Source organism: Maccoyibacter intestinihominis, assembly GCF_040096355.1.
Taxonomy (GTDB): domain Bacteria; phylum Bacillota; class Clostridia; order Lachnospirales; family Lachnospiraceae; genus Maccoyibacter; species Maccoyibacter intestinihominis.
The window spans coordinates 57,672-101,909 of the sequence record NZ_JBBMEX010000011.1 but is presented as its reverse complement, the minus strand read 5'-3'; the positions used below and the strand labels follow the sequence as shown (position 1 = coordinate 101,909).

Below are 44,238 nucleotides of genomic sequence, written 5' to 3'. Positions count from 1 at the left end.
TTTCTATACTTGTAAAAACAGGGTTTTATGAACCCTTATATAAGTGCGCCCAAAAATCTACTTTATTTTTCACTCTTTTCTGCCATGATCTTCGTTCTATATACATGATCATCGTCTATATTTTTAAGCATCGCAGAAGACTGTATCGAAATTTTTTCATCAATATCACTACTATTTCGAAACAGTTTCATCATCCCACTTTCCATGGGACTGTAAGAATGATATGTCAATGCAGCAAGTTCTATACAGACCATGGAGCATATCATCCCTTTCTTTAGAGAATACTTCATGATTCCCTTAGAAAGGATCAGCATAAGATAGAATACGATAAAAACAATTGAAATATAGATATCGCTTTTCTGCCAGACACTAATCAGCAGATAAAGCGTTACATACGTCAATGTTCCCCATGCTAATGCCCTTTTTTTCTGTATTGGTAATAAAAAAGCACCGGGTAACATAGTAGCAGTTACCACTGCTAAATAAAAGTTAATAATAAAGAACCAGCGATGATTGATTCCGGAGAACCCATTAAATACATAAGTTGCAATCGGAAATATCATTGCAAACATTAACAGGATTCCCTCTATTTGTAATCGTTTTTTTACGCCAACATACCCTTTTCTTAAATATAATGCCAATAAGGCAATCAAAGCAATACCCGGCATTCCTAAATATCCGTGCATTCCAATTTCTTTAGGTTCAATGAATCCCTGTATCAGTTTCAGATAATATCTTCCTTCGTACAGAATTCCAATCCCAAGTTCACTATTTCCAACACGTCCGCTTGTTAATGCCATGTATAACTTCGGTAATAAGCTAACTGCAGCAAGCAGTACTGATATCACATAACTAAGGATCGGTTTCCAAAGATAACGTAAAAAACCTCCCAGACTTCTTTCTTTTTTACATCCCCAATATTTTACACTTAAATACACTGCAAGTACAATAGATACCGTATAGAGATTTAAAAAGTTTGTCAATGCTAAATAGAATACAGTTCCCATAAACATCCCATACTTTTTCTTTGCATAAATACGGTCTACTCCCCATAGTGTTAATGGCAACAGGAAAAACAATTCTAAAAAAGTATGCTGCATCAGACAATAATTAAGCAGATAACCATTGAATGTATACATCAATGCCCCTATCAGTGTTGTCCATTTCTGACAGTGTAAATGTTCACAATAAAGCGCAAAAGTCAATCCTATCAGATACATGCAAATTATATCGTATACAATAACTCCCATAGAAATATTGTGATAAAATATCATACTGCAAAGAATGTAGATGGGACGAAAATACAATACTTCCATTACATTCATTCCCAGTCCTATAGACATATCCCACATTGGAATCTCAAAATTTCCCTGCAAAATTCCTGCAAGAAGCTGTCTGTAATATTTCCCATTATATTGCATAAATGCAGCTACCTGTGACATTCCGTCCGTTCCGCCAATCAGTGTTTTTCCATAATAAGAAAAAATACCAAATACAAAAAATGCCAAAATACTAAAGCTCATTGTATACATAGCAATTAACCAACGTCTGTCACTCATATCATACGGCACTCTATATTGTATCTTTTTCCATAACATTGTACATCTATCTCGCATCTTTTTTCCTCTTCTTTTGATATATCTGAACTATACCGAATACTCCCAAACTCAAAATTGTTATACCGCTTACCATCGCCCCTTCTTTCAGTCCCGGAATGGTATAATGTAATATGATTCCATTCCCACCTGCTTTCAAGGGGATTGCCATATACATGCCATTTGCTTTAACAATTTTTGTCTCTTTTCCATTTACCCATGCTTTCCATCCCTTCTGATACGGGATTGCAATGCAGAGCATCCGATCTGTTCCGGTTACAACAGTCCCCTGCACATAGTTGCCATTTATCTGTGTATCCGTTGACCTGCACTCCTGCAGCTTCACATAATTTTCCCCATATGAATCCATCGGTTGTACGATTACTTTTAAATCCGAAAACCGGTACTCTCCACGTCCTTCTAATTGCAATGTAAAAGTTTGTGCAGTTGTCCCATGATACCCCATATTAGAAACAATATCCCTCTCACCGGTATCATACTGACTTCCTTTTCCCCACACTAAGACAGATTTTTTATTTTTTCCAAATGTTGTAGTAATCTTTGATTTCAGATCACTGTTTTCTGCATCTTTTCTGGATTTATAACGGAACGTATTTTCCTTGTATTTTGTCGGATTCTCCCCTAACAGATATTCTTTATATTTTATACTGCTTTCCGGATAATATCTTACTCCCTCTAAATACAGATAACTTTCACTTCCCACATAAGTTTCCGGAAGTTCAATGGTCAGAATTACCTTAGAAGACTTACAGATCAGTCCGTCATCTGTGATCTCAATTGGAGATTCGGAACGTTCTTCTTCCACCATGCGCTGCTCTAACTGTTCCTTGATCTGTTGTAAAATCTCCTCTTTATCTAATACAACTCTGCTATCTAATTTCACTTCTGCAGGTTGTATATCTGTATCACCGATATCACTCTGATCTTCAAGTACAATCCCCTGCATCATTGCCTGTTCTTTCTCATAAGGTTTCAACTGATCATATTCATCTTCTAACACATATCCCGAATAAGCATACATAAGAGGAAGTGCATTGATATTACGATATAATTGCACCGTACGGTTCTTACCTTCCACTTCCATATCCTGCTCACAAACCAACTCATATCCCCAAGGTATATTTTCCTTTGCCTCGGCTTCCCTGATCATATATCTTACTCCACCAAGCGTATATAAGGCAGTCCTGTTATCCAGATCAAAAATATTAAATGGCGCCCCTGTCTGGCTGACTCCCCAATCACTCATGGTACTGATAATATCATCATACATAAAACTATAGTAACCATCCAGAGCACTATAACCGCTCCGCATGCCAAGGTTTGAATCCCTGTCTTTTGTCGATTTTTGCCGGATGTCTTCTACACGGCACACTTCTCCATCCGAAACATTTTGCAGAATGGATAACTGTTTTACCGATATTTTTTCTTCTAAATATTTTGTGTTTTCAAATTTTTCAATTACATTTTCCTGCGATGGTTCATAAATAATGTACGAAAAAACGGCTATTTCCACACAGATCATTGCTAAGACCCATTGCATTTTTACACGTTTTCCAAACAATATAAAAATTATATACAACAGTAAAAATTCCATCGCATAGTCTACATTTTTATCACTCCATACAGAAATCACTGCATAAAAAGCAAGGTATATAAGTATACTGATACACAGCTTTTTCTTTTCCCGTTCTTCTAATTCAAATAATTTTGGAAGCATTACTGCTAATACTATACATAAATAAAATGCGATAATAAATAAAAAGCGGTGATTAAATCCTATTCCTCCATTAAACAAGTAAGATCCTATTGGGAAAATTGCAATCAAAAGTGCTGCAACTCCGCATACACAGAGTTCTTTTTCTAACAGACTCTTGTTTCCCTTGATCACAAGACAGACTACCGCTAAAATTGCAATGGTTGTAACTCCGATATAACCATGGATTCCTATTTCATCCACTCCTACCAGACCATGAAATAAACTTCTATAATATGAGACATCGTAAAGCCATTGAAAGTTGATACTGGCATTTCCGATCCTTCCTCCACTTACCACCTTGTACATAGTAGGAATTAAAAAAACCGCCATTACAAGCATTTCCAGAATATAGATTAAAACCGGTTTCCAAATATAACTGAAAAAATCCGCTACTCCTTTTTTCCGATCCGAAAAAATGTACGCCATGCAAAAACAAAAGATCAATACGATTCCTATTGTATATATATTCAGTGGTCCCAAAGTAATATTATATAATACTGCAAGCACAAAAATACCATATCTGTTTTTTTTCGTCACATTATATACTCCTAACAGGATCATTGGAAGTACAATAAATAAACGCAAAAAAGAATTCTGCGCCATACAGTAATTAAGTATATATCCATTAAAAATGTATGCCAATGCCGCTGCTAGTGCTGCATACCGGTTACATCCTAAGTTATAACAAAGTGCAATGAACATGATCCCTGCTAAGTAAAGACAAAGCATATCAAAAATGGCAATTCCTACCGCAATATCATGAACAAATAATACACTGCAAAGAATATAGACCGGATCAAATGAAATCACCTGTAAGATGTTCATTCCAAATCCGATTGACATATCCCACATCGGAATCTGCAGATTTCCCTGCAAAATATTCTTTAATAATGCTCTATAATACTGTCCCGTATACTGCATCGTCGGTGCTACCTGGGATAGTCCATCTGCACCTCCGACAAAAGATTTTCCATAATATAAAAACCTTCCAAAAACGAGCATGACCATAATCCCAAAACATATGGTATACATGGCAAAAAGCCAGCGCTTTTTATCTATATGATCTATGTGGCACTTATCATAACTGCCAGTCCATTTCATGTTCGTCTTCCTCCATATAATTGCCGTTATTTTCTAATATACACTATTCATATTGCAAATGCAAATATCACGCTTTTCGCACCTTTGCCACACATACTTCCCCGAACAGAAGGATCACACACAGGATCGAGATCACTCCTCCTGTTTTCTGCCCCGGCAGCCGGTATTCTAACTGTATCCGGTTACTTCCCTTTTGAATCGGGAGTGCCATATACATCCCGTTTGCCTGCATGATCTCTGTTTTCTTTCCATTCACTTTTGCACTCCAGCCACGATGATACGGTACGGCAACACAAAGAACTTCTTCTTTGGATGCCTGCACCTTTGCAGTGATCTGATTGCCCTGTATTTTTACATGATCCGGTGCATCCGATTTTAACTGCTGATAGTATTCTGCATAATGTTCCATTGGCTGGAGCAGGACGTATATATCTGAAAAATCATACTCGCCCATTCCCTTACAGGTAATGGTGATCTCCTTTCGCCCTTTCGCACTGTAACCGAGATGGAATAGCACATCCCGTTTTCCTGTATCATACTGACTGTCTTTTCCCCAGATCACGGCTGTCTTTTGTACTCCGTCTGCTTTTACGGTAATCTTCGCACGTTTATTCTCCGTGGATTCCGCACGTTTTTTCTTTAAAAAACGTTTTTTTCCATAGACATTGTTTTTATTTTGAAGATAATATTTCTGATAATCCCTGCTGTTTTTCGGTGTATAGCATAAATCTTCAAATCCGATATAAAGTTCGCCGCCCTCATAGTCGTCCGGCAGGTCTAATGTAAAGGTTACAGAAGAAGTTTTACATATAATGCCGTCTTTTGTTAATTCAAAAGGCATAATTACTGACTTGCTGCCCTTCTCTTTAGCCAGTTCTTTTTTCTTATTTTTATAATATTTTTGCAGCCGGATCCGGATTTCCTTTTGGCTGAGTAATACTTCGGCATCCTTTTGCAAGTTTGTTTCCTGAATGCCTGATACTTTTTTTGCATCCGCCTGATCCAGTATGACTCCCTGCATCATCGCCTGTTCTTTTTCATTCGGCGTGAACTTCTGGTAATTTTCTTTTGTAATATAGGAGGTGTAGGTATACATCAATGGTAGTGTATACTGATTTTTATACAGACATAACGTCCGCTTTTTTCCATCCTCTTTGACTTTCTTCTTTTTGATAAGCTGATAGCCGTATGGTTTTGCCGTCTCTTCGTCCTGATAGCCGGACAGATATTTGACGCCACCTAATGTATACAGTGCCGTTCTCTCATCTAAATCATAGATGTTAAACGGATTTCCCATCTGACTGATGCCTAAATCATTGACAGTTTCTATGATATCAGCATATGTATAGCTGTAATAGCCATCTAACGCATAATAATCATTGCGTGTTCCAAAATTGGCTTCCCGGTTGTTCGTCCTTTCATTTGCCGCAAGATTTTCTACACGGTATACGGAAGAATCCTTGATCGCTGAAAAAGCAGCGGATGCGCGGATCTCCACTTTTTCATTTACGGTTTTTGCATCTTCAAATTTGGCAATATAGTTTTTCTGTGTTGGCTCATAGATTAAATATGCCATGCAGAGGATCTCAAGACATACCGGAATAAGCCAGAGGATTTCTGTATGCTTTATCTGCGATCCGCTTTCGTTTTTCGTTCCGAGCAGCCAGAGTCCGATATACACAGCAAAAAATATCGCTGTATACGGCATGGATATGCCTTTCCAGATATATGCTGCAACCATCAGACACAGATATATCATGGTAAGACCTATCGTTTTTTTCTTCTTTTCCGTAACTGCTACTAAAAATTCCGGCAGAACCACTGCCAGTACGATGGAAAAATAACAGGTCACCATAAAAAGGAAACGGTGATTATATCCCATAAATCCTGTGGTCAGGTAACCTCCTAACGGAATCAGTGTCAAAATTAATAAGATCACTCCCCAGATCCGCAGTTCTTTGTATTTTTTTCCTTTTCCCGCAAAGATCAAATATAAGACTGCCAGTAATGCCAGGATCGATACTCCCACAAAGCCATGGATCCCAATCTCATTATTTCCGGTAATCCCTGTGAGCAGATCTGCGTAATAACGCTTTTCGTAATACCACAGACTTCCAAGGTCTGCACTTCCAACCCTTCCGCTGGTCATTGACAGATAAATCTTTGGGATCAGTAAAACCGCCGCAAGTGCAAGTCCTTTGATATAGGCAAGGATCGGACGTATCAGTGATGCACAGAATCCTTTAAAACTTCTGTTTTCTTCTCTGCAAACATAACGCACACACAGATAGCCTGCTAAGATCAGTGTCATGGTATACAGATTTAACAGCAGTGAAATTCCCAGATATGCAATACAGGCAATATATATCCCGCTCTTTTTTTCTTTCTGTAATTTTTCTGTTCCTAATAAAAGCAGCGGCAACAGGATGTACAATTCAATAAATACATTCTGTGCAATACAGTAATTCAGGATATAGCCGTTACACAGATAGGTAAATACTGCGATCAGTGCTGCCTGATCACTGCATTTGATATAACGGCAGTAACTCAAAAAAGCAAGCCCTGCCAGATAGAGACTGACTATCGTAAAGACTGCCACGCCTGCACGGACATTTTCTGCAAACAGCAATCCACATAATATCTGTAGCGGGTTAAAGATCAGAACATGCAGCACATCCATGCCCATGCCTACGGATAAGTCCCACATCGGAACAGAAAAATCTCCATGGAGCCAGTTTGTAAACAGCTCCCTGTAAAAATAACCATTATAGTGCATGGATGCACCCACCTGGGATAGTCCGTCTGCTCCTCCGATGAAGGATTTTCCATAGTATAAAAATCTTCCAAACACCAGAAGCATCATAACTGTAAATAACACAGTATATGCAATGAACAGCCTCCCACTCCGTTTTGGGCGTTCTTTTTCTAACATAGTTTCCTCTTCCATAGTCTCCACGATCGTTCCGTCTCCTCTATATTACTGCGGCTCTATCGTAACTGCCGTCAGTCGCAGACTGTCATCTGCCCCTGTTATGGATGTTCTGAATTCCAAAAGCGGATCCGTATCATCCTCTGTAATCTCTACTTCTAAGACCACTTTTCCTTTCTTTCCATCAAAACTGCTGTCTGAAATACTTCCTGCCACCAGCACTTCGGTTGCATATGCAATATCCACACTTCCAAGATCTCCCTGCACTCCTCCATCCCGTTCAAATTCAAACGTTACCTGATAGAAACCTGCCGGTGCTGAAATATATGGTCCAAAGAGCTTGATTCCTTCCTCTTTTCCTAAAAGAATTCCTTCCTCATCCTGTTTTGCATCTCCCAATACAGATAAGCCTTTGACCGGTACAAGATTGCGATTTGAGGTCTGTTTCAGCCAGAGCCTTGCCTGTCCTGTTTCCTGCTGTGCAGACATCTTAAACATCAGCTTATTTCCCTTTAAGCCCTCTAAACCATAGATTGAAATCTTCTTTTGTATCTCAAAGGTTCCATCTTCTTTGACAACATCTCCTGCAATCATCTCAGGACTTTCCACACGATTCAGACTGCTATACAGTACTCCGACACTTTCCTGCCCGGTACTGCAGTGATTTCCCGTAACTGTCAATTCATAGGTTCCAAATGGAATATAGATTTGTTTTGCAGTATCTATTACTCCATCATTGTCCAGGCAGTAATAGTCTACAGACAATCCCTTATCACCGGAATACATACGGATTCCCTGTGCTGCAATCTCATCACGCAACTCTTTTTTTGCAAACAGTGTATAATGTTCTGTCTTGCCAATTACAAGATACTGCTCCAATAAATCAAATATCAGACTGCCGCCACTCCGGTTCTCCATCAACAGAAGTTTTCCATTCTGTTGTCCTTCAACTGCCTTTTGTGCTTCACAGTAAAACACACTGTTAGCTTTCATTGCCTTTTGCATATCACTATAATCTGCAAACCATCTTAAGGAATCATATTCCGAAACCATTGGAATGTCTGCATTGCTCTCGATTTTATTTGCAATCCTGCTTAACTGCTCTGTCTCCGTCTGATAGATTGCTCCCACATGATCAGTCAGGGAAGTCTTTTTATACATGATATCTGCCAACTCTACCGGGACACTACTGTTTGCAAAGAATCTGATCTGCAAATTCTGTGCATTACTCATCGGTATAGAGAAACGAACTTTGCCGACACCGTCTTTCACATCTGCCGCCTGCAATTTCCCGCTGACATAGCTTTCTCCGGTAATGGCATCTGCAATATCTACGGTTGCCAGCTTCTCTCCATTGTTTTCGTCTGATTCCACATGGAAAGTAAATGTAAAATCATATTCTCCGCTGCTAAACGTTTCTCCCTTTGTTGTTGCAAAGCAACCAACTGCACCATTGGAACTCATGGTATCGGTCTGATTGCGATTTGACGATGCATCATAGAGCGTTTCAAGGTCTACATGATATTCTTTCTTATGGTTCTTCTCCACCTGTTCTAAAATCTTATTCTGTAACTTTTCTCCCTTGACCCAGAGATATTCCTCGCTGTCAAGCTCAATACAAAGATAATTCTCAAGCACCTCTGTATTTGTAATTTCGCGTCGATTGGTAAACAGGATTGCTTCTTTTTCATCCTCAGATGGATAACGTGGTATTACCTTATAATCTGCAAAATAATACTGTAACAGATAATACACCTGATGATCCTCCGCTCCACTTAAATCCAGCCCATAGAGTTTGTCCGTCAGTTGTTCTTTTCCGAGTTCTCCGCTTCCTAATACCTGATAAACAGTATCTATTTTTTTCTCATTTTCTTTCTGTGTTAAAATATCCCAGTTATAGGCATTGTAGCAGTATTTGTAGCCTGCTGTGACAAGCAGCACCAACATAATGACATGGAACTTTTCTTTTTTTCCTGCCCAGAAGAAAATCAATAGCATTACGACAAAGACTAAGGTTGCCGGCAGATAGGTATGTGCTGTTGCCACGTTCCGGTCTGTTAAGGCAAAGCAGATAAATTCCTCTCCTGCCTGTTTGTTCCCATAACAATAAGGGAGTATGAAGGCAAGCCATATTCCCTGAAACAATACTATATATTTGATGGATTTATAAAAACAATTTAAAAATACATCTTTCTGCTTTTCCATGGTTACAAAGACAAGCATTAATAATGGCTGAAGATATGGCATCATATAGCGAAGATAGGTAAATGCCTTCGTTCCATATTCTTTCGTTCCATATCCGTCCATAATGGCATTTGTTGCCGTAGCAATCCAGGTCAATGACTGTGCTGCAATGGTCATTCCGGTACAAAGCACAAAAAAGCTTCCAATCACAAAATAGAGCCGTTCTTCTGCATTATCAGCCTGAATGGTCTTTAATACAAATGCCTCTTTTCCTTTTTTGACAATTAATAAAATTACCATCACCAGTGCGGTTATCAACAGTCCGCCCGATATCATACTGGCAATGTTAATCTGTCCGAAAATCGTAAAGAGACAGGACTTGATTCCCTCCGCTGTCTTTAATAAGGCTAACTTCTCTTCTCCGATATTCACGCGGGTATTGCGAACCCCTTCTGCCGCACTCCATACAACTGATTGATACATTTTAATTCCTTTTTTCATCAAAATGTATCCGCCCGCTGTCAGTATTCCCAAAACAGGCAGTGAGACCAGTTTTTTTCGATACATAATTCCATACAACGCAATCACTAATACGGCTGCAAAAATATAGGTTGTTGTTCTTGCATGTACCGTCAGTGCATATAACATGAGCAAGACAAAAAAGCCGGTCCACATTGCCCTTTTCTTCGGCTCTTCTGTGAGTACCAGCTTTGCTAATACCAGACATATGCACCAGCTGATCAGCATGAGCATATGCTCATTATAGAACACGGTCGTACGGACAACGGTAACATAAGAAATCGTGGCCGTCATCAACAGTGCTTTTTTCTCATCTGTGATACCAAAAACTCTTTTAATCAGATAAAAACAGATGACTGCTGCCACACTCTCTAATACTCCGGTGCAGACTAACAGGGTACGATAGAGTATGACCGGATCTTTGATCCACTGCATCAGTGGTGTTGCCAGTATACTCATTCCAAAACCATAATATCCTGCTTTTGATACAACGGCATTCCAGTTCTGTGAAGAAAAGAATACCGCACCATTCATAGTAGACAGCTCATCTGAAACTGTTCGCAGCGGAATTGCCTGCAGACTCCAGAAGAGTCTTGGCAAAAATGCGATCAAAAATGCCCAGATATAGCCTGTTTTTTGTCGAATCCCGGTCATTCTGTTATCCATCTGTATCCTCCTTGAGCCTTTAGTCCTTAGTTTTCCTCTTTTTCGGAATCGTAATCCAGTTTACGCACATGGTACTGGATATCCTCTAATAACTTCCGGTTTGATGCGATAATGTCGCCCATCAGTCCGAGTACCCATACAAGCACTCCTATGATGATCAGCATTGACGCAAGGATCAGTGACTGGATATGACCGGCACCGCTTCCTCCAACTGCATAGACGATAAAACGGATTCCCAACGCAACTCCGCCAATGACAGGAATTGTTCCAAGTCCCATAAAGAAGGACAGTGGCTTGTACATTAAAAATGCACGGATGATCGTTAACATGGATCTCTTTACATAACCAAACATACTGCTGAACAGTCTGGATGGACGCAGTTCTGCATTGGTACGGATCGGAACAGAAGTCATTGCCATCTTGGTACGTCCTGCCTGTACGATGGTTTCTAAAGTATAGGTATATTCATTGGTAACATTCAGACGCATTGCCGCATCCCTGCTGTAAGCACGGAATCCACTCGGTGCATCCGGGATGTCTGAGTTCGATGCCTTACGGACTACCCAGCTTCCAAAATGCTGCAGTTTCTTTTTGAGTGGTGAAAAATGCTCTGTCTGATCGATCGGACGTTCGCCGATCACGATGTCTGCTTCTCCGTTTAAGATCGGGCGTATGATCTTTTCAATATCTTCGCCGCAGTACTGGTTATCTGCATCGGTATTGACAATGATGTCTGCGCCGTTTCTAAGGCACGCATCCAGTCCTGCCATAAATCCTTTTGCAAGACCTTTGTTCTTTTTGAAATTGACAACGTAGTTCACGCCCCAGTTCTTTGCGACTTCTACGGTATTGTCCTTACTTCCGTCATTGATGATCAGATATTCGATCTCATCAATGCCATCGATGTGCTTTGGCAGATCGTTCAATGCGATCTCTAATGTCTCTGCCTCATTGTAACATGGTATCTGTATAATTAATTTCATTAGTTTATTCCTCCCAGCATAATCTAAAGCATTTTATCACAACTGTCTTGCTTTTGCAAGAATTGTTGAAAAATCATCTTTTTCACTTTATCTTACAGTTGCTTCTCTTTGAAATTGATTGTTCTTTCCATCTCTGGCTGTTATCGTGATCACGGTATTCCGGTTCTGCCTGTTGATCTTAATGGTATATTTTCCCTGTTTCGTTGTTTTTGAGGAACCTAAATTCTTGTTACCATATTTTGCAGTCACCCTCGCTCCCGGCTGTGCCCTGCCTGTGATCCGGTTCGAATAACTTGCTAACCAGTTGATCCTGATCGCCTTTGTCGTTCTGACCGGTGCACTCGAACCTCCGACAAGGAGGATTTCTTCTTTTGCCCCATTCGAGAACTGATTGTCTCTCAGGCTCGTTGCCTTAGAACCCTGATACATGGCAACTCCATATCTGCGGTTATCGGTGATCACGTTTTCTTTGATGGTCAGTCTGCTTGTGCTTGCGTAAATTCCCGACTGTCGGTTAGCAATGATGGTATTTCCCTTTAAATTCGCCTTAGAATACAATTGTAATTCCACACCTGACTTTTTATTTTTTTGCACTTCACAATCATATATTTTCACTGCACCAGAAGACACACTGACACCGGCTCCTTTATTCTGTTCAATTTTTACACCGGATCGTAGGGAAACATCTGCCTGTTCTGCTGCAAAAACCCCGCTCTCAGCATTTTTTGCAACTGTACCGCCCTCTAATTTCAGTTTTGATTTCTTCTCGGCGATAATACCGTAATGCTTATTTCCTCTGACCGATGGATTTTTTATGACTGCCGAGGATGTTCCGGTCAATGTGATACCCGCCCCGCCATTTGAATATGTGATAAGCTTTCGGATATCCGCATTTTTTGACTTATAGATATAAAGACCCGTAGCACCATTTCGGTATATCTTTGTGGAACCCTGTAGCTTTAATTTCGAAGAACCACAGGAAATCCCATTCTTTTCATTACTGTATATTTTATTGGTCCCTTTGAGAGTTACCGTTGAATTTTCCGTGATCTGCAATCCGTGTTTGTCACATTCATAGATGATATTATTTCGCAGCGTTGCATTTTTTACATCATTCAATATGATCCCTGCCGCTTTGCCGGACACACGGTTACGCTCGATCACGACATTCTTAATTGAATAGTCGCCTGCCGGTACGATGGTCTTGCCATTTGATGTATAAGATGTACGCACATGCGTTCCAAATACCCGGATCATGGCACCTCCGGTATCATGTCCACTCATCCGGTCCTTTCTGATGACATTATCCGCAATGACCAGATTTGCCGTTAAAGGCTGTGCTTTTACCTTGCTTCCATCCGCCGGTGCATAAAAATTCTTCCCATAAGAATCTGACATACTGACACTACGAAAGTCGATTGCCTCACTACAGTCTACAAAGGTATTATGTACAATATTGCAATTTTTGTAATTATACATTCCGATTGCTTTTCCTTTGATATCGGAGAAAAAATTGTCGCTGATCGTAATATTACTCATATACTTTCCTACGACTGCCGAATGTGTTCCGATTGCCCGGTATAACTCCGTAAATGTATTATTTTTGATCAATACATTCTGACACCGTGCATCATCATACACCTCACATCCCGGCATAATAGAACTGTTATTGCAGATATCTAACTGAACTGCCTCTTTTTTCAAAGACGCTTTATCCTGACTGTAGTCGCTGAAAGTACAGCCTAAAATGGACAGCCCTTTAATGCCGCCCATTTCAAGATGATGTGCATTAAAACTGTTCTGCACCGTACAGTTCAAAAATTCAATATCCGAAGCATGGACAAACCTAAAGATCGGATTGGTGTTCTTCGTCACACTTCCAAGTCCATCCCAGATCCCACCTTCGATCAGAACATTTTTGGTACCGGCGTATCCGCCTCCCGTTCCAACGGTCTGCATCAGATTCCGCTTATACGGCGTCGTTCTGCGGATTGTTGCCCCCTGTGCATAAATCCAGAGATTGCTGTAAATGATCAGACCATGTCCGTCCTTATCCTTCACATCATAGACTCCACCCGGAATCACAATCTTACACTGCTCATCCGGGTGTTTCTGTTGATACTTATGGGCTTCATCAATTGTCTTTTGAAACGCCTTATAATTGTTTTTAGATGTTACAGATGCACCGTAATCCAATACGTTGAACTCCTTTTTTACATTTGTAAAGTTCAGTCTTGCACCTGTGGCTTTCGCCTGTCTCCGGGTTGTCTCAACGGTCATCGGTTCCTGCTCTTTTGCAGACACTGTCATCTGCCCGTATAGCAGGCACCCCGCCAGAAGTATGACTCCCAAAATCCATTTCGAGCCTCTTTTTCGCATCCTGTATTTCCTTTATCTATTTGCCTACTTTCACCGTCCGCTGATAGATATTCTTCTTTGCATCTGTGCTGTAGACACCAATGGTTGTACCTTTTTTCTGCTTTTTGATCTTAATGACATAGCTTCCGGAATTCTGTGCCACTCCGGTTCCAATCTTCTTACTTCCTGCCTTTACGGTCAGCTTTGACTTTGGATGTGCAGATCCGGTTACCTGTTTCATGTTAGAAGTTACTGCATTCAGTTTTGTGGAAACGGTTGTTTTTACCGGTGCTTTTGCTCCTCCGCTGACTACGATCTCATTCTTTCCTTCATTGGATAAGGTGTTCTTTGTCAGAGAAGATGCTTTTGCACTGCCTGCTAATGAGATTCCATATTTCTTGTTATTCTCGATCGTATTGGATGAAATATTCAAATTTCCACTATTTGCAGTGATTCCGGATTTTTTATTCTTCGTAATCTTACTGCTGTTGACCGTTCCCTTAGAAGAACTTGAAAATCCGATTCCATTCTCTTTGTTGTTGTTTACGGTAATCTTCTTAGCTGTTAAATTACTTGCTGTGACGGAAATACCGTTTTTCTTATTACTGCTTACCGTACCGCCTGTCATGGTAAGTACGGAGCCTTTATTCATCGCAATTCCGTTACCGCTGTTATTTTTGATCTCTGCGGAAGAGATCTTACATCCCTTGGATTTATCTGTCAGGCTGATTCCATGGCTCTTATTCTGTGCAATGATACATTTATTGGAAACGCTGATCTTACTCTTGGTTACATTGATACCGTTGACAGAGTTCTTTTCAATTCTTCCGCCTTTGAAATAAGCCTCTGAATTTTTCTCTACTAATACACCGTTGCGTGTATTCTTCTGGATCTTTCCTCCGGAAATCGTTACTTTGGAACCATCTGCGATCTGGACACCGCTTCTCTTACATCCGGTGATCGTATTATTGCTGAGAGTTGCACCTCTGACATCACCTAAGGAAATACCGTTTGCTTTTCCTGAGATGGTGTTGTTCTCAATGCGGACACCTTCTACATAATAATTACCCTTCGGAATTGCCAGTTTGCCGTTTGCATAATAAGCACTGTCTACTTTTGCTCCGAATACACGGATGGCTGCGTCCGGTGCCTCATGACCTGATGCGGTATCCGTAGTGATCTTATTCTTAGAGATCAACAGATTTGCTTTTAAACCGCCTGCCTTTGGTGTGCTTCCATTTGCCGGTGCATAAAAACTTCCGTTATACTGCTTATTCATGCTCATGGCTCTGAAGTCGATCGCTTCACAGCAGTTTGTAAAGGTGTTGCCGCTGATGATGCAATTGGTGTAATTGTATGTATTAATTGCTTTTCCTTTGATATTGGAAAATACATTATTACGAATCACAACATTGTCATAGTATAAACCAACGACTGCGGAATGGCTTCCCACTGCACGATACAAATCCGTAAATGTATTATTTTCTATCAATACATCACTGCAAAGGGCATCATCACTGGTCGTTCCCGGCATGATGCTCTTGTTATTGCAGATATCTAACTGGATTGCTTCTTTCTTTAAGCTGGAATCATTCTGACTGTATTTTCTGACCGTACATCCCTGCGCTGTAAAGCCTTTCACACCACCCAGCTCTATGATGTGAGCATTAAAGCTGTTCTGTACAGTACAGTTGATAAATGCCATGTTGGATGCATGCGCAAAGCGGAATACGGAGTTGGTATTCTTGGTTTCCGCTCCCTGTCCATCCCAGATTCCACCTTCGATTTTAACATTCCGGGTAACATTGTAGCCTTTTCCACCCATGTCGGTCTGCATCAGATGCCAGTTATAATCACTTCTTCTCTTAATGGTTGCACCCTCTGCATAAATCCAGGTGTTGCTGTATACGATCAATCCGTGACTGCTTTCGCCTTTGATGCGGTAAGTTCCTTTCGGTATCACGACCTTACACTGTGAACCCGGATGTTTTTTCTGATACTTATTTGCCGCATCCAGTGCTGCCTGAAATGCAGGATAGTTATCATCCAAAGAAGTACTTGCACCATAGTCTTTTACGTTGTAGGTTGCACCGATATTACTGAAGTTTAACTGTGCTCCCTGAGAGCTTGCTGCTCCTAAGTTGCCATCCTCTAACGTTGTTGTCTCTACGACCGGAACACTCTCCGCTGCCTCTACCTGTGCCAATGCCGGAACCTGTAAACTTCCGGCTGCCACAACGGCTGCCATAAGAATTCCAACTCCATTTCGTCTGTTAATTCGTCTTTTCATAGTCCTCTCCTTCCTTTGCTTGTTCCTCCATTGCCTATGAAAGATACTGCTATATACATTATAATTCCAAATACTACATTATCCAACCATATTTTTCTTTTCTCTTACTCGATAAATATTCTTTTAACTGCCTCGCCCTTTACTTTCCAGAATTTTCTCAATCCCAGGGAAGTGTACTGGATAAACAGTCCTGTTACCACCGCCAGTATCACATAGAGTATAAGCATTCTTCCCTCACCCATCTGTGGAAAAAGATTTCTCATCTCCTTAGCCCAGAATCCATGTCCCAAATACAAGGAAAAGCTAAAACTTCCAAACCACGAAAATAATTTATGGGAAAACAATGGCATAACAATAGATTGTTCACTGCAGGTGATAGTCACAGAGAGCCAGAGAATCATAAGCAGTATCCAGTCTGCCTTTGAACCTGTATGACTGTAGCTATACCAGATAACACCACCATATCCCATCCAGGACACGAAAAATAACAATGTCTTTGCTACATTGTTAAAAGATATTTTTTTCATAAATTCTGCCATTCGAAAGGAAAGACATCCCATGCAGATTTCCATGGTTCCCCTTATCATAGAACGCAAGCACAACCCCTGCCATTTCATAGGTCTTCTGAGAGAAGGAAATTTTTGATAACTGTATCCTAAAAGAAAGCAAATCATCAATGGTGCTATAATATAGAAAAAATTCTCCTTGTATTTTCTAAGCAGCGGCCACAATAACAGCATGCTCAAAATCATTGCCGAGATATACCAGGTGGCATCATTTGACAAATAACTGGCATCATTTGGCGAATAACCCACAATTCCTGTATTGGTTAAAAACAGCAGTTCCCAGATAGATGCAAAAAGGTCTTTTACTACCTGTTTCCAAGAAACAAAATGCCAGTGCTTAACCACAAATGCGATGACCCATGCAACATAAATATCGGGCATAAATCTTAAAATCTTTTTTTTCATAAACTCAAAGGTATCTATACCTAAATTTTCTTCATATGCTTTTTTGGCTGCATTCCTCGCCATCATAACCCCTGAAACAACAAAGAAAAAATCTACTGCAATACTTCCACCTTTAAAATACCCATTTTCTGACTGTATAAAGTATCCTGAATGAAAACTGATAACGACGATGCAAAAAAGCAGTTTAAAAAAATCCAATTCTCCATTTCTCTTTTGTGCCTTTACTTTTTCCATGATGTAACTCCTCCTATTTCTTTGCTCAAGAACAGAGCAAAGCATTTTCCTCTGTTTCCTCTCATACTACTCTCCTCGTATTTTTCATGTCTTAATTTTTTTCTTCAAATACTTCTTCATCTGACCTGTGACTAACAGATACACCACGGACAATCCACAATAAACTACACCACCTGCTGCCAGTTCGATCAAAAGCAGAAGCACAGATGCTTTTCTTCCATTTCCTATAAAAGATACTGCTATATACATTATAATTCCAAATACAACATATATCCAACCTTTTTTCAGATAATTTCCAAATTCTAACTCTTTTCTGGTCTTAAAGGTCTGAATCAACATTACCGTATATTCGGCAAAGATTGTTGCGATGACTGCTCCCATTGCATCATAACGTATGATCAGTATCGCATTTAAGATGACATTAACCACTGCTCCCGCGATCACCGATACGACATAGATCATATCCTGGCTGTTTGGAAGCAGATACTGGGTACGCACGACATTTGCCCATGCCTTACAAGGGATCATGACGGTTAACGCCGTGATCAGGGCAATACATGCCGTATATTGTTTTCCGTAAAATACCACGGTAAATACCGGTGCAATGGCTGCTAATCCAAACGTCGTTGCCATGGAGATCCAGATCGTAAAATACATGGAATTTGCAATATATTTTCTGCTGAGTTCCTTTTCTCCCTTTTGTACGAGATTGGACATTCTTGGTAGCATAACCATTCCAAGTGCATTGATGATCGCCATAGGGATCTGCAAAATTCTCTCGGAATATTCATAGTAACCTACCTGTGCATCCGTACTCATAATTCCTAACATAATCTTGTCCATGACATTGTAGATACTGATCGCCAGTACCGGAATGAACAATACCAGATTCGGCTTGATGTGGTGTGCCACCTCTGCCCAGGTCGGTCTCCGGAACTTTGTTAATTTTCTGACATATGGCCAGAGTGCCAATGTACTTAACAACTGGCTGCCCGCCATAACAAATGTATATAAGATTAAATCACTCTGGTCTTTTACAAATACGAAGATACCAACTAAGGACAAAATACGGATGACCATATTTCTGGTAACGGTCAGCTTGAATTTTTCTAATCCGAAAAAGAACCAGTTAATATCAAAGGCTGCGGACATCAGGTACACTCCCTGTACTAATGCCACGGTACGGTTCGCATCAATGATCCATACTAAATAGATGACATAGGCAGTTACGGAAATTGCCGAGGTCAGAAGCTGGAGTACATAGATACTTGAAAAGGTCTTAGACAGCTTCTCTTTGTCATCACGGATCAGTGCAATACTCCGGTTTCCGTAATTGTTCACTCCCAGCATTGCCGCTAACAGGAAAAAATTCGCTACTGAATAGGTGTAAGAATAAATTCCGCTCTTATCCGGTCCGAGTACCCTTGCGATATAGGGGGATGTTACCAGCAAAATAACAAGATTTAATATCTGATATACCAGATTATATGAAAAATTTTTCTTAATACTGCTCATGCTTTCGCCTCAATGCTCTTTTTATAATTCAAAGGATGATTTTTCCGGAAGGATATGCTCAAAGCATTCGATCACCTTTGGTTTTGCCTCTTCAAATTCTTCCTGAGTACAGGTATCGTTAATGCAGATCATCCGTTTTTTCTGGTTGCGGATCGTATCATACAATTCCCGATTGTCTGCACCGACGGCATACATCTTTCCTAACTTTAACACATTAAACGGTTCAAAATTACCGCGGAACAGGTTCCAGTAGCGGAATACAAACTGATTGACATCCGAAATGGAACGGAATCTGTGGGAAATCGTCTCATTTAAGATTTCCGGCTCTTTTTCCCAGAACTCCTGATAGGTGGACTTTAAGTTTGCCATCGGAAGATGATGGCTTAAGACTCCGATCAGGTTTGGGAACGGCAGCATATACATGATCCAGTTGTATATTGCATATTTTCCGTATTTGGGACTTAACATTTTCTTCTTTAAATCCTTTTTGATCTGTTTCCGTTTAAAGTATTTACCCATCAGGTTCATGTTGTTGACCATCGTATGCGAAAATACATAGGTTTTTCCGGAAAATCCCAGCGGATATTCGCATAACATGTCACACGGCTTTCCATTTCTGAAAAAGTCCGTCTTTTCCACCTTGTCGATCAGAAACATATCGTCATTAAAATAGACGAAATGTTCACTTAACTCCTCGATCCGGTGCAGGTTCATGTCGATCGGACGGGAACTGAACGTCGGCAGACATTCCTTTGGGATAAAATCCTCATGCCTGACAAAACGCAGCTTCGGATGCTCTAAGTTCAGCCACTCCGGATAATGACCACAGGTTACAAAATAGACGTTGTTGACCCACGGTGCGAATTTTTCCACTCCGCGAAACCAGTACTTTAAGTTCTCCCATTCCCGATAACGGTTTGCGGAAGCATCCTGTCCTTTATCGGCAGTATATTTTGCTTTACTTGCCTGCCACTCAGGGTCATTTCCGTCTACCCAGAGAATGACAAAGTCTACTTTTTCATCTTCTGCTATCTTGCCCATAATTCTTCTACGACCTCCGTCATTCTGTCCCAGGAATACTTGTATTCTTCCGCTTTTACGTTCTGTGCAAATTCTTCTTCTTTTTCTTCTTTAAAATAGCGGATGACTGCGTCTGCGATCTGTTCCGGATTCTTGCTCTCTACCACATATCCGGTCTTACCGTCGGTTACAACGTCCGGCAGTCCTCCGACATTGGTTACTAATACCGGTTTCCGGAATCCGTAAGCAATCTGTACGATCCCACTCTGTGTCGCTGACTCATATGGAAGCACCACCAGATCACAGGCAGCAAAGTATTTTTCTACCTCTTTATCCGGGATATAACCCTCTACCACTTCCACGGCATCTTCAATCTTCTTCTCACGGATCAGTTCCATATACTGATCTCTGTCCTCTCCGAAGTCTCCGACTACGAATAAACGGAGATTTTCCACCTGCTCTGTAATCTTTGGCATGGCGCGGAGCAGATGTTTTAAACCCTTGTATTCTCTTACAAATCCAAAGAACAACAATATCTTTTCGTCCTCGGATGCCCGGATCAGTTCTCTGGATTCACTGCGGCTTAAATTCTGCAAACGGAACGCATTATAGGTTGGGTGCGGTGTCAGCTTGACGACCGGATCACTCTTGATCTGATAAAGATCGGACTCATCCATCTTAGACTGAACAATAAAGTAATCTCCCTTTTCTAATACCCTTTTCGTTAAGAAGCGGTCCATTGGGAAACGCTCATGCGGGAATACGTTATGACATAAAAACATGATCTTCGTATGCTTCTTCAACATTTTTTCCATGATCCAGAAACACGGTGCAAAGTACGGATGCCACCATGGGAAGATCACTAGATCCGGTTTTTCCTTTAAGATCCATTTGGATGCCTTCACGATATTAAACGGATTTGCAGTGTGTATCCAGTATTTTGTCTCCGGCACCTCAAACTGTGGGTTGTCGTAGTCCTTCTGTTCTTTTTTGTATAAAAACTTCGGATACTGCATCTGGAAGGATACCATGGTCACATCGTATTTCTTACGCAATGCCTTACACATCAGTCCCGTATAGTGGGCAATTCCGCCTTTATACGGATAAACCGGTCCTATCATCACTATCTTCTTTAAGTCTTTCTTCATATTCTTACCTCACTGCTTTTTCTGATCTACTGTGCGATTGTCTCAATGCTCCTGATACGGATCTTGCTTCCTTTTTCTGCATTTATCCGGTATCGGACCCATTCCATGCCGGTTATTACGGACACATCCTTGATCGTGATCTTTGTTGCATCTTTTGGCATCTCCTGCTCTGCAATGATCTCATCCTGTGCATTTCTCACACGGAAGGTTGCTGCACTGTCCTCTTTCGCCTGAATCACTTCATAATGTACTACGATATCATAGGTTGCATCTTTTTCGATTTTTTTCTTATTACTGCGCAGTACCGTTTCTTTCTTTCCGGAAGAGAGCACATTTCCGTCACTCTCCATTTTTCCCCAGTATTCATATCCCGAACTATAGCAAAAATCCCTGTTGGTTCCGGATTGTGGGAGTGTGTTATCTCCATCTAAGACATTTTCTTTGACCCGGTAAAGCCGGAAAATTCCAAATACCTGTACTTCTTCTAACTGCTTTGCGATCTGCTTCGGCATCAATTCATATTCCTTTTGGGTCATCAGAACCATATACGGGGTCTTTAAATGTGCATTATCAAAATAATAAGTACTTGCTCCCCAGCCGACTCCATGGTTGTAGCCTCCCCAGGTACTGATCTCCACATTTGGGTTGACATTCCGCATACATCTTCCCATTGAAATGGATTCCGAGCCGATCGTAATAATCAGATGAACTCCCTCCTGCTCTGCCGTGAGTGTGATTCCCTGCATATCGCCCTGATAGTTATAGCAGTCTCTCATATAGTTCTTATAGTCATAGACGTTGACAAACAATAAAAGAACGATCGTAACCAGAACAATGGTCTGCTCTAAGAGTTTTCTCTTTTCCCATAAGTCCGATGCTGCAATGGAGGTCAGCAGGATCATCGGTATCATGCTGATCAGATGATAACGGTATTCAAACGTCTTTGTCGCATAGTTGACATTGGCAAAGATCAATACGATCAAATTGACTGCAAAAATGCAGGTAATCATCCCAACAAGTTCTTTATATTTTTCATTTTCTTTTAAATGTTTTAACAAATAAATCCATGATGCTAAGATCACTGCCGCTAAAAAGAAACGGAACAGATACATCATTCCATAGGTCTGTGTTACCGGAATATCCTCATAGTCCGGGATTCCGCCAAACAACTGGAAGATTCCGGTCAGGCATTTTGCGATCACCGACGGGAAATGCTTTGCCTTTGTGAGCATCATCTGGCTTCCGACCGACTCAATGATTCCGGTACGTCTGCCCACTTTAATGCCTACCACATAGATGGCGGATTCTAAGATCAGAAATCCAAGCCTTTTGTTAAAAATCTGTTTGATATCGTTTCCGATCAGTACATGAAGGATTTCATATCCGATCAACGGTAATACGGCACAAAGCAGGATATATTCTCCACTTGAAACTGCGGTATCAAATACGAAAAAGGTTGCAAACAGGATCAGATACCAGTATTTTTTAATTTCCTGTCCTTTGTGCATCCGTACTAAGATATCGATCAGTAACAGCGGTACTAACAGCTTATACGCATAAGAACCTGCACTGGTAAAAAGCATCGGCATATAGCCCAACTGTCCTGTGCTGTATGGTGTCAGAAGAAACAGTACGGCAAGCAAACGCATATTTTTTTTAACATCTGCCTGTTTTAAAATATCATAGAACAGACATGCATAGACGATCACGGTCACAATATTTGCAAGTCCAAATGCCGTAAATGCATTCTTCGTAATACCATAGAACAATGCTCCTAAAAGAACCGGCGAATCAATACCCAAAGTGGTCTGATATGCCCAGTCTTTTAAAAGGATACGCTTCTGTCTCCACATTTCTACGATCTGTGCATAAGCACAGGAGGAATCATAATTTGATTCATACGGCAGTCTGGTCAGATTAAATACTGCCAGCGCTCCAATCTGTATCACTATTCCCACACAGAGCAGGATTTCTAACCAATGCTCTTTTATCCAGGTCTTATTCATCATCTTCTCCTTTATTCCTGTTTCCAGAGATGAACGGAATCACAGCGAAGGCTGCCACCCTCTGTCTGTACACGAAACTCAATTCCTTCCTCTGCTCCCTCAACGTCAAATTCCAACTCTACTTCTTTGTTTCCTGCTATTTCTTTTTCTGCTAACAGGTTTCCACCCATTGCGATCTCACATTTTCCATTGGTCTCTTCTGCCGTATCAATAGAAAATACCACACGATAATGGCCCTTTTCTAACTTCATATACGGACCCCAGAAGGCATAACCGGCTTCTTCTGTTTCGATGACATTTCCGGTCCGTGTACTTCCCGCTGCGATCGTAAACAGGGACATCGGGATCTCAATCTCTGTCTGATCGGCTGCTCTTAAACGGTAAACCGAAGTGTTCATCTCTTCCGTATCTAAGGCTCTTGGAAAATGCTCTGTTGTTTTTTCTAAAAATGTTCCCTGAATGATCTGCTCTGACAACTCCTCTGCCTGTACATGGAACAGATCCAGTTCTCCGACATTTCCGATATAATAGACTTCGCGATCCTGCAGATACTTCTGCAATTCCCCTCGCATATCCTTTAACAGAAAAACATTTTTTCCATATAGAAAACGATAGCTGCCCGCTAACGAAGTATTCGTGGTCAGATATATCTTATCATCCTCTAACTGCTCTGCCGCCTTCTCATACTGTTCATCCATGCCGCCATACATTTTTTCCGTTAAAAATGCTGCACTCCGGATCAGAAGCATCCCTGTGATAAGAAGTGCAAGTCCTCCCTGTACCACAGATTTCCCCCTGCGGTTCTTCCCACTCCACGGTAACCGGCTGATCCCATAGGCTGCCATCATCAGTACAAACGGGATACAGACAAAAATCCATCTTCTTGACATCCAGATATGATCCGGACTGATGGATGGTCTGACGATATAGGCGATCAGATTGCTGAATCCGATCGCTAAAAAGAGCAGATATCTTTCCCACTCCTGATTCTGATGCAGTATCCTGTAAAAACCGTAAAACAGTAATATCATTGCCGGGATCGTCACATACCAGCAGAACTGCTGCATGGCATAGAGGTTGACCGGCTCTTCGTAATTTTTTAACAATACCGGACGCAGGAGATAGGCAAATAATGCCAATACTCCAAGCAATACGGATAACAGTACACTGCCCCTGCCCTGTACGAACTCCCGGATCTTTTCAGGGCTGTCGCTTTCCTGTCCTGTCTGTACAGCGTTTCTCTGCATGCTTTTCCTTTTCATGCTGAGGATTGCTCCTACGAGGAGCACCAATACCGCTAACACCACATTGATCCCGACGATCATCGCAAGTCCTTTGTGCAGATGCACCTTATAATATGGATAGGAAAAAATAAAACCATATCCCAACGCCGCGGCGCCAAGTATCAGATAAAGTCCTGCTGCCACTCTCGCGTATTTTTTCTTCACCTCAAACCATTCACAGTAGCCCCACATCACAAGGATGCCGACACCAATGATATAGGCATCGATACGATTAAAGGTGGAGATTCCAAACAACAGTCCCGCATATCCCGCATATCGCAGCTTTTCGGTTTCCCAGCCCTCGTAAAACCAGTAAAGTCCAAGAAACAGAAGCATCTGGCTTAACAGCTCTGTCTGCGTGATCCTTCCAGCCCAAAGCTGTGCCGGATTGACAGTCAGAAAAAGCAATGCCAGCCCTGCCGCCTTTTCACCGAACATCCGCTTTGTCAAAAGATACATGATACCCAGTGCAAAGAAATTGATAAAAGCATTGACGCGTACCAGACCTTCTAAACCTCCCACCCGGTAACCTACGGCTAACAGACTTGGAAACATGTGTAAGAACTGTGTTACCACACTTCCCGGCTCTTTGGAAATTCCATATTCATATTCCGAGTAAAAGCCCGGTGCGTCTAATTTTAATAAGTCTTTTACTTCTTCATAATGCTCATTCAGATAAACATTGCTCTCATAAGTGATCCCACCGGTTTTTGCAATATGCACACCGTTGATGAGATAGACTCCCGGGTCCCTGCCTGCCGGCATATATTTTGTCGGAAAGAAAAAACACAGGCAAAATGAAATCAGTAAAAGAGCAACGGCGGCTACATCCCACCGGCTCATTTTTCCTGACGCTTCCTGTACTTTTTCCCTCTTGCAAACGATCCACAGACAAATACCCGCTGATACAAACAATACTGCACTCAGTGCATATAAAGAGAACATTCCAAGAACGGCAAGCAGATTTGCAGCTACTGCGATTTCTGCTATCTCCGCCGCTCCCGCCAGAATTCCTTTTTCCATATAATTGTATTTATGCGGCAAAAGTCTTGCACACAGGAACCCCTGCAACAGTACCGCAGCAAAAAATATGAAACCTTCTGCCATTCCCAACTTCTCCTAATCCTTATCCACACCGTCTGCATAGGCGATCATCCTTGCCAGATGCCATATCTCCAGACTTGTATATTTCTGTCCGATGATCCGCTCTGCATAGAGTCTTGACAGCCACTTCTTGTCTGCATAGATTTCTTCCGGTTTTTCCTCTTTTGTTAAATCCTGATTTGTTTTTTCATGTTTCTCATAGGCATCCTGAATAAATTTTAAGGTGTCCTCTGCCACGACCTTCCACTGAAACCGCTCTAAACGTTTCTTGCCTTTTTGTAAAAGTTCCTCTAAATCGGTTTCTGACAATGCCTGTACCAGTCCTCTGGTGATATCCGATACATCATTCGGATTGACTAAAACGGCTCCGTCTCCTCCGACTTCCACAAGGCTGGAATTATTCGATGTTAAAACCGGAGTTCCACATGCCCAGGATTCCACGACCGGAAGTCCGAAGCCTTCATACTTCGATGGAAATGCAGTCAGGTGTGCTAAATTATATAAGATCAGAAGCTCTTCATCCGTAACAAAATTCGTACAGATGACTCTTCCGTCTGCATCAGACTCTTTTGCGAGTTTCATAAAGCCATCCACAGTTTCCTGTGACAGCTTACAGACAATGACTAACTGATACTGTTCCTTTAACTCCGTTGGCATTGCTCCAAAGGCACGGATCAGTCCATCTAAATTCTTTCTGCCGTCTGCACCCCCCGTACAGATAATAAAGGAATCCGTAATACCGAATTTTTCACGGATCTCTTTTTCTGTTTCATCGGCAACCGGAATCTCTTTGAATCTTTCATCTACCGCACCCCAGATGACATCGATCTTCTCCGGCGCAAAATTCATGTATTTGATCATATCCTGCTTTACACTCTCAGAAATGACCAGTATCTGATCCACCCATTTGAGCATATCGATCCTCATCTCATAGTACTGCTTTGCACGGCTGAAACGTGGAAAGTACTGTTCCTTTCTCATGTATGGGATAATATCATATACCGTTGCGACAACCGTCACACCCTCAAACCATTCCTTACGGTAGAGCGTCATATTCTCATCAAACGGAGAGGTCATATAGAACACATCGATCTGATTATCCTTTAAAAAACGCTTTACGACTTTTCCGACTAATTCATAGTTGATACGGTCATGCAGTAAAAAATTGCCTTTTCCGAAAAAATAAAACTCTTCATGCAGATTTGACGCATCCTCCATAAACTCACTCAGGGAAAAATCTGCTTCATAGGTATTTAAAAAGAAATACTGGTTTTCTTTATCTATCTCTGCCATTTTTAAAAACTGGCTCTTCGTGTAATTTCCAATTCCACGATTCTTGCTTGCAGGTCCTAAAATCCCAACAGAATCAAATCCTATATTCATTCGCTTACCTCCTGTTGTTCTTTCATCTTTGCCATAGCTTCTAAGATTCCCTCCTGTGTCTCCTGAAGGTTGTGAAGCGTGTTCAATACCTGTCTGTTATAGGCAATCTGTTTTTTTGCAAACGGTCCCATGAAAAACACTTTAAAGATTTTTCCAAACACCCGTCCAAACAGACGTTTCATCCTCGAAGGATCCTGCAGATCATAGATTGCAAGTGAATAGTGCTGCTCTAATTCATCTAACATATCATCTAATTTCTGCACTTCGCTTTCCATATAGGAACTGTCTTTTTGTTCAAAACAAAGACGAATCGCTTCTTTTTTACTGATCAGCTGCATAAAGATTTCTTTTTCTGCCTCTGAACGAAATTCCAGTTTTTCCATATCCGCTACTCCTTCTGCACTTCTTCTAGTTCCCAACTGTGCGGAATCCGCACAACTCCGATATCACTCTTAGAATTGTATAATTCAAACGGCATGACTTCTCTGTAAAAATCAATCGGTTCTTCTAAATCGGTCTGGATCGCTAAATCCAGCGAATAAGAACCCTCTAATAAATCCATCTCTTCTAACCGGATCCGCACCGTTCCATCTTCCTTAAAACTCAGATCACCGATGTTGTCGATATGCGTATTGCATCCGTAACAGTGCATGCCATCCCGACGGAAAATCCCAAATCCCATCATGGCTTTTTCTACCGGCTCATTGACATGGAACTGAACCTGGATCGTGATCGGTTCACCGCAGGTAAAGGCTCTCTGCTTCTTTCCTTCGGCATTCTGCATCTCCACCTCAGTAATGACCACCCGTTTATCACCATAACGCTTTTCATCCTCTGTTTCTTCCGGCTCCGGCGGAACAAATTCATCCATGTTCTCATTTGCCATCTTTTTACGCATTTCATTCATGTAGTTTTGGTATTTCGGATGTACGTCACGCGGTGTACCGCTCAACTTGATCTGTCCGTCCTGCAGCCAGATTGTCCGGTCACAGATCTGCTCGATCTGTCCTAACGCATGGGATACGATGATAATTGTCGTTCCCCGCTCTTTGATCTCTTTTAATTTATCAAAACATTTCGCCTGAAAATTCGCATCTCCTACGGCTAAGATCTCATCGATCAGAAGGATATCTGCATTGACATTGATCGCAACTGCAAACGCCAGCCGCATATACATTCCTGAAGAATAGGTACGCACCGGATTGTCGATAAATGCCTGTAACTCTGAAAACTCAATGATCGTATCCAGTCTCTCTTCTATCTCCCGTTTGGAAAGACCAAAGATTGCCGCATTCGTATAAATATTCTCTCTTCCGCTCATATCCGGGTGGAATCCGGCTCCAAGCTCGATCAGGCTGGATACCCTGCCCCGCATCTCCACAGTACCGGAGGTCGGATAGATGATCTTCGTCAGCAGCTTTAAGGTGGTACTCTTTCCACAGCCATTGTGTCCGATCAGTCCGACTGCTTCTCCTTTTTTAACCTCGAAGCTGATGCCGTTTAATACCTGACGGTTCTCATAGCGGTTTCTCTTCCAGAACAGCATCTTTTCCTTTAACTGGCTGCCTTTATCATAATAGACCTTAAACTGTTTTTTTAAATCTTTTACTTCGATTGCATTTTCTTCGCGCATCCTACAATTCCTCCGCAAAACCTTTCTGCAATTTTCTAAAACTGATATAACCGATCACACAGACGATCACACCCAGCACTGCTGCCTGGATCAAAGTTGACAGCTGCGGCACCTGCTTTGCATAAAGCACGGAACGGTATGCCTCAATGACCGGTGTCATCGGATTGAGATTCCACAGCGGACGCAGCTTGTCCGGTACTAAATCTGAGGAGTACATGATCGGAGTCAGATACTGCCATATCATTGCAATGATTCCTAAAATATAGGACAAGTCTCTAAAGTATACGGTCAACGCCGAACTGAGCAGGGCAATCCCCAGTGCCATGACATATTCCACTAACATAATGATCGGAAGCGTCAAAAGCGCTAATGGGTTCAGTCCGTGTCCGGTAAAAATGATCACTCCGAAAATAACCACAAAGCTCAAAAGCATATTGACAAAAGCTCCCGTGACATAGGAGATCGGTAAAACCTCTCTTGGAAAATATATCTTTTTTAACATATCCTTAGAGGCTAAGACACTGTCTGCACCTCCCGTCAAAGATGCCGAGAAGAAAATCCACGGTACCAATGCCACGAATAAGAACAGATAGTATTTATCAATATCATTTCTTAAGATAATGGAAAATACCAGCGTATAGACTCCCATCTGTAACAGCGGATTGATAAATGTCCACATAAATCCCAATACGGAACCCTTATATCTGCCACGCAGATCTTTTTTTACCAGACTGAATATCATCTGGCGGTATGCATATAATTCCTTTAAATCCTTTATCATGCTTACTTACTCCTTCGAGGCAGCAATACCTCTGTAATTCTCGTAATCCATGTCTCTAATGCAAGAAATCCGGTCAATGCCATGAGTGCCAGTGACATCACCAATACATTCAGTGAATAGGCATACGGCACAGTTGCATCTCCTAAAATAGAAACCGGGCTGTATCCGATCGGTGCGATACAGAACACAAAGCAGACTGCATAGAAAACATCTCTTGGTTTTCCTTTATTCTCGTTTAAGAACAACATCAACGGAATGATCACAAAGACCATGGAATATGCATAGCTGAACGGCGGCATTCCTACCAGTACCGCTGTCAGTAAAAATATTTTTTTCCAGCGTTCTCTTGCTAAAAAGATACAAGGCAGATAGAATACATAGAATGCATAGAGTGCATACTGTAACAGTTTGTCGATCCGCGGTCCGCGGCGCTGTAACACATCAAATACTCCATATACCGTATTCGAGAAGTTCAGACGGTATCCGTGTCCGATGCTTCCAAGGAAGTTCGATGCATTGGTCAGGTTGGATAACAATACTGTAAACTCTGAAAATCCGCCAAAACACAAAAACGGAACAAAGAAGATCAATACTCCATAGATAATACATCTCTTTGCCTCTGCCCATCTCTTATCAAACAGTAACATCAGTCCGAATACCACCGGATAGATCTTGATCGAGGTTGCAATCGCTAAAGAGATCAGACCGATTTCCCTCAAGATCTTATTTTTGCTGTCATAAGTAAAAATGTAGACCATCAGAAATGCCATGCAAAACCATACGATATTTCCTCTGTCAAACGAATAAAGCACCGGCATACTCATTAAAGTCACGACCGAAAACTGTAATTTCTTTTTCCTGTCTCCCTTTAAGAATTTCCAGATCAATGCCAGCATGATCACTACAATGATCAGTGTATAGATCATGTAGACCGTTAAGCCCTGTGCGCTGTCACGCACGGCAAACATCCCGTGTTTTTTTGCCATATCCATTGGCAGAAATTTGCTGAAGATCGTATAAATGACATAGGTCAGCGGCGGATAGATACATTTCTTTCCATAAGGATCCCCACTGAAACAATCATTGATACTGTTGAAAAAATCCATAAAGATATCTTTTCTGTCATAAAACAGAAATTGATAAATACTTTTTCCACCTGTTGCTATTAAGGAAATCACAAATAATCCCAACATGATTCCCATCAGACCGTAAAAGACGGCATTGCTGCGTTTCTCTTTTTTCATTTTACTTCCTCTGGTTATTTTTCTTCGTTCTTTTTTAACGCCTCTTTGGCTTCCTTTCGGATCGCCTCCACGCGTTCTCTCATCATAACTGTAATGCGTTCCTCACTCAGCACCTCGTTGATATGTGAAAGAGCATTATTCTTTATTATATCATAAAAAGCCTTATCTGCATATAAGCGTTTCATGTACTCTGCTGCCTGCGCAACGTCCGCATCTGCCCAGCGGTTTCCTGCCTTAAACGGTCCGATGTCCTCCGTCAGCTCTATCAACTGATAATCTACCATGCAGGCAGATTTTTCATCCATAAACTCTGTATTCGCAGACCAGTTTGTCGCGATACAAGGAGTGCCGTTCAACATTGCCTCTGCCATACCAAGCCCAAATCCTTCGGCACGATGAAGGGATACAAACACATCCACATCCCGAAGCAGGCTGTTGACTTCTATCTTCGTCAACATCTCTGTCATAAAATAGATATTGGTATATCCGTCAAAAAATTCACGGATTTTTTCCATATCTTCTTTGGCATTTCCTGAAATCTTGATAACCAGACCGACCTCGTCATTTTCCTTGCCAAATGCACGTTTAAATGCCTCTAAAGTACCTAACGGATTCTTTCTTTCCATCATGCTTCCGTTGTCATACATCATCAGAAACAGGAATTTGTCTTCCGGCAGTCCAAAATATGCACGGTCGTATTTGTCATCTGTCGGTGCCGTTACATGATACGGGATCGTATGCACCGGCTTATCCGTCACCTTGCGAATGCTGTTACTTACAAACTCTGCCGGTGTCCAGATCTCATCTACGATTGAAATGCAGTCTATCCACTCCGCCGGGAACTCCTCTAATTCCCAAAGCCAGAATGCGATATTATACCGATAGTCCCACACCTGCTTTCCAAGCTGCATATAGGATACCGTAAATTCATGTGCATTGATATGCAAAAGATTGATATCGTATGGAAGCTCGTCCGAAAATTTTGCATCAAACTCATGCTCTGTCATGCTTAACTGTTCGGAAATATGATGTTCTTTGATGCTGTACGGCATCCCGGAGGCTTCTAACTCCGCTGCCACAAGACGGCTGCTCTGTCCTAAGCCCGAAGCTGCCTGGATACTTCCGATCAGGTTGATTCCCTCGGCATATCTGCCCGGCTTATAAGGTGCGATCTTTGCATCTTTTAACTTCGTTGTATTGCGATTCATATATGCTTTCTTTGCCCGGCTTAAATACTCCTGTGGGATGATCTTTACCAGTACCGGTTTTAAAGCATCCGTGATTTTAATTACTAAATTTGATACACTCATTTCATTTTTTCCTGTTCTTTTTCTTACTCTGTAACCTGCTGCCTGAAATATGCACTCAGGTTCTTTGCTAAATTCTGCGGCACATACCGCTCTATGATCTTCTCATAGCTGCCCTCTGTCGGCTGTTCGTAGTCTGACATCCGCTTTGCAAGCCGTTTTGCGGACTCCTTGTTATCATCCGAAATGGTAAAATAATTGATCTCATCTCCGATCAGCTCCTGAAAAATACTCAGATTGCTGGCAATGACCGGTTTGTCATAATTCATAACTTCTACTACCGGCATTCCAAATCCCTCTGCCCTTGACGGAAATAAAAAAGCACTGCACTGACGGTATTCTCTCTCTTTGTCTTCCTTAGTCAGATATCCTAAATAGGTTGCTTTTTTAGTCTGCTCCTGTACCTGTCTGATCTTCTCTTCGATATCCGCCTCACGGATCTTTCCCGCAAAGCGTAAATCCTTGGTTCCGCCTGCTTTCAGATATTCCAGATAGCCGTCTAATAAGAGATCCGTCCCTTTTCGTTTTTCTAAATTTCCGACATAGAGAAATGCATTGTTGTCCTCAATTTCGCCATGCACGATCCTGTCTATAATGATATAGGATAAAAAGCTCTCTTTTTTTGCTGCCTGTGGAAAAATACGCTCCATATCCCGTTTTGTTTCCATGGAATTATAGATAAACGTATCGGCATATTTGAGGGTGTTTTTCAGCCCATAACGAAAATAATACTCATATTTTTTTCCAAAACACTCCGGCATCGTCAGCGGGAACAGATCATGTACGGTGACCATAAATTTTCCATAAGGATTTGTCACTTTGATCGGTACTAAACTGTTACCCTCCCAGAAGATCTCCGGCCGGATCTCATGGATCACTTTTTGCAGATAGAGGTAATATTTAACCAGTCCAAAATTTTTTCCGACCGGTGTACCGTAACAGTGAAGTATGGCTCCCGCCTGCTCCATCGCCTGCATCTCATTGCTCGTTGCAATATCAGATAACAGATGAATCTCCATATCCGGCTCTTTGACCAGCTCTTTTGCAAAATTGTAGATATACATTCCGATTCCGCTTGGTTTTGTTCCCATGCTTCTCGCATCAATCAATATTTTCATTTTCTAAGTACCTTCTGATATGTGAGTTTTCTTAAAAAGGACGGCTGCATTGTCATTCCAAAGCTAAGAATACAGCCTGTCGCATATTCTTTGCCCGAAGTCAGGCCAAGTGTATGCTGCTCTTTTCGAAGTTGTCTGTACTGACGAAAATAAGCCGCACCGCCTCTTCTTTCGTAAAGTGCTTCACTGGTACGCGCTTTGACTAAGATTTCCGGCAGATTATAAAAAGCACATCCCTTTGCTAACATCCTGCTCCACAGATCATAATCCTCTAAATAAGGAAAATGCCGATAATTACCGGCATTTAACACATCCTGTTTCCGGAACATGACCGTCATGTGGTTTAACGGATTGCGGTATCTCGCATAAGGAAGGATATCCTCCATCAGACGCGGCATCCTTTTAATCCTCTCATAGGTACCCTCATCGTTAAATTCTCTGATGAAGCCACCACAGACGGAAATTTCAGGATGCTGCTGCATATACGCATACTGCTGCTCTAAACGTTTTGGCATCATCACATCGTCGGTATCCATTCTTGCGATCAGTTCATAGGAGCAGAGTGTCACTCCTTCTGCGAGTGCCCTGCCTAACATCTGATTTTCTTTGTGTGGATAGACCTTCAGATTCGAACATCTCTTCTGATATTCTTCGATCACCGCATCCAATTCCGGTGTCAGTGTCCCATCCTCGATCAGCACGATCTCTTCCGGCTGTCTGGTCTGTGCCAAAATGCTTTCCATCGTCTCACGAAAATATTCCGGTTTTTCTTTTTTATAAATAGACATCAATACAGATATTCCCATATTACACCTTCTTAATACTTTGTTGTGGTCTTGCTTTCAATCTCCCGCTTTAAGGCTGTAATCTGATTTTCATCGATTCCCTCGGAATTTTCTTTTTGCAGGATAACCTTAAATGTCATCAACAGTATCTTGATGTCCAGCCAGAAGCTGTAATTTTCAATATACAGCATGTCTAACTTTAATTTATCATATGGTGTCGTATTGTATTTTCCATACACCTGTGCATATCCGGTCAGTCCCGCTTTTACTTTCAAACGATAGCGGAATTCCGGTATGATCTCTTCGTACTGGCTTGCGATCTCCTGCCGCTCCGGTCTTGGACCGACGATCGACATATCGCCTTTTAAAATATTAAATAACTGTGGTATCTCGTCAAAATGAATCTTACGGATCAGTCTGCCGACCGGTGTGATCCTGTCGTCATGCTTTTTCGCAAGCTGTGCACCATTTTTTTCCGATTCTATACACATACTGCGGAATTTGATAATTCCAAACTCCCTGCCATCCTGTGTCAGTCTTGCCTGTTTAAAAAATACAGGGCCTCTGTCATAGGCTTTGATCGCTACCGCTGTCAGAAGCATAAATGGTGACAGGATGATAATTCCGATCAGGGAACCGATAATATCCATGGCTCTTTTGAAAATCCGCTGATCCATGCTGAATCCGTTATTGCGACACAGATAAAGCGGCGTATCAAACAGATGTATTGATTCGGAACCTGAAATGATGATGTCCGAAAGTTTTGGTGTTACATAGATACGGATAGATTTCTCAAAACAGAATTTCAGGATCTTATTTCTCGTATGAGCCGGAAGGTCACAAAGTACGACCGCCTCATAGTCCGGAATCCGTTTTGTCAGTTCTTCATATCCGATTGCAATACTCTCTGCTCCGCAGATATTGTATTTATCTCTTCGTGAATTTACTTTTTTGATCAGATCATCCGGGGAATATTTTCCATAAATGATCAGCATCTTCCGTGGCGGATACAGACGCACAAAAAGCCAGCGCACCGTATATGCCCACGGTACAACAAACAGTATCTCTGCCCATGTGATCATAATGATCGGCCCGATCGGCATATAATCCCTGCCGATCATACAGATCTGCAGATATCCGATCACATTACTTGCTAAAATCGCCAACAACTGCGACAGGCAGATATCTGATATCCGAAGATATCCCACCTTATAACCGCCCATAACCCTCGTAAAGAAGAAGAGGATTAAGACATACATACCGACAACCGCCCAGTTACCACGGCGGAAGAACGGCATAAAAATGACTCTGCTGTAATATTCATACCATATATATGCAAAGCACATTCCCTGAAAAAATAAAATGACTGCGTTTGCCAAAAAGTTCAGCATTCGCTTGTATTGTTCTCTGTTATTCATTGCTTGCCCTCTTTAAGCCTCCGTTTTTTCTCCCTTAAATGCCCAGAGCTTGTTCATCAGGAAGTTGACCGGGATGCTTACTACCAGATTGATCAATGGTGCAAGGTATTTTGAAATTCCAAACACACGGATCCATACATAAGAAAGTATGTTACTTAATATGATTCCCGTAAAACCATAAGATATATATGTCTTTAACAACGCTTTCCACGGGGAGCGTTTCTCGCCTTCCTCTAAACCGAATACATAACGGCTGTTCCAATAGAAAGACCAGAGCACACTCAGAAGGAATGCGATCGTATTTCCCAAAATATAATCATACCGTTCAAAGATATGCAGCTTTGCACAGGCAAAAAGTACCAGTACATTCAAAGTATAGGAAATGACCGTATTCGTGACTCCGACTACTCCGAACTTGACGAACTGCATAAATCCATCCCAGCGTTTTTCTAAAAATTTCAGATGAAGGAAACGGACAAAGATTGCATAGAGCATCTTGTCTAAGATTTCCCACAGTCTGACTCCTGTATTTTCCATTGTTTTCTCCTATGCGTCAAAATTAATTCTTTCTGATTCCACAACCAGCGGACGGTTCATCAACCGCTTATTCATACTTAAAATATATTCTCCCAGAAATCCGATAAAGAATATCTGGATGGAACCTAAGAAAAACATTCCGATCAGAACCGGTGCCATTCCTGCTGCAAAACGATTCCACCAGATCAGTTTCATGACCAGATAAATGATTGCAATGATAAATCCGATCGCACTGAATATCGCACCTATGATCGTACAAAGCCGGAGTCCGATCTTTGTATAGGATGTAATACTAAGCATTGCCGCATCGAATAACGTAAAGAAGTTATTATGTGTCTTTCCTGCTCTTCGCTGTGGCTGCTCATACGGTATTTCTTTTCTCTCATAGCCAAGTTCGGCTACGATTCCACGCAAAAACGGTGTTGGGTCTTTTAAATCCCGAAGCACCTGTACAAAATCTTTATCATAAAGTCCGGAACCCGTAAAATGTTCAATCTGCTCTACGTCTGAGAATTTTTTGATCATCTTATAATACAGGCTGCGCAGATGATACATCATCTTGTTCTCTTTACTGCTTGTCTTAATTCCTATGACGATCTTATAACCTTTTTCCCACTCTCTGACATACTTTGGTATCAACTCGACCGGGTCCTGGAAGTCACAGCACATGGAAATCGTACAATCTCCTGTCGTCTGTAAGATTCCATAATACGGCGAATTGAACTGTCCAAAGTTTTTTGCATTAAAGATGGCTTTTACATGCGGATTCTTTTTACAGATGTCACGCAAGAGTGGTCTGGTCGCATCTTTCGAATCGTTGTCTATAAACACCAGTTCATAATCATATTCCGGCAGCTCTTTTGCAAATATATCCGCAACTGCCTCACTCATCGGTACTACATTCTCTTCCTCATTATAACAAGGAATCAATACACTGATTTTTTTCATGTTCCTTTATCCTCTTATCCCTTAGTCTTACAATATTTTAACAGCTCATCTTTTCGGATCGCTTCCGTGTCGAGCCGGTCTAAATTTTCTTTATAATAGTCGTATAACTCTTTTATACCCTCCTTGTAGGAAGTAAATACAAAATCATTTCCCATGTTTTCCAAAAGTCTGGTATTATCTGCGGTATACTGATAGTTCAGTCCCGGATTCTTAACCGTGACTTCGCTTTTAAAATCTCCGATCTCGTTGATGATCTCTACAATGCTGCAAAGATCAATGGATTCCGTCGGTGTGATGTTGAACTCCCGGTTTGGCACATCCTCTTCGATCAGCTTATCCATGACCTTTAAAAAATCTCCTAAATACAGATAGTCAAATACGACATTCTGATTAATGACGATCGGCATCTCTAACAGATTCTTCATGATCGCATTGGAGATGAATTTGAACGTGTAATCTTCTCCCTGTCCGTACAGTCCGAATATGATCGGATTGTATATGATTCCCGGTTTATTGGAGGACTCCCGCACTCCTAAATATTCAGACATCACATATTTGCTGTATCCATAATCATCTTTCGGGATCACGGTTCCTATCGTATCCTCTTTTACTTTTACAAGGTCTCTTGCCTTGTTGTACTGCGCACCGCTTCCAAAATTGATCAGCTTCATGCCGTCTTTTAAACAGCGTTCCATATTGAAAAACATTTTTAAGTTGTTGCCGATGACATCCGGTGCTGCTACGTCATAGCCTGTCTTTCTCGAACCGCCCTGGTTCGCACAGTGGAATACCACATCTATGTTTTCTTTCTCAAAAAACTCCGTCACCGCCTGCTCGTCTAACAGACTGAACTGCTCGCGGGTAATCGGATATACTGTATATTTGTCCTGCAGATGGGCGGTCAGTGCCTTGCCTACAAAGCCTCTCGCACCCATGATCGCTATCTTTTTCATGTTGTTTCTCCTTGAAGTCATACTAAGCGTAATTATCCATAATCTTTATTATTATATTTGATTCTTCCATATAATTCAAGTCATTCGGGGTGGGTTCATATAAAATTAAGAAAGAGAGGGCGGTGAGTCCCCGGTACGGAACATGTGTGAAGGATAAGAAGTGCTACGGATTCCGCACGATAATATATTGGTTCCTGACGCAGCCGACCTCGATTCGCCATCCATGGCTCAGCTCGGTCTTTGGCAGACTTCCTGTCTGCCAACTGCTGTTTTCGTCGGAATCCAAGCACTTCTAATCCTTTACACAATGTTCCGTACCGGGGACTCATCCGCCGTGCTGTAGTGGATGGGAACGCTGTGGTATTAATAAGAAATAAATATCTGAAAAAGTCATGAGAATCGACAATCTCCTGAACATCGTTAAAAATTTCACTATGATACCGCTTTTGTAGGATGACATCCCGCTCCTGTCAGATCCCACCCTGACATTTTGCGAGGCTTTCGTCATGACGAGCTTCTTAGCAGTCCTCTCTTTCCTGCCTGTCTGAGTCCGTAGGACGAGTTGCAGGAAAAGAGGACGGATCAGCGGAAGCGAGGAATAGAAAACGCAGCATATGTCAGGGTGGGATTTGACAGGAACACAGTCACATAAAAAAACACACACCTTGACCAACTCCCACAATTTCGCTATGATACCCTTAGATAAATTACAGGAGGATACAAAGATAAATGAAACAGTACAAGGCAATTTTATTTGACTTAGACGGCACGCTGCTGGATACCTCGGAAGGCGTGATCAGCAGTGTACAGTATACGATAGACACTCTTGGATATGAAAAGTTAGATGTGGGACAGATGCGAAGTTTTATCGGACCGCCGGTACACAGACGTTTACGGGAGATTTACGGAATCAGCGAAGAGGAATCCCTGCGTGCGATGAATATTTTCCGTTCCCATTACGGTGGCGATGATCTGTTAAAAGCCCATGCCTATGAGGGCATGAAGGATTTACTCCTCTATCTGCATGAAAAAGGCTATCAGCTTGGCGTTGCAACCTACAAGCGTGAGGACATGGCAAAACGTGTATTGGAGCATTGCGGCATTGCTTCCTGTTTTGATTCGATCCACGGTTCGGATGCCGCCGGAAAATACTCCAAAGCAGATGTTGTCCGCAACTGCATCCACGCACTGGGTGTAGATGATCCTGCGGATGCGGTACTGGTGGGTGACAGTGACAACGATGTGATCGGTGCACATGAGATTGGTCTTGGATTCGTCGGCGTGACCTACGGTTTTGGTTTTTCTTCCAAAGAAGATGTACTTGCCTTTGAACCGGATGCCGTTGCTGCCGATGTAGCACAATTAAAGGAGCTCTTCTAATCCGGAAGAGCTCCTTTTATTCTTATTTTATTTTTATGCTGTTCTATCAGCACTCTTATAAAATTCACGATATTATCGATCAGCAGCAATCCTGCAAAGACAAACATTGCAATATTCGTCGCTGTCAATGTAATGTTGACTCCCTTTTTTGTCATCAACTGGAACGGATTGAGTATGACGATCATTGAAAGCATATATAAAATATCCAGCCAGTTGTGTTCTTCTTCATTGAAAAAGAGAACTACGATCGGGAACAGGTACAATCCACAGTAAAATCCGCTGTTGGTTGGCAGTAAGATAATAATGGAAACTAACATCGCCGCCTTTTTCCACCAGGTTTTCTGCTTGGAAATGACGATAATCCCTATGATCGCTAAAATATAGAAAATAATCTTTAACACTTCATTCCACATATCTCTGGTGTCCCCACTCTTCATCTGAGAGAGGAAGAACAGATAGCCAAAACGCGGGTTATGTGTAAACATATATTTTTCGCCGTTTTCACCGAGATTTACCAGCCATTGCGTGATATTATACTTAAATCCGGTTCCGATCAGGGCAAACGGGCCAAAGCAGAACAGCAGTCCGTAAATCATCAGACGTATCGCTTCTTTCCAGCGTTTTTCCCAGATCAGCAGGATTCCGAAAATTGCAGGATATCCCTTGATCGCCGCTGCAAAGGCAAGTGCGATAAACGCCCATTCCCGCAGCACTTTATTTTCACTCTGGTAATGCTCGATAAAGCACACCATTCCGATGACTGCAAGATAGATCACATTTCCACGCTCATAGGAAAACAGTGCGATCCCAGAAAATGCCAGTGCCAGTGTCATCAGCCACTTTGTTACCGGTTTTCCTTTTTTCATCTGGAACAACTGGATAAACATGATCAGGATCATCAATAGCATGACATAGTTTGCGATCGTCAGGTTTTTCGTCCACATTCCGACATCTACGCCGTCATCCCGATACTCTGCAAAATTCACTGCTTTTGCCAGCCAGTAAAAGATCAGATAGGTCAGTGGAAAATAACCTTTTTCCGATGGTCCGTTCAATGCATTGAAATACGGATCATGCCATGCCGAGTAACGGAGTACGTTGATGTAATCAGCAAAGTAGTCACTCGTTTTTCTGAAAAAGACATTCCACTGTGTACCCTTGTCATCATGGAATAACCAGTACAGGAACAAACCTATCAGAATTGCCATCAAAATATAAAAAATATATTCCAGTTTTAATTTTTCTTTTTTCATACCCTCAACCACTACTGTAATTTATTTGCCTGATACTCCGCTCTGTCTAAGAATGGGAACATATCATCAATTGGCGGTGATACGATCTTACCGTCCGGCAGTACCTTAGAAGATAATTTCGGCGCAAAATTCTGTGCTTCATCTAAAATTGCCTCGCACAGTACAGGACCGTCTGTATTCAGAACCTCCTGTAATTTCTCTTCAATACCGTCTAACGAATCAATCTTGAAATACCGGAATCCGAAGGTATCTGCTAATTTATCAAACGGTGGGAAGTTCACACCATTGCCGTCGCAGACTCCGACCAGTCCGTTTTTAAACAGATTGTTCTGTGTCTGGCGGATCGAATGATAACCGTTGTTATTCAGTACAAACAGTTTCATATTGCAGTTGTTGTAGCGGATCGTCTGCAGTTCCTGAAGGTTCATCATCAGACTTCCATCTCCGTCTAAACAGATGACTCTCTTTTCTCCTTCTGCAATGCAGGCACCTAATGCTGCCGGCAGTCCATAGCCCATGCTGGCACATCCGGAATTGGTAAAGAGTCTCTGACCTTTTTTGATCTCTGCTGCCTGGAAAGAAACTACACAGGCACTTCCGTTTCCGGTTACAACGATATCGTTCTCTTCTAATCCTTCAAAAAGTTTTTTCATAAAGACATATGGATTTACCGGAGATTTCTTCTCATAGTATTCCGGTAATACTGCCTGGTATTTTTTATTGGTTGCCTGGCAGAACTCTAACCATTTTTGATGCTCCTCATTTTCCACGGAAACATCTGCCTTTAACAATTCCTGTAATAAATCTTTGACATCGGCATGTACTTTCATATCCGGGAAAATGGTCGGCTTGTTCAATTCGTTTTTATCAATATCTACAACGATCTTAAATGCCTTTTTCGCCCAGTCTTTATAGTTGTAACTGATCTGTCGGATGTTCAGACGGCATCCTAAGGTCAGTACCAGATCTGCATTTTCTACCGCAAAGTTACCACCGCGTGTTCCAACGGTGCTTGGTCTTCCGACAAATAACGGATGTGCATCCCATAAGACATCATGGGCATTCCATGCAGTTACTACAGGTATATTTAATTTTTCGATAACTTCAATAAATTCCTTGTGTGCATCGCCAAGACGGATTCCCGTACCTGCTAAGATCAGCGGACGTTTTGCTGCTTTGATCTTTTCTAAAATCTCCACAGCGGTAGCTGCTTCTACCTTTGGCGGAATCTCTTCGGCACATTCGGATTTGTCAAAATGTTTCAGGTCATCAGTATCTACGATGGCTGCCTGGATATCTAACGGCACATCTAACCACACAGGGCCGCCTCTGCCTGCTTTGCTTAAGTATAATGCCTTTTCTAAATGATATGCGATCTCGTTTGCTTCTACGATCATATGTGCATATTTTGTCATTGGTTTAACACTTTCCACGATCTGATATTCCTGATCGCCTAACTGACGTACCGGAACATCGGTAGACCATGTCGTCGTCTCTCTTTTTACCTGGCCGGACACGATGAACATCGGAATGGAATCTAACCATCCGCCCAATACACCGGTCAATGCATTCGTTCCTCCCGGACCGCTGGTAACGCAGACTGCGGCTAATTTGTTGGTCAGTCTGGTATAACCTTCTGCCGCAACAGAACATCCCTGCTCATTGTGGTTAAATACACAATGCAGCCCTTCCTTATGGCCAAAACTGTCATCTAAATGCATGGCTCCGCCACCGGTAATCATAAACATCGTATCAATTCCGTTATCCACAAGAAAATCTGCGATATAATCTGATACTTTCACTTTCATTTGCTTATCTCCTCACTACTCTGCATACAATGAGTCTGTAATAAACTCCATCTCCAGCTCATCTGACAATGTCTTTAATACTGTGCAGACATACTCATTTAAAGATTCTGCCTGTTTTTTGCTGAATTTATATTCCATGTTCGGGTTCACATAATTCTTTCTTCGATCCCCCATATATCCATCAAAGCCGCCCAATGCAACTTTCTTTACGCCAAGGCGGATCATGACCTTCAACAGCATGATAAAGGAATTGTCGATGATCTCTGCATCCTCATCTAAGAGTGTTGCATATTTTAAGGTATAGTCAAATTTTCCGCTTGTTTTTGTTACATTTGACGTTGCGATCACTTTAAATTCGTCGCCTTTTTGCAGCAGCTCGGTTGCTAACTGCACATAACGCTTCGCATTACTGAGAAAAATATAATCCGGTTTAAACAATTCAGATACGAAGTTGATCGATACGATGATCGGATCGTTTTCTTTTACATAGGACTCAATACGGGCTTTCTGTTTTTCCACATTCATTCCCGGTCCTAAGAGCAGCACATTTCTTCCGGCAAATGCTTTTGTCAGCTCTGCCATGTCTGCCGTATCATCCACATCGACATTCTGATATTCTAAATAGAGGTTCTCTAAATAGTTCTTATCGTATAAAAGCTTCTTATCGCCCTCTAATTTTCCAAGGATCTGATTAATTGCCTTTACGGAAAGGGTTCTCTTATTCATCAGATCCGAAACATAGTTCGGATGGCAGTTGTTCAATGCCGCAATGAAGAAGAACATATTGTAACCCCAGGTTGCGGGCTTATAGAAATCCATGATATTCGCATCAATCGCTTCTAAGATCTGGCTGATATGGTAATCTTTTCCAAAGCAGTCATTTAAATGCATTGCCACTAACTCGATTGGTGCATTTCCGGCACTTTTTCCCATACCGTAAATACTTCCGTCTACTAACATCTCACGGTCTGTCTTCTGGGATGCCATCTCGATACAGTTCGCATAACCCATCTGGAAATTGTTATGACCATGATATCCGATCCCGATCTCAGGTGCTAAGTGTTCATTTAACAAATCAAAATAATGCTTTAAATTCTCCTGATGCATGAGTCCGTAAGTATCTACCATGGATACCGCATATGGTTTTACTTCGTTGGCAAGACGGATCAGATCCATCATTTCATCGTCTTCATAAGTTGTCACGGATACAAGCTGTGCAAAAACTTTATAACCGAGTTTTTTTATCTCTGCACAGTAAGCCAGCGCATCTTTTCTTAAATGTTTTTTAAAGATGACACGGATGCCGTCTAAAAAGCTCTCGCTGCAAGGTTTTATATTTTCCAGTTTACAGGTACCATAGTCGATCATTCCGACCACCATTGCCTGTTTTCTGTCAAGTCCTCCATAAATCTTCTCTACACTGTCAGTATCCGGCATGATGCTTCTGTTAATATCGAATGGTCTTCTGTCATCTAGAAAACCAATCTCAATGATATCAATGTTTGCATCTACCATACGCTCAAATACGCTGACAAGATTGTTGTGTCCAAATTTCCAGTCATTTACATAACCGCCGTCACGCAGCGTGCAATCCAATAACTTGATTTCTCCCATAAATCTATCTCCTTACTACTGATCTACAGCCTCTTTAATGGTCTTTGCCATATAATCAATCATTTCATCAGTCATTCCCGGATATACGCCTACCCAGAATGTGTCATTCATAATTCTGTCTGTATTGGTCAGTTCTCCGACAATACGATAGCCCTCTCCGGTTGCTCTCATCTGGTCAAAGCATGGATGCTTTGTCAGGTTTCCGGCAAAAAGCATACGGGTCTGTACTCCATGATTTTCCACATACTGTACAACCTTATTTCTGTCTACGCCCTCTTTGCAGGTAATTAAAAATCCAAACCAGCTCGGACGGGAATTCTCACATGGTACCGGAAGGATCAGCTTGCCCTCTGTTCCTGCAAGACCTGCTTTTAAGCGGTCAAAATTCTCTCT

At 41.6% G+C, this 44,238-nt stretch carries 31 protein-coding genes (1 of these 31 cut by a window edge); 1 reads left to right on the top strand and 30 read right to left on the bottom strand.

What is annotated here, in order from left to right:
- Positions 1-62 precede the first annotated feature (62 nt).
- The 26 genes from WMO43_RS11015 to WMO43_RS10890 form a co-directional block, all read right to left on the bottom strand.
- Positions 63-1,616: a YfhO family protein gene (locus WMO43_RS11015; protein ID WP_353531205.1), complete on the bottom strand. Its 1,554-nt coding sequence runs from the start codon at positions 1,614-1,616 to the stop codon at positions 63-65.
- On the bottom strand, positions 1,606-4,473 hold the full coding sequence (locus WMO43_RS11010) for a YfhO family protein (protein ID WP_353531203.1): 2,868 nt from the start codon (positions 4,471-4,473) through the stop codon (positions 1,606-1,608). Before WMO43_RS11010 ends, WMO43_RS11015 begins: the two co-directional genes overlap by 11 nt.
- A gap of 67 nt (positions 4,474-4,540) precedes the next feature.
- The gene (locus tag WMO43_RS11005) at positions 4,541-7,420 is read right to left on the bottom strand and encodes a YfhO family protein (protein ID WP_353531207.1); all 2,880 of its coding nucleotides are present in this window, start codon (positions 7,418-7,420) and stop codon (positions 4,541-4,543) included.
- A gap of 30 nt (positions 7,421-7,450) precedes the next feature.
- Positions 7,451-10,771 carry a hypothetical protein gene (locus tag WMO43_RS11000; protein ID WP_353531202.1) on the bottom strand — a complete coding sequence of 1,107 codons (3,321 nt, stop codon included), beginning with the start codon at positions 10,769-10,771 and terminating at the stop codon, positions 7,451-7,453.
- A gap of 26 nt (positions 10,772-10,797) precedes the next feature.
- On the bottom strand, positions 10,798-11,754 hold the full coding sequence (locus WMO43_RS10995) for a glycosyltransferase family 2 protein (protein ID WP_177963103.1): 957 nt from the start codon (positions 11,752-11,754) through the stop codon (positions 10,798-10,800).
- Between the two features lie 87 nt (positions 11,755-11,841).
- Positions 11,842-14,133, bottom strand: coding sequence for a right-handed parallel beta-helix repeat-containing protein (locus WMO43_RS10990; RefSeq protein WP_353531201.1), 2,292 nt, complete (start codon positions 14,131-14,133; stop codon positions 11,842-11,844).
- A gap of 16 nt (positions 14,134-14,149) precedes the next feature.
- Positions 14,150-16,402 (bottom strand): right-handed parallel beta-helix repeat-containing protein, encoded by a 2,253-nt coding sequence (locus tag WMO43_RS10985; RefSeq protein WP_353531200.1) that lies wholly within the window; start codon positions 16,400-16,402, stop codon positions 14,150-14,152.
- 104 nt (positions 16,403-16,506) lie between these two features.
- Complete coding sequence (locus tag WMO43_RS10980; protein ID WP_353531199.1) at positions 16,507-17,607, bottom strand: acyltransferase family protein; 1,101 nt, start codon at positions 17,605-17,607, stop codon at positions 16,507-16,509.
- A gap of 84 nt (positions 17,608-17,691) precedes the next feature.
- Complete coding sequence (locus WMO43_RS10975; RefSeq protein WP_353531198.1) at positions 17,692-19,122, bottom strand: flippase; 1,431 nt, start codon at positions 19,120-19,122, stop codon at positions 17,692-17,694.
- Between the two features lie 21 nt (positions 19,123-19,143).
- Entirely contained in the window at positions 19,144-20,163 is a 1,020-nt protein-coding gene (locus tag WMO43_RS10970; protein WP_353531197.1) for a stealth family protein, read from the bottom strand.
- Entirely contained in the window at positions 20,151-21,290 is a 1,140-nt protein-coding gene (locus WMO43_RS10965; RefSeq protein ID WP_353531196.1) for a glycosyltransferase family 4 protein, read from the bottom strand. The genes WMO43_RS10970 and WMO43_RS10965 overlap by 13 nt, the downstream gene beginning before the upstream one ends.
- A 26-nt stretch (positions 21,291-21,316) precedes the next feature.
- The gene (locus WMO43_RS10960) at positions 21,317-23,296 is read right to left on the bottom strand and encodes a hypothetical protein (protein ID WP_353531195.1); all 1,980 of its coding nucleotides are present in this window, start codon (positions 23,294-23,296) and stop codon (positions 21,317-21,319) included.
- An 11-nt stretch (positions 23,297-23,307) separates the two neighbouring features.
- A complete protein-coding gene (locus tag WMO43_RS10955; protein ID WP_353531194.1) occupies positions 23,308-25,686 on the bottom strand; it encodes an ArnT family glycosyltransferase in 2,379 nt (792 codons plus the stop codon).
- A gap of 12 nt (positions 25,687-25,698) precedes the next feature.
- Positions 25,699-27,066: a glycosyltransferase family 4 protein gene (locus tag WMO43_RS10950; RefSeq protein WP_353531193.1), complete on the bottom strand. Its 1,368-nt coding sequence runs from the start codon at positions 27,064-27,066 to the stop codon at positions 25,699-25,701.
- Positions 27,063-27,449, bottom strand: coding sequence for a hypothetical protein (locus WMO43_RS10945; RefSeq protein ID WP_177963554.1), 387 nt, complete (start codon positions 27,447-27,449; stop codon positions 27,063-27,065). The genes WMO43_RS10950 and WMO43_RS10945 overlap by 4 nt, the downstream gene beginning before the upstream one ends.
- A 5-nt stretch (positions 27,450-27,454) precedes the next feature.
- Positions 27,455-28,699, bottom strand: a complete 1,245-nt coding sequence (locus WMO43_RS10940) for an ABC transporter ATP-binding protein (protein ID WP_177963553.1) — start codon at positions 28,697-28,699, stop codon at positions 27,455-27,457.
- A 1-nt stretch (position 28,700) separates the two neighbouring features.
- Positions 28,701-29,480, bottom strand: a complete 780-nt coding sequence (locus WMO43_RS10935) for an ABC transporter permease (protein ID WP_353531192.1) — start codon at positions 29,478-29,480, stop codon at positions 28,701-28,703.
- Between the two features lie 2 nt (positions 29,481-29,482).
- Positions 29,483-30,724 (bottom strand): glycosyltransferase family 87 protein, encoded by a 1,242-nt coding sequence (locus WMO43_RS10930; RefSeq protein ID WP_353531191.1) that lies wholly within the window; start codon positions 30,722-30,724, stop codon positions 29,483-29,485.
- A gap of 14 nt (positions 30,725-30,738) precedes the next feature.
- A complete protein-coding gene (locus WMO43_RS10925) occupies positions 30,739-32,034 on the bottom strand; it encodes a glycosyltransferase family 4 protein (protein WP_353531190.1) in 1,296 nt (431 codons plus the stop codon).
- Between the two features lie 23 nt (positions 32,035-32,057).
- Positions 32,058-33,149: a glycosyltransferase family 4 protein gene (locus WMO43_RS10920; protein WP_353531189.1), complete on the bottom strand. Its 1,092-nt coding sequence runs from the start codon at positions 33,147-33,149 to the stop codon at positions 32,058-32,060.
- Entirely contained in the window at positions 33,146-33,955 is an 810-nt protein-coding gene (locus WMO43_RS10915; RefSeq protein ID WP_177963149.1) for a glycosyltransferase, read from the bottom strand. The genes WMO43_RS10920 and WMO43_RS10915 overlap by 4 nt, the downstream gene beginning before the upstream one ends.
- Positions 33,956-33,966: 11 nt before the next feature.
- On the bottom strand, positions 33,967-35,352 hold the full coding sequence (locus WMO43_RS10910) for an exopolysaccharide biosynthesis polyprenyl glycosylphosphotransferase (protein ID WP_177963150.1): 1,386 nt from the start codon (positions 35,350-35,352) through the stop codon (positions 33,967-33,969).
- Between the two features lie 12 nt (positions 35,353-35,364).
- Positions 35,365-35,889 carry a GtrA family protein gene (locus tag WMO43_RS10905; RefSeq protein ID WP_353531188.1) on the bottom strand — a complete coding sequence of 175 codons (525 nt, stop codon included), beginning with the start codon at positions 35,887-35,889 and terminating at the stop codon, positions 35,365-35,367.
- 9 nt (positions 35,890-35,898) lie between these two features.
- The gene (locus tag WMO43_RS10900) at positions 35,899-36,837 is read right to left on the bottom strand and encodes a glycosyltransferase family 2 protein (protein ID WP_353531187.1); all 939 of its coding nucleotides are present in this window, start codon (positions 36,835-36,837) and stop codon (positions 35,899-35,901) included.
- Positions 36,838-36,851: 14 nt separating this feature from the next.
- Entirely contained in the window at positions 36,852-37,790 is a 939-nt protein-coding gene (locus tag WMO43_RS10895) for an NAD-dependent epimerase/dehydratase family protein (RefSeq protein WP_353531186.1), read from the bottom strand.
- A 163-nt stretch (positions 37,791-37,953) separates the two neighbouring features.
- Positions 37,954-38,076, bottom strand: coding sequence for a hypothetical protein (locus tag WMO43_RS10890; protein WP_353531185.1), 123 nt, complete (start codon positions 38,074-38,076; stop codon positions 37,954-37,956).
- A 443-nt stretch (positions 38,077-38,519) separates the two neighbouring features.
- Between WMO43_RS10890 and WMO43_RS10885 the strand changes: the two genes are divergently transcribed.
- Entirely contained in the window at positions 38,520-39,170 is a 651-nt protein-coding gene (locus WMO43_RS10885) for an HAD hydrolase-like protein (protein ID WP_353531184.1), read from the top strand.
- On the opposite strand, the gene WMO43_RS10880 is transcribed toward WMO43_RS10885, so the two are convergent.
- The 4 genes in view from WMO43_RS10880 to rfbH are tightly spaced (at most 15 nt apart) and all read right to left on the bottom strand, a layout consistent with a single transcriptional unit that may run on beyond the window.
- Positions 39,167-40,423, bottom strand: coding sequence for a glycosyltransferase 87 family protein (locus WMO43_RS10880; protein WP_353531183.1), 1,257 nt, complete (start codon positions 40,421-40,423; stop codon positions 39,167-39,169). The genes WMO43_RS10885 and WMO43_RS10880 overlap by 4 nt on opposite strands.
- Before the next feature lie 11 nt (positions 40,424-40,434).
- Entirely contained in the window at positions 40,435-42,231 is a 1,797-nt protein-coding gene (locus WMO43_RS10875) for a thiamine pyrophosphate-binding protein (RefSeq protein WP_353531182.1), read from the bottom strand.
- A 15-nt stretch (positions 42,232-42,246) separates the two neighbouring features.
- The gene (locus tag WMO43_RS10870) at positions 42,247-43,845 is read right to left on the bottom strand and encodes an aldolase catalytic domain-containing protein (protein ID WP_353531181.1); all 1,599 of its coding nucleotides are present in this window, start codon (positions 43,843-43,845) and stop codon (positions 42,247-42,249) included.
- A 15-nt stretch (positions 43,846-43,860) separates the two neighbouring features.
- On the bottom strand, positions 43,861-44,238 hold the final stretch of the coding sequence (gene rfbH, locus WMO43_RS10865; protein WP_353531180.1) for a lipopolysaccharide biosynthesis protein RfbH. Its footprint extends 963 nt past the window's final position; only the last 378 of its 1,341 coding nucleotides appear in the window; its start codon lies off the right edge, out of view — the gene reads right to left on this strand; its stop codon occupies positions 43,861-43,863.

Coding starts and splice junctions, on each gene's coding strand:
- WMO43_RS10980 (WP_353531199.1), bottom strand. CDS start 17,607: ATGGAAAAAGTAAAGGCACAAAAGAGAAATGGAGAATTGGATTTTTTT.
- WMO43_RS10910 (WP_177963150.1), bottom strand. CDS start 35,352: ATGAATAACAGAGAACAATACAAGCGAATGCTGAACTTTTTGGCAAAC.
- WMO43_RS11005 (WP_353531207.1), bottom strand. CDS start 7,420: ATGGAAGAGGAAACTATGTTAGAAAAAGAACGCCCAAAACGGAGTGGG.
- WMO43_RS10905 (WP_353531188.1), bottom strand. CDS start 35,889: ATGGAAAATACAGGAGTCAGACTGTGGGAAATCTTAGACAAGATGCTC.
- WMO43_RS10960 (WP_353531195.1), bottom strand. CDS start 23,296: ATGAATAAGACCTGGATAAAAGAGCATTGGTTAGAAATCCTGCTCTGT.
- WMO43_RS10925 (WP_353531190.1), bottom strand. CDS start 32,034: ATGAGTGTATCAAATTTAGTAATTAAAATCACGGATGCTTTAAAACCG.
- WMO43_RS10990 (WP_353531201.1), bottom strand. CDS start 14,133: ATGCGAAAAAGAGGCTCGAAATGGATTTTGGGAGTCATACTTCTGGCG.
- WMO43_RS10950 (WP_353531193.1), bottom strand. CDS start 27,066: ATGAATATAGGATTTGATTCTGTTGGGATTTTAGGACCTGCAAGCAAG.
- WMO43_RS10945 (WP_177963554.1), bottom strand. CDS start 27,449: ATGGAAAAACTGGAATTTCGTTCAGAGGCAGAAAAAGAAATCTTTATG.
- WMO43_RS11015 (WP_353531205.1), bottom strand. CDS start 1,616: ATGCGAGATAGATGTACAATGTTATGGAAAAAGATACAATATAGAGTG.
- WMO43_RS10900 (WP_353531187.1), bottom strand. CDS start 36,837: ATGAAAAAAATCAGTGTATTGATTCCTTGTTATAATGAGGAAGAGAAT.
- WMO43_RS11010 (WP_353531203.1), bottom strand. CDS start 4,473: ATGAAATGGACTGGCAGTTATGATAAGTGCCACATAGATCATATAGAT.
- WMO43_RS10880 (WP_353531183.1), bottom strand. CDS start 40,423: ATGAAAAAAGAAAAATTAAAACTGGAATATATTTTTTATATTTTGATG.
- WMO43_RS10875 (WP_353531182.1), bottom strand. CDS start 42,231: ATGAAAGTGAAAGTATCAGATTATATCGCAGATTTTCTTGTGGATAAC.
- WMO43_RS10920 (WP_353531189.1), bottom strand. CDS start 33,149: ATGAAAATATTGATTGATGCGAGAAGCATGGGAACAAAACCAAGCGGA.
- WMO43_RS10970 (WP_353531197.1), bottom strand. CDS start 20,163: ATGGGCAAGATAGCAGAAGATGAAAAAGTAGACTTTGTCATTCTCTGG.
- WMO43_RS10895 (WP_353531186.1), bottom strand. CDS start 37,790: ATGAAAAAGATAGCGATCATGGGTGCGAGAGGCTTTGTAGGCAAGGCA.
- WMO43_RS10965 (WP_353531196.1), bottom strand. CDS start 21,290: ATGAAGAAAGACTTAAAGAAGATAGTGATGATAGGACCGGTTTATCCG.
- WMO43_RS10935 (WP_353531192.1), bottom strand. CDS start 29,480: ATGATAAAGGATTTAAAGGAATTATATGCATACCGCCAGATGATATTC.
- WMO43_RS10940 (WP_177963553.1), bottom strand. CDS start 28,699: ATGCGCGAAGAAAATGCAATCGAAGTAAAAGATTTAAAAAAACAGTTT.
- WMO43_RS10995 (WP_177963103.1), bottom strand. CDS start 11,754: ATGAAATTAATTATACAGATACCATGTTACAATGAGGCAGAGACATTA.
- WMO43_RS10930 (WP_353531191.1), bottom strand. CDS start 30,724: ATGAAAAAAGAGAAACGCAGCAATGCCGTCTTTTACGGTCTGATGGGA.
- WMO43_RS10985 (WP_353531200.1), bottom strand. CDS start 16,402: ATGAAAAGACGAATTAACAGACGAAATGGAGTTGGAATTCTTATGGCA.
- WMO43_RS10955 (WP_353531194.1), bottom strand. CDS start 25,686: ATGGCAGAAGGTTTCATATTTTTTGCTGCGGTACTGTTGCAGGGGTTC.
- WMO43_RS11000 (WP_353531202.1), bottom strand. CDS start 10,771: ATGGATAACAGAATGACCGGGATTCGACAAAAAACAGGCTATATCTGG.
- WMO43_RS10975 (WP_353531198.1), bottom strand. CDS start 19,122: ATGAGCAGTATTAAGAAAAATTTTTCATATAATCTGGTATATCAGATA.
- WMO43_RS10870 (WP_353531181.1), bottom strand. CDS start 43,845: ATGGGAGAAATCAAGTTATTGGATTGCACGCTGCGTGACGGCGGTTAT.
- WMO43_RS10885 (WP_353531184.1), top strand. CDS start 38,520: ATGAAACAGTACAAGGCAATTTTATTTGACTTAGACGGCACGCTGCTG.
- WMO43_RS10915 (WP_177963149.1), bottom strand. CDS start 33,955: ATGGGAATATCTGTATTGATGTCTATTTATAAAAAAGAAAAACCGGAA.